Raw genomic sequence first — 56,410 nt, forward strand, 5'->3', positions numbered from 1 at the left:
AAGAGATCCTTACGCCATAAATATGCCCCCTTATAGGTGGGATAATCTAAGGCATCCAAACTGCTTTGATTTACAATGAAATAATCATCACATGACATTTGTGGTAATGCGCCGGTTGAATTGAGAACATAATTATTGTCCAATAATTCCTGGAATTCTGATATGGAAGTTGGATTTACGATTGAAGAATTAGGCTTGGCATCGAGAAAGCTTTTTTTACAGCTCGAAAAATATAGCATCAACGCTATTGCAATAAGATAATTTTTCATGATAGTTAAATTAGAAGTGTGTGGAAATACCAAGGGAAAGCGTTTTGGGATCACCATATGGTGCATACAGGTAATCCGGGTCTATATTTTGCTTAGTCGCCTTCCAGATAATTCCGATATTATTTAAATAAGCGTAAATCTGAAGGTTCTTAAGAACGGGACTTCCTTTTGCCATCCTTAGATTATAGGATAGTCTGATATCCTGTAGCCTGATATTATCAGCTTTTTCCACTAAAAAGCTTGAGCCTTGGAAAAAGCCGTTTTGGGCATCATTCAGCGGATAAGTCAATGCGGGTATATTAGTCCTCAATTCGTCACCGGGAACCTGCCACCGTTTGTCGTAATCGGCAGCTAAATAACCAAAACTTCCAAAGTTGTTACTTCCTGAAAATACATTTGGCCTCCGAAAGAAATAATCAAATTTATAGGTGAGATTAAGTGACAAATCGAATTTGTCATAGCTGAAGCTATTTCGGAAAGAACCATAAATAAGCGGGGTAGCCGATCCTTTATAAACAAGATTCGATAAATTATTTGAACTTAAAATGCTGGCGTAATCTTCGCTGACAGCACCATTTAATGTGCCTTGTGGTTTTCCCTGGTTGTCAAGCCCTCTATAGGGATAACTAAAAATTGCATTGTATGGATAACCTTCAACCGGGTTCAAATAATTTCCTACAATGATCTGTGCGTTACTGCCTTGTTTAACCTTGTAATTGGTAATGATGTCTTTACTATAACTGAAGAGAAGCGTACTTTGCCATTTTAAAAGCGAGTTTCCAGTACTGTTTTTAGTTAGGATAAAATCAATACCTGTCGTTTTCGTATCAGCGGCGTTCCCTTTAAATTGTGTAATTCCTGTTTGGGGCGCTATGGGACTATTTGCAATCAGGTCGATTCCAGTCTTAATATAATAATCGATACTACCGGAAAGCAGACCACTTTTTGTTACATAATCCAATCCCCAATTAATATTTCGATCCTCTTCCCAGCGTAATGATGGATTTGGGGGATTTACAATACTTGTATATTCTGTATTCCAAGTGTTGGGGCCACTATCTTGTGCCGTGAGGTATGCCGATGTTGTTTTATCTACATTTCCATTATAACCATAAGTAAATCGCATTTTCAGAACCGGAAATAACTCAACGTGATAAAAGCTTTCCTTACTTATGTTCCACACTAAGCCAGATGACCATAATGGAACACCTTTTTGATTAGTTTTCACACCAAAAATATTTGACTCATCCCGGCGGGCACTTGCGGATAGTACATATTTACCGTTATAGATGTAGGACGCATTGACGAAGACAGATTTAGTTCGGTCTATCGAATAGCTTTGCTGTGATCCATAAGGAATGGTATTGGTTACGTATCCGTAATATTGCGGAAAATAAGTTAGGTAATCAACTGGAAGGGAACTATCATCTGAAGGGTTAAAACCATAAAGTACATTTGAATTTGCGGATGACTGGTAATCTTTAACCTCAACGCCAGCAAGAAAATTTACCTCATTTTTCGGATTGATTTTTTTTAAGTAATTGATTTGTGCTCTTCCGTATTTTGAAGTGTATGTACTATTGCTTACGTTCTCAATTGCGCCAAGTGGTATGGGCCTTGTAACTACGCCAGTGACCGGATCAACCTGACTGTACGAATTAATCATGTTCCTCGTATAGAATGAATCGCTTGCATGGAGCAATGTATAGTCACTATTACCCTTTTCATACTGATAATTTAAAACAACCTCCAATCCGTCAAAAACTTTGTACTTGGCAGTTGTATTAAGTTTGTAATCGGTCAAACTATTTTTGCTGTTACTACTGTTCTCGTCCAAAGGCCTAAAGTTCCAGTCGAGCAACCTTCCCGAACCAGTAGTGTCGGTAAACTGTTTTCGTAACCCACCCGTTCTGACAACCGATAAGGAATTGTTATTAGCATCCGCAAGTTGCTCATATGGATAAAGTGGATTGGTATATACCTCGGTATTAGCTTTCGTGTTACTCGTGCTTAATAAAATCCCGGCTGTTATCTGTAATTTGTTGTTAAGTAAAAAATAGCTATCATTCGCATTTATAGTAAACCTATCATAACTGTTGGTGCTGGTGTTATCTAAATTTTTATCATAACCGGCCGATAAGTAATAAGTATTGGAAGTATTTCCACCACTAAGGCTAAAAGAATATTGCTGTTTTACAGCGGGCCGGTAGATATACTTCTCAAGGTCATTCCTGATATCATTATTTTTCAGCTGATTAATTTTAGAAGCAGAATCAACAGCAGTAATCTGGCTATTCCGTTTTTGTAAAAAGACGGCTAGTGCGGGAGAAATGGTGCTATAACCATCGTTTATTGTGTTATTGAAATAGCCTTTGTTAAATAGAAATTGTTCCAAATTGATGTAATCAGCAGAACTCATTTGTGGCTGGTAATGCAGGTTTGGTCTCTGGGAAAACGTTGTATTGGCATTAAAAGATATTTTGACACCCGCTGAAGTTCTGCCTTTTTTTGTCGTAATAACAATAACGCCATTGCCGGCCCGTGTTCCCCAAATGCTTGCCGCTGCGGCATCCTTTAAGATGGAGACACTCTCAATGTCATTGGGATTGATGTTATTTAAATCCCCGTCGTAGGGAAAATTATCTAACACAATCAAAGGATCTGGATTTGCAAATATGGTACTTCGGCCTCTTATGCTTATTGCCGGGTTATTGCCACTTCCCAAGCTTTTGTTGAATAACACGCCACTTGCGACACCGTCCAATCTGTCCAGGATATTGGTACTAACCCTACGGTTCAAAAGGGCGCTATCTATCAGGACAAAACTACCTGTTGCCCTTTCTTTTGGAATGATTTGATAACCTGTAGAAACTACTAATACCTCACTTAGTTGATTGCCGCCATTTTCAAGCGAAATGGTTAAATAATTTGCATTTGTTACAATAATCTCTTTTGTCAAATACCCGACAAAAGAGATTTGTAAAATAGTACTGTCGGCTATATTATTAATTTGAAAGTCCCCATTACTATCACTAGTCGCTAAACCTGGCCCGTCTTTAATTTTAATAGTGGCCCCAGACAAAGGTGAACCGTTAACGTCGGTAACTTTTGCCTTTATAGGAAACCTTTGTTTTTCTGTTTGTTCTTGCAAGGGAGGCCGGGAACTTGTATTATCAAATTTTACTACTATTTGGCCGCCTATTATTTCATAGGTGAGGGTGAGCGGCGATAACAACTCACTAAGCACTTTACTAACCGGCTGATCTTTTGCGTGGATACTTACCGGATTTTTCAGAATGTCTTTGGCATTGCTGTATATTATCCCTACGTGTACCTGTTTGGAAATTTGATCGAGCGTTTCTTTTAATGTTTTCTTTTCGACATCTATTGAAATGCGCTTGTCTAAGTCTTGCGCCCGCGCAATTTCGGTTGCCAGGGCGCAATTTAACAAGCATGTAATGGCAACGATTAATGCAAATGATTTATATCTTAATTTGGAGCGTAAATTTTTGAGCATATTATTTAATTAATAGGGTTAAGTGAGCAAATGGTGCGCAATTCAAACTGACAAAGTAGCGGCGGGGACTGTCGAATGAGCCACAAAAAGGGCAATACCATTCCCGTAAAGCAATTTTTCATTGTTTGCAGTGAAGTTTGTTCGTTAAACTTTGGTTAGGTGACTACCTGAAACAGCAGTCCTTATTATGCTTTATTAAGTTATTTATCACTACATCCCCCCTCGAAAAAATACCCATTGTCTGTTTGCCGGACGGTAGCGCCGATAGCAGCAGCCAATTGACGAAGTACAATATCTATTGGCTTCGTTGTGTCAAAATCTCCGTAACATAGGCAAGTTGCCGACTTGTTTTCCAATTCTATGGATTGATTGTAATAGCGCTTGAAGTCCGAGACGACTTCCGGCACGGGCGTACCGTCGTAACTCAAAATGCCGTTCTTCTTTTTTATTACAGCGTCAACCGTTTTTATTGATTTGTCGGCTAATGTTGCATGCGCATTATTATAGATTGCCTCTTGTTTTGGCTTTAAGATAACTTCTGACAGCTTTTCCTTTTTTGCCGATAGCATGGAAACTTTGACAATACCCGTAACTACGGTAACATTGTAAATATTTTGTTTGCTGTACGATTTGACATTGAAAGAGGTGCCAACAACTTGTGTCTGCATCCGGCCACTATGGATGATAAAAGGATGTTTTTTATCCTTTGCCACCTCAAAAAAGGCTTCCCCGTCCAGCGTTACTTCTCGATAATTATTAACTAACTGATCATTATATTTTATCGTGCTGGACGGGCTGAGCCATATTTTTGTTCCATCAAATAAACGGATGAATTTTCGCTCGCCGTTTATGGTAACTAATTGTTTTGTTGAGTTTTTGATTTGAGCGTTGTAACGATCTGTAAAATGGCGGTAAAACAGGAATAAGGTGGATGATCCCATTATCAGCCATAATGCGGCAATTTTCAGCCAGGTATTATCTAATTTATAAGGGTATTTATGGATAGCAGGCTTTTGCGGAATTTGTGAGCGGATTTCGCTAATGAGAACAGATTTAACCTTGCTTATGGCCAACTCTTCTGATGAATATGATAAAGGCTCCGTATCGACGTTCGTAAGTTCCTGGGCGATCAAAGAGGTGAAAAATCCCTCATTCTCTTTTCTGTTAATTAGATAGAATAGCTCTTTTATCTCGGCCGGCGTACATTGAACGTCGAGGTACTTTTTAAACAGGCTCGCAATGTAAATTTGATCTTTCAATGTTGGTGAATTTTCCAACAAAGACCATGCTCATTAAAAATGGGCTATTCACTAACAATTTTTATTTGATGTGATTTTCAAATGTCACTTTCCTTTTTTTGATTGCCCACAATTACCACGTTGGATTGCACGCATTTCATACTATCATTTACGAGGTCGCTACACGCCAAGACGGCTTTCAGGTCATTGCAAAAAATCATTATATTTTCCAGCAATTACCCTTTAATTTACTTTCTGGCTTTCTTTGCTTCATCTCCAAAAAAGATGATTATTTAAATATCAATTCCATGCTGCCGGGGATCAGCCTTATTACAGGCCCCAAATTTTAAGAAAGTCATTTTTATAATTACCTCCTAAAGGGATTTCATTTTTACCTATAAAAACCCGGTTGCCCTGGAAGCTGCTGACTTTTGACAGGTTAATAATAAATGAGCGGTGTACCCTGGAAAAAACAGCCGGGGGTAATTGTCTTTCTAAAGAAGATAAAGGTACCGTACTTAATAAGGTTCCTTCTTCGGTAAAGACTTTTGTATTATTTCTGCTCGATTCTAAAAACAAGATCCGGTCATTGTTCACCTTATGTACCACACCTTCTGTACGAACCAATACATAATGGTTTTGATCAACAGCCGGTTTTGCCGGGCTGCCCATCTTTTCCATAGCTTTGTCTACGGCGACAATAAAACGATCTATTGAAAATGGTTTAACCAGGTAGTCGCAGACAGCCAGGTCAAAAGCATCCGTAGCATATTCTTTATAAGCGGTTGTGAAGATGACCTGCGGCGGATTTCTGAGCGTTTTCACCAGGTCGATCCCACTAAGCATCGGCATGTTGATATCTAAAAATAGTAGATCAACCTGTAATTGCTGTAGTTTTTCCCTGGCCTGGAAGGCATCCCCGCAGGTACCCATAACCTGCAGTACAGGAAGAAGTTTGCAATATTCGAGCAGTATATCCCGCGCAACCGGGGCATCGTCAACAATGAGGCATTTGATCATAGTTTAGTTGCTTTTAATCGAAGTTCCATGCTGTAAACGCCGTTTGCTTTATGCGCACTGTAAAAATAATCTTTTCCATAGATCAGCTCTAATCTTTTCAGTGTATGGCGCAGGCCGATCCCTGATGACCCGCCGGTTTGCATCTGTTCAAGTGCTGCGACATCATAAGAATTCTTTACCGAAAAGTTGATCCAACCGCCGGCAATACGTAAGGTAATAGCGATAAATATTTTATCCCGCCTGGTAATTTTAGAATGCTTAAAGGCATTTTCCACAAAGACAATCAGCAGCATTGGCGCAACCTGTAAATGGCTATCAGGAATCTCTGCTATATCAGCTTCCAATGTAAGCTTATCGCTGGTCTGTATTTTTTCAAAGTCAATATAGTTTTGTATATACAGTAATTCATTTTTTAGCGGAATAAACCGCTCCCCGGTTTCATAAATCGAATACCGGAGCAATTCGGATAATTTGAGCAGCAATTGGGGTACTCTTTGATGTTGTGTGAGCGAAATTCCGTAAATATTATTCAGGGTGTTGAACAGGAAATGTGGGCTGAGTTGGGATAACAATAACCGGAGCTCGCTTTCCTTTTGTTCCTTCAAGAGAGTTGCTTCGTTCACTTGCTTTAATAAGCTATTCCTCACCAATGCCACAGCTAAGCCCAAAAAAACAAAGAGGACAACCAGCGGAAAACAAACAAAGAGGTACTCGACAAAATACCGGGGAATGCTTCCCTTGAACAAAAGCGCGGCTCCGGTGGCTCCAATCAGTGACAGCAATACTGAGCCTAAAAGCAGGCTTTGCAGAAATGCGGCTTGTACGCCGCCGCTTAACCATAATTTCCCGCACCATCTTCCTGTGTAAGTGCAAGCTAAAATAAATAGACAGGTGAAAAATGCAGGAGCCAGGATGCCATTGTTGCTGCTGAACAAGACAGGGATGGCAAACAACAGCACAAAAAGCAGGCAGAAAAAAAAATGAACGCCGATCCTTGAGGCGATTAACTTTCCGATCAGTATTTCCAGTTGTTTCATGGTTTAAAGATGGAGAAACCGCTTTATAATTGAAAGTTTTACTGCTCAAAACGGTTTTTGTCATGCCCAACCGCTGAAATGAATAGCCTGACGGCTTCAGCACGGCGGATATACTTTCGGGCCTGCAAGCGCCTGCTTATGTCCGCAGTATTTTAAAGGATTGGGTAATCGCTGAATATTTGCAGCAACAAATTAAATAATTATGCCAGACAAGGACGAACTCATTATTGAAACGCAGCACCTATCCTTTAGTTTTTCAAAAGGCAAGGCTGTATTAGAGGACATTAACCTGCAAATACCCAAAGGAGCCATTTATGGATTTTTAGGACCGAATGGTGCAGGTAAAACCACGACGATCCGACTGTTATTAAACCTGCTGAAACCTGGCGGCGGCCAGATAAAGGTATTCGGTGAACCCATCAAGGATCATCCTATTCATGCTTTTTCCAGAATTGGGGCACTTATAGAAACGCCTTCCTTATATGAGCACCTGACCGGCTTTGACAATGTATGGATCACTGCCGGAATCTGCAATATTCAGAAGAGCAGGGTATTGGAAGTGTTGGATATTGTACAGCTTAGTTCTAATGCCCATATGCATGTCAGGAATTATTCATTGGGTATGAAACAAAGGCTCGGATTGGCGCTGGCCTTACTTTCTTCACCCGACTTGTTGATCCTGGATGAACCAACCAATGGCCTGGACCCGAATGGCATTATCGAAATCAGGGAATTGTTGCTGCATTTAAGCCGGGACCATGGTGTCACCATTTTGGTATCCAGTCATTTACTTTCAGAAATAGAAAAACTGGTTTCCCATATTGGCATCCTTAACCTGGGCAAAATGCTTTTCCAGGGTTCGGTAAAGCAATTACAGGAAATCAGGCAAGGCAAATCGGTCATTGAAATAGACACGGATCAAAACAGCGTGGCCATGAAGATATTAACCGATCATCAGCAAGAGGTTAAACAGGGTGCGGTATTAATCGAAGTCAAATACCGGGACAAATACCAGTTAGCGGAGATAGCCGGACTATTAGCAAAAGCAGGCCTGGCCATCTACCGTATCCAGCTGATCGAAAGCAGCCTGGAAGAAACTTTCCTATCATTTATCAATAACTAAGCAAACGTCATGAAATTATTCTATACCGAACTGGTGAAATTGAAAAACACTTTTGCCTTATGGCTCACCCTCTTTGGGGCGCTATTTTTACCCCTACTGTTATTTACGAGCTATCTTTTTGAGGCGAAGGAGTTTCTCCCTGCGCCAAACGTAAACCCCTGGTATGATTACCTGTTAAGGACATTTAATGGATGCTGTTTTTTCTCCTTGGGTTTTATTCTGCTGATCATCGGGCAGATTCTGAATATTGAACATAAAGCAAACAGTTGGAAACACCTGTTTACTTTGCCGGTGAGCAGAGATAAGCTTTATTTCAACAAACTGGCGCTGGTATTTGCGGTAATTATTACGTTTTTCCTTTTGTATTTTATTTTCGCCATCACTGCCGGCCACTTGCTTGGCAGGATTGATCCTCCCCTGGGTTTCTCACATGGTGCTGTACCCAATGGCTATATTTTAAGGTTTTTACTGGACTTCTTCGTTTCGATCATCCCCATGATCATTTTACAATACTGGATATGTATACGCCTAAAAAACCTAGTGACTTCTTTAGGGTTAGGCTTATTCGGTCTGTTAATGGGTTTGCTGTTAAAAAACTGGGACCATATTATTTACCTGCCTTACGCTACATCCTTCCAGATGCTGAATTATAAGGAGACTGATGTCCTTAACCGTCAAAATTTCTATTGGGTCAATGCAGTTTACAGTTGCCTGTTCCTGGCTTTGAGCTATAAAGACTTCGGCAAAAGATTTCAGGGATAATTTTTAGCATATTAAGAACACTGTTGCTTTATCCCTATGGCAATATCCCCAATCAAACGCCATGAATAATAGGTGCAATCCAATGTGGTAATGGTGTGCAATCAAAAAAAGAAAGTGACATCACTAACAATTTTTATTTGCGCTGATGAATAAGCCAAGCCGCAGAATATAATTTTCTCAACTTGTCATATACATCAATGATTTCCTTTGCACTAAGCATTTCGAGAGCAGCTTTATTGGATAAGGCCACCCTCAGCCATTCGTGAAGCAAATCTTTATATTGATCGACAGTTGTACTTTCAAAAAAAATCTCTATTGTTTTAAATGGATCAACAAGTTCTTTTTGTGAAAGGTTCGTAGGGAAGTATATCCAATCCATTTTTTCTTGTTCAATGTCATCTTCCGTTACATCAATCGCGGCGGTTGAAATTTCATTGTGTCCCATTAATGTATGAGCTATTTCGATCAGTTGTATGGTTTCCTCGTAAACTAAAAAAACGTGCCCGGCACCATGACGGCCATTATACTGTTCATCGTTTATTACATGAAAACGCCATTTTTTCAAATCTTTACGATGCTCTTTGGGTAGGCCGGAATCGAAAAAATCATCAAGAAAATTGAATGCTGCGGAAAGCTTATCGTCAATATTGATTTGTAATTCGGAAGCTTTCATGCTAAAAGCGTGATGTTATGCGTTAACAGACATGCTACACCAGGGGTTATAAGGAGTATTGCTAAATCATTGTTTAGCCTAAAATATTCTTTAACTGATCTATTGGCGGCTACAATCTGATTACGAATGGTTTCCGTTGAAATACCTAAAATTTCCGATGCTTCCTGATAACTTTTGCCATCAAATTTGCAGAGTTTAAAAACTTGTTTACGTTGTGGAGGTAAGTTTTCTATTGCTTTGGCTAAAAGTGCATGCATTTCCTGATCGATTAGCATATCCTCAGCATTGGTCACATGGTCTACAGTAGTAATGATTAAATGCTCGATAAGTCTTTTATCCTGCGCGACTTTCCTAAAATGTTTTAATACCAACCATCTGGCTACTTTATATAGATATGGCCAGAATGTTTTCTCTGCGTCAACTCGGGCGCGTTGTGTCCATACGTGCAAAAATAGCTCCTGTAAAATCTCCTGAGCAACTTCTTCTTCTTTTACTAAATATAAAATATTACGATATAATGGCCTGCTAAAATGGTCGTAAATTTTGGCAAAAGCTTGTTCGCTGCCAAGTTGCAGTTGTTTAAGAAGAAAAACAATATTTAAATTATTAGTGACCATTCCTGCATTACTAAAAAAATGCAAGCCTCTGACAACTTGAGTGGGAACGGCGGAAAAATACAATAGGGCCGGTAACTCTCAAAATCCAATGTCCGCTGGCTCTGGTAAGCCACCTTTCTTACGAAAGGTTTACACACTGAAATAAGCGAGCACCGACCCTATCATATTATATATGTAGGGCCAGAGTACTCAACTTACCATCGCGTAAATTTACCAGATTTGCGGGCGAGGCTCGTTTCGGCAGTCTTTAAGAACTGCTAAATTATAAATTCTAATTAAATAAACCTATGTTTTCGATTTGCCAACAATTATTCTTCCAATTAAAATGTCAAATGTCAATTCTTAATAAAAATTAGCAAATCAAAAATATTTGACAGCAATTTATAATAAATATTTGTAAAGTAGAAATTTTTATTGTCGATTTAGGAATTTATATTTCTTGAAATGGAATATTTCATTGATTTGGCTACTGTGTTGTGGATTTTTGCTTAGAAACTCTATGGCAAAAATAAACTCTGAAAGATTACAAAGCACAATTACTTCTCTTAAAGCAAGATTTGAAACTGACACCATAAGTAGCATGAACGATTTAACCGACATGTATGTTACGGGCATGTTGGCTGTTTTAGGAATTGGCTATGATGGGTTTGTAAACAAATGTACCGCGCCTGAAAAGTTTCTCATTGAAGATTTAATAAAATTGTCACAAGTGATAGATGTTAATATTAATGTAATCCTCAAAGTTGTTCTTAAACAGGCTACAAAAAACGTTAAGCCAAGAGATATTTCTCACTTATTGCCAAAGCCTAAATAAAAATGTCAAACTTCATAGAACAACTACATATTAAAAACTTCAAGTCTATTAAATCCAGTCATATTGACGGCTGTAAAAGAATAAACTTATTTATTGGTCGTCCGAACGTTGGCAAATCAAATATACTTGAAGCACTATCGGTTTTTTCCATCCCTTTTCTGAAAGAGAACAAATCTAAGAGCCTCACAAATCTGATTAGATTGGAAAACGAGACGGAATTGTTTTATAGCGGAAACTTTGATGATTTTATTTCTATTCATTCTAATATTGGAAATGCAGACCTACGCTATGATAAGAATCAAGGAATTGAAATAAGCATTGATACTGTTAATGGTGGAGCTGAATATTTAATAGATGAAAAGCTAAACTTACGTTCAAGACGAAGAAATGATGACTATGATCCCATAATCAAGAAATATACTTTTTCTATCCAGACAACCTTTAAACGCTCACATTCACGGTATTTGATACCGCCATTTGGCTATAATTTACTAAATGTAATTGAGCGAAACGGCGAATTAAAGGATGAAGTATCTAATTTGTTTAAAGATTATAACCTATCGCTCGTTTTTGACAAAGCAAGCCAGTCGTTAAAGATACTGCAGCCTGAAAAAAAGGATATTTTTTTAATTCCCTATAACTCTATTGCTGACACATTACAAAGGATTATTTTTTTCAAAACTGCAATTGCAAGCAACAATAACTCAATACTTTTATTTGAAGAACCTGAAGCGCACTCATTTCCCCCCTATATAACTCATATTACGCAGGAAATGATCTACAAAAAAGACAACCAGTTTTTTATTGCCACACATAGTCCATTCATATTAAATGATCTGCTTGAGAACGCCAGAGATGAGTTGTCGGTTTTCGTTGTGGATTATAAGAAAAACGAAACAAAGGTAAAAAGGTTATCAGATTCAGAACTTCACGAGATTTACCAAAACGGCGTTGATTTATTTACGAACAATGAATCTTACTTATAACCTGCATGGAACTTTGTATTATACCTGAATGTTATATTGATACCAATCTCATCGAAACGTTAGTCCCCCCTCGAAAAGGCTATAATCACCAAAAAGGATGTGGTACAGTGACTGCTGTAATGAAATCGAAATTTAGGGATAGCTTTGCTTTGGGTATAATTGATAAGGATAAGCAGCAAGTGGACTATTTAAAGGAGTTCAATTTGGTTCACCAATTTGACAATTTATTCTTGCATAAACATCAAACCAGACATCATTATATCATTCAAATTAGCCCTGCAATTGAAAGTTTTTTAGTTGCCGGAGCAAATGCGGCAGAGCTTTCACTTGATGATTTTAACTTACCAATTGATTTCGACAGATTAAAAAAAGTTTCAAAATCTGTAAATAGTAAGGACGATCCCAGGTTTAAAAAATTAATACGGGGTATTGTAAAGGCCCAAGCACCTGAATTTGTTAAGCTATCAAATTGGATAAAATATTTAAAAGATAAAAATTACAACTTTCAACTGGATGAACTTGTCAAGTTATAATATGCCATTTTTATCATATCTATAACTTGATACAAAATTTGTAGACCTTTCCCTTCAGGGCGATAATTAAATAATAATGCAATTTAAGAATCTATCTGTTCGTCGATTTCGGAATAATCATTCAGTAATTTTATTGCAATTTCAATTTGTTGCTGATTTAAACCAATAACACATTTTTCCTCAATAAGACGGTTTATCCGTTCCTTTCCATCGTCGTTGTGTTCTATTAAGTCAAAGACACAAATCATCGCACTGGCATTCAGCGTTGGGTCTAAGAAGCCTGCATCATTTAACCCGATAACCCTTTCTGTAAGGTTTCTTTTGTCCAACTGTTCAGCTCGGTAATTTAAAAGATATAAAAATTTGGCTTCCTTTGTCAAATGGCCATATAAAAATTCAGGATAATCTTCTACAAGTTCTATTGCTTCATTGATTTGCTGTTCAGTTACATCCCTTGCGTATCCTTTCTCTATTAAGATGTTTATTCTGGACTTTCCATCAGGAGCTTTCTCTACTAAGTCAAAGATGTCGATCATTTCTTCAACGTTAAGTTCTTTACGTAAAAAACGTCCCACATAAATTCTAAGTACCATTTCCGTAATGGATTGCCTTTCAGGTTTTGTTTGTTGATTTTCCATGTTGGAAAGATAAGAACTATAAAATTCCGAAAATTACGGAAAACCGTAAAATGCCAAATCATTTATTATTACACGCGTCCGACATTTCAAATTCTCTAATTTTATTTTCTAATTTTTGAGAAACGATGGAACAATACAGAGCCGACATTTGGCAATTTTATCAAAACAAAAAAAACTCCGGCGAGTTATCCCTAAACCTAAAACATCCAACTGCCGCTAAGCTTCGTAATGAGTGCTTATTGCTTTTTAGAAAAGGACTTGACAAATCTGATTATCGAATGCTCAGATCTTTTTTGGAGAGGCCGGAAAACGAAGAAATTTACGAATCAGCTATCAGGCGTTTTGACCCTGATAAGTTCAAGCCACTAAATAACTTCTTAAAAAAGGGAACAAACACAGATGAAAAAAATATTGAACTTTTAGCCTGGCTAATTGATTTCCGGCCCCGGCCGTATTCCAACTATAAAGTTACATTCGGCTATAGCACAGAAATTGCCCCGACATTGATGGCTACGGACGAACGACTAAATCGTAAAGAAGTCACCCTGGAATATCCATCAGGGGTAAAATTGTTTGTGGATGCCTATGATTTTTCGTTGATAGCGCAATTGGTAAGGTTATAGTTGCCGACAATAAGGAGAATAATATTGACACTCTAATGAATAATACTGCGTACGCCTTTAAAGTCTAACAAGAGCTTAGGTTCAACATCAAGCGCATTGGCCAATTCGATCAGCGTAAGGATGGTGATATTTACTTTACCACTTTCGATTTTCTGAATGTCGCCGTAATCGATATTACAATTGAGCGCCATTTTTCTGTAAGTCAGGTCCTTAGCGAGTCGTAATGATTTAAGGTGATTACCGAACAACATTAAAACTCCTTTATCTAAATCGCTGATCATTGTTGTTTTTAATGAACAGGAAAGATGAAATAATAATAAATTAATCATGTTGGTGAATTAACCAACAAAACTTAGCTTTGATAAACAAACCGAACCTTTAAATTATTATATATGGATGGATTTGAAATTGACCTTGAGCAAACGATAGATGATTTATTTGGTGATGAGCCATTCGGCATTGTTGATGAACAGCTTTTCAAATGGTTTATCTATTCCTTTGTAGGGAATGGCCGACACATCGGTACGCTTGATGCCCCAAATTATACCTTATTCAAAGAGAAGCTTGTCGTACTGCTCGATGCAGTTTACAAATGGCATAAAGATGAAACGGGATAAATAATTATTTTTTAAAATATATAAAAGAAATATAAATAAAATTTAATTTTAAGCGTCCTATTCACAATCACATCACAATCATGAAATAACTATTATTGGGATTTGTCTGGTTTTCAGCGGAAAATGCAAAGGGCAAGAACCACACGAAAATAGTAGACATATAGCCATGCTCAAATTCCTATATAATCAAAAGGAACTGACCAATCCGAAGGATACCATTTTATCTGATTTGGATGTAATGTATGACCGCCTCATTTTATGCAATGCAACATCTGTAAAATCGGGCACAATCTATATTTTTGGTACGTCGTCACCACATGGTAAACGTTTCATTGCACTGATCGGTCAAATAGGAATGGATTTGTTAGAAACCAAAAATTTACCAATTGACATGCAGGCCATTCTAACTTTTTTACAACGGAATAAGATAAACAGTCAGCAAGGTTATAAATGCCTGAAACTTATAGCTGAAACGTATCAGTACAATGAAAAAAGGAATTTCAGACCGACCATGCAAGAAAAATAGCTATTTCCATCTCTGGTATTTATAGTCGGTGATGAAATATTTTAAGAGGCGCGGCTAACCTCGGAGGGGTTCAGAAATGAACCCTTTTTTTATATTTAAAGCTTATCATCACTTGTGATATATAGTTTGAATAGGTGATGCCGGTATCTGAAGTAAGTTATATATTCCTGCTTTTGTGCCTCATTTAACCCTTTTATACATAATTTTAACTTTTTCCCGGAAGTCTTTAAATTCAATGTAAATGCCATCTCGCCCAATAGGGCTCACTAATCCCTCGTCAATCATTAGCTGTATAATTCCGACAATAACATCATAAGAAAGCATGCTATAAACCGGATGGTTATCAAAATACGCGTCTTTGTACATCAATCTTCACTTTCTATTAAAACCAACTCACCGAACTTTATGTCCCATTTTGCCGTTGCTGGCCTCAGTTTCTCAATGGCTTCAACAATGTTATTAATTTGGCGCAACTGCGTTTCAAATTGTCGGGCAGCTTTACCAATGCGATATGCTTTACTTTTAATCAGCTTCCTTTCATGAATATCCTGAAGCTTATTTAGGGTTTCGCGCATAACTTGCGCCTCACGTTTTACTATGGCAATCTGGCCATTGAACTTATTTAATCCGGGTATTTTGGTCATGACAAGGTTGGTCTGTATTTTATACGAACAATATGTAAAAATGTTAGTTAATTCACCAACATTTTTCGAGAAATATTAGGATTTATAAGATATTAAAAAGTAGATTTGGATATTATTTAATGCGGGTACATTCTGTACCGCATTATTGTGATAAGGTTTAGGTTGAAAGCTTCCCGGTGCAAGACTTGGGGAGCTTTTATTTTTTAGACCTCTTTTTGAATTGCATCTTTGCAGCAAGCTTGCAGGCTTCCAATAACCGTTCACAGGGATAAGGTTTAGAAACTATCGTAATAATATCCATATCATAATCCCTTATCCTGCCTTCCATTTCGGATGAAACAATAATGACTTTTACAGTTAGCGGTAGCTCTTTTATAAATTCAGCGGCGGTTATCCCAATTAAATTAAAATCAAGGAAAACCAAATCTATCTCACCGGACGATAATAAGGCACGGGCGGCAAAGGGTTCTGTAAATGTAGCGATCAGCTTAACAAAAGGGATGTTGCTACAACAATGCTTCAGATATTCATTATTGTATTCCTCATCATCTATTCCAATACAGGTCAACATAAGCAGGTAGTTTAGTAAACACTTTTATCAAATTTAAAGCATAATAACTTATCTAATAATTATATACCAAACCTCGTCACTCTTAAATGTAAATAGTGATGCCTTTTAAGCAGATCATCATAAGTCAAAAGGCGGACATTCCCCTTCAAGGTAGATGTAAAAGCATTTAGGCCATATAAATTTTGCTGTTTATCCTCATCCCTTCCCATTAGCAATGAGTATTGAAAATCTAAGTTCGTAATGGTTACATCGTGGGTATTAGCCCTTACCTGAACTTCAGTTAAATTCGTTTGGTTGGAAAAATAATTGACATACTTGGTTCCAATTTGGTGGAAATATTTTTGAGCTGGTTTTAGTACATCTAAATTTTTCTTTGAAAAAAAACGTTGATTAGGCAGTTTTACCTCGAAAAATTCGTGCTTATTTAGCGAATATTTGTGGGCTATATTCAAAAAATCAACTTCCTCATATTTCATAGAGTTTTGGTGATAAAAATGCTGCTCATAAATAGATTTATAGAAATTTTCTGATTTAAGCAAGTGGTGATATTTCTTTAAAAACTCGTGTATTTGCTTTTCATTTCTCAGTGATGGGTTTTGATTATACGTTTTTAAAAGCTTTATTAAACTGTCACCTGTTGATTCAATTATTTGTAGGTTATTTCCTACCCATAGGTAGTCAAGTGGTTTTTTATTTTCAATAAATGAAGAAGCTAAAACTCTTAATTTATAAACTCTTGCATTGAAAATACGGATGTTCAGATCTGTAAAATCTGAATTAGCATCTAAATCTAAATCATCTATATCTGATTTAAGCTTATCAAGCCACCTATCAATTCCTTTAGCTAATGCGTTGTTTGAGGTTCCGATTCGCTTATGGTCATCCGGTTTATAGACAATACCATCAAAAATATTTTCTATCTGTTCTTCAAGGGTTGAATAAAAATGCCTGGCCATATCCATTGCATTATTCATTAGAAATATCGGTATTGCAGAAAGCTTAAAGTTATAATCGGAATAAGTATAGTGCCATTCTCTTATCCATTGCGTCAGAACCATATAATCCTGATAAAATTGATCAGTGCTAAAGTCTGCAATAATAAAATCAAAGTGTTTTTGATTTTCTATTAGTTCCCTAACGATAACAGTTTTTGCGTCCTCAATATTATAACGTATTAGCACATCCGATTCATGTTCGATATAATCTCCCATGTACATTTTTAAATATTGTTCAATGTCGATAGTAGCTTCTGATATAAGTAGAAATTTCATTTTTCCATAGTCTATATTTTAGGCAACATTTGCCTTTATGTATCTATCAAAATATAAACCATTTTGTCTTTTGTAGCATTATGGCAGTTTTTTAAATTAGATAACTGACTGATAGGCAGTAAATAACATTTCGCATCTAAGAAAGCACCGCCTGCCTTTAAATATATTTTAGGGATATCCCTTAATGCCTCAACTTAAAAGTCGCATCCTTTCTTCATTTGTATTCATAAACGCAGCAGAACTGCATAAAATGCAAGAAAGAAAGTTATGACAACATTAGATTTAATCACCAAAGACGACCTGGAGCAATTCAAATCTGAATTGTTCGCAGAACTAAAAAAGCTTGGTATCGGACGTGCCAATGAGCAAGCAGCCAGACAATGGCTGAAAAGCGCCGAAGTGCGTAAGTTGCTGAACATATCCCCAGGCACCTTACAGGCCCTGCGCAGCAGTGGCATTATTACCTATACAAAGGTTGGTAGCCTGCTTTACTACAAACAGGAGGATATTATCAAAATGCTGGAGGGGAAAAAACCGTAAAGCCCATCATTCCTACAATGGTACTGCAAGATTAGCACAATCAATCAAATATGAAAGAGAAAACTGTTCTTGGTTTTAAGCCAGCTTTAGAAGCCGGTTTTGAACCCCGCAATTACTCCTGGTCGCCGGACGTAGTTCCTGTTGGCGAGTATGAGGCAACCCTTGATTTTATGATCTGGTCAAAGAAGCATGTCGCAGTCGATTGCTACTTAACCACCGGCCACGGTAAGCAGATCCGGCTAACGGCGTATCGGAACAAAGCGGAAGATTACATGGCGGGCGACACCGCAGTTCCGTACCTGTCCTTCGAAACAGAGCTAATTATAACAGTTGTCTTGAATGGAGCCGGCAACCCAAAATGGACAAACGCGGCGGTTATTGCAGACGGCGAACAGGCTGCCGGATAGAGGTCACGGGCTCCAGGGCCGGGCTACTTTTAAGGCTGCAAAACAGCGGCCAATTTTTGAAAAAAAATTGGAGCAAGCGGGAATTGGGCAGTCGCCCAATTCGCTTGCCGTTTGCACTGCAAACGGGGTTTTACTTATGCTCCAGGCATAAGTTGTGGCCTCAGCGCTATTGCAAACACAGAATATACCATAAGTCTACTTATAAGTACAACATACAATGCCTACTAAAGACAACTATAATAAAACGCTCCGCTTCTCTGCGGAAACTGATGATAAGTTAGGTAAAGCAGCCAATAGCTTCGGGTTAAGTAAGTTCCAATTTTTTAATCAGATGGTCGAATATTTCTACCGGACAAAAAAAGATCCTGCCGATATAAATGATGAAGTCTTAAAGAGAACATTAGCAAAAAATCATGATACCTATATCCGCTTTATAAGGGCTCAGGAAGAAAAGATACTCATTCCGGTAAAGGTAGAGTTAGACAGGATGGTTGTCTCACAGATAAAGATCATCGAAAGCTTTAACGGCCAGGTCTTAAATGCTAATAAAGCTTTGCTTTCAGGCCAGCAAGTTCAGGCGCAACAAACTGAAAAGCTGATGCAAACGCTCAAAGGATTTACTGATACTAAAGAGAGCCTGAAGCAGAAATTCATTTACATTCTAAATTTCTTTCATAAGGCAACTTTGAACGCATCATCAAAAGAAAAAGAAACGCTTCTGCAGGAAGCGGTACAACATATTACAAAACTCTAAATTATGTTTATCAATATCACTGACAGCGATACCGCCGACAATAAGAGCAGCAGCGCCGACTTAGTTCATTATCTGGATAAAGAGAACCGGATGAACAAAGAGAATGAACCGCAACTATGGTTTAATCAGGACCATCGGGCTATTCCCTCGTATCAGCCAATGCAGGCCATTGATAATAACATTGCCAAGCTCAGCAAAACAGACACTAAATTCTTTCTCATCAATATCAGTCCAAGCCAAAAAGAGATCGCCTGGTTAAAGGAACAATTTAGTGATGAGGGCGCAAAAGATCAGCTTAAAGACTACGCCGTTAAAGTGATGGATGAATACGCGCGCAATTTTAAGCGTCCAGGTATTGACAGTAATAAAGACCTGCTTTGGTTCGGCAAACTGGAAAACTACCGCTATTTCAGCCATAAGGACAAAGAAATTCAGCAGGGATTGCGTAAGCGCGGCGAACGCAAACCGGGTGAGCAGATGCACATACAGGTGATCGTTAGCCGAAAGGATATGACCAATACAATGAAACTAAGTCCGATGAACAATTCCAAGGGCCTCAACGCCGAGCATTCGCGCAGGATGGGCCAGTTTGACCGTTCCGCTTTCAAACAATCAGGTGAACGGCTATTCGATGAACAGTTCAAATTCGACCGCGGCCTGAATGAAACCTTTGCCTATGCTAATGCAAAAAAGAAAGGCGGTTTGGAACAGCGTGTTGCCATGCAATCAGAAAGGCGGAACCGAACGCCATTGACTTATAGACCACAGCAGGAAACTCAACAAATACGGCTTGTTACTCCGGCTATAGTTCAAATTTTGACCAAACCTATACAGGAAGCGGCACCGCATATTCCAATTAAAAAGAAAAAGAAACGTAACGGCCCAGAGCAAGATCAGGGCTTATCATTTTAATAATTATTCATAACTAAAAAGATCATGCAGACAGGAGAAGATACCCAGGGATTGAGGAAGATCGTTGATTTTACCCGCCTTATCAGCATTTTTATTTTAGCGATACATTTTTATATCTGTTGTTACCGAGCCTTTGAAACCTGGCATTGGACGGCAATCATCACCGACCGGATTGTAAGCAATATTGCCAAAACCGGGTTATTCAATGGCATGATCAAATCAAAACTCGCAGCCTTGCTCTGCCTGGCTATATCGTTAGTGGGCATCAGAGGGCGGAAAGATGAAAAGATTGGATATAAAAGTATCGTTGCCTACATTTTAAGCGGGTTGCTGCTCTATTGGCTAAGCGTATTGTTTTTTTATATGCCTGCCAGCCTTACAATAATTGCGGCCTGCTATATCGCTATAACGATTACAGGCTATTTGCTCATGTTAACAGGCGGTGCCTGGTTATCACGCTTGCTCAAAGACAAATTGAACAAAGATATTTTCAATACTGATAATGAAACCTTTCCGCAGGAGGAACGCTTGCTGGAAAATGAGTATTCTATCAATCTTCCCGCGATATATAACCTGAAAGGACAGTTGCGCAAGAGTTGGATCAATATTATTAACCCGTTTAGAGGTTTGCTGGTCGCTGGCACACCCGGCGCAGGTAAATCCTATTTCGTTATCCGGCACATTATTGAGCAGCATATCCGTAAAGGCTTTTGCATGTTCCTTTATGATTTTAAGTTTGACGACCTCTCGCTGATCGCTTACAACAAGTTAATGATGTATAAAGATAACTATAAAGTTAAACCAGCTTTTTATGTGATCAACTTTGACGACCTAAACCACACGCACCGCTGTAACCCCCTCGACCCGGAAGCCATGCTGGATATTACCGACGCGGCAGAAGCCAGCCGCACGATCATGATGGGCCTGAACCGGGAATGGATACGCAAACAGGGTGATTTTTTCGTCGAAAGCCCGATTAACTTCTTGACGGCGCTGATCTGGTATTTACGTAAATATGAGGATGGTAAATATTGTACGCTGCCCCATGTGATCGAGCTGATGCAAACGGATTATGAAAAGCTGTTCGCTATTTTACAGGAGGAAGAAGAAGTACAGGCGTTGATCAACCCGTTTATTTTGGCTTATAATAACAATGCCAAAGCGCAGTTAGAGGGTCAGATCGCAAGTGCCAAAATCGGTCTGTCCCGGCTTTCCTCACCTACTTTGTATTATGTTCTGTCCGGTAATGATTTTACACTGGATATTAACAACCCAGCAGCACCTAAAATCGTCTGCATGGGTAATAACCCGCAAAAAACGCAAACCTATGGTGCCGTACTTTCCTTATATGTCAACCGACTGCTGAAACTCATCAATAAAAAGAACATGCTGAAAAGCAGTTTAGTGTTCGACGAATTTTCTTCGATTTTTGTAAATGGCATGGATGCCCACATTGCAGTTGCCAGAGGGTATCGCTGCGCGACAACACTCGGTTTGCAGGATATGAGCCAGCTTAAAAAAGATTATGGCGCAGAGCAGGCAGACGTGATTACCGGTATAGTCGGTAACATCATCAGCGGCCAGGTAACGGGCGACACCGCTAAAAAGCTGGCAGAAAACTTCGGTAAAATAGTACAGGATAAAAACAGCATGACCATTAATAGCAACGATACCTCTTTTTCAAAAGCCACCCAGCTGGATTATGCGATACCCGCCTCAAAGATTGCTGCCTTGTCATCTGGTGAATTTGTTGGGATGGTAGCTGATAATCCAGACCAGCGGATTAGCTTGAAATTATTCCACAGCGAGGTACAAAACGATCATGAAGCAATAGCTGCGGAAGAAGTCACATATAAACCCATCCCATTGATCAATTACGTATCACCTGAAGATGTGGAAGAAAATTACAAGCAGATCAAAACAGACATGCTCTTGCTGGTAAAGGAGGAAATGGAGAAGATTGAAGCGAGAAAACCTAAAAACGAACAAGAGGAAGCATCAGCCACCAGCACACAGCAACAAGAAAAGGAAATGACCGAGGCTCATAAAGACGAAGGTGATGAAGCAGTTGAATTAACGGAGGAAAAGCAACCGGGTGAAGATCAATCTAAAGTTGAACGACAAAACCTTGACCGTTCCGATGATCAGGATATATCATACTATTTATAGGCGTAAAAAAGCTGCCTTGAAAGTGATAGCTTCAACTGTAAAAGTCTTCTTACACCTTACCTGGAAGCCACCTAAAGTATTATAATATAAGCAATTCAAGTTTCCTATAAAGTAATTTACATGTCAAAATTACATTCTTAAACAACTTTTGAGAATATCATTTCGTTAGACTCATTAACTTAAATCAAATATTAAATCCTCGATTTAATATTATTTACCTAAATGCTAGTACCATTTTGTTTGCTTACTCTAACACAGATTGGTGCCGGTACCTATTCACATTGGATATGATCAAAGCAGAAATTGTTGACAAAAGATTGGTAGTTCAATTGCTTACCCGGGCATTTGAGGATAACCTAAGTGTAAACTATATCGTTCGCAACGATGAGCAAAGAACCGAACGCATTGCGGCGTTAATAGATTATTCATTTAATATGTGTTCCTTGTTTGGTGAGGTATGGCTTTCAAACGACCGAAAAGCTTGCGCCCTTATACTTTATCCACAGCATAAGAAGACTACGTTATCAGCAATATTATTGGATATCAAATTGATCTTTAAAGCCATTGGAGTTGACGGCATAAGAAAAGCACTTGACCGGGAAAGTAAAATCAAATCCAAACAGCCAAAAGAGCCGATGGCCTATTTATGGTTTATAGCCGTTGACCCATCCGAGCAGCATAAAGGTATCGGCAGTAAACTTTTACAGGAGGTGATTACCTATTCGCAAGATCAGCAGCTAATGCTATATCTGGAAACATCAACAGTGAAAAACTTGCCCTGGTATGATCGCTATGGCTTCAAGGTCTATGACCAACTCGACTTAACGCATACTTTATATTTTTTAAAAAGATAGCGCATATATTATACTGATACCTTATAACCTTATATATGCTCGTCTTTGGTACACAAATCCACATTGTAACATTTATTTTTATTGTACTGGAATCAGTCATGCTGTTCTTCCAGTTTATTTATTATTTATTCCGGCCCGAAGATAAAAACAGGTTATTATACCTCATTTTACTGATCTTATTGCTGTTCTACAATATTACAGGCGGTCTTTTTCCAGACCCTGAGATCAATATTTCCATTTCCCTACAGCAAATGATCGCTTATGGAAGCGGGTTTTTAATGGCATCTTATTTCCCGTTTTATTTTTATAAGGCGTGTGAGTTAAGATCCTTACGCTGGCACGCTTTGTATGGTGTTCCATTATTTCTTATGCTTCCGTACGTGATCTTCTTCGTCATTATATATGCAATCAATGGCAACTTTGATGCGGATTTAAAATATGGAATGATAGTACCCTTTATTTATGCGCTGGTGCTGCTTTGGGTCATATTCAAAGCGATTAGGAAGAAACATGAAACAGATAGGAATGACAACCAATATCTGGAAGAAATCGCGATGTATTTAGCTATAAGTCCGTGGGCGGCCCTGGCATTCTTTGGCTTAGTGGAAGAAAACCAGCTAACTGAAGCATTGTGCACTAATACGGGTATCATTGCCATTAGTTTTCTTTTTATCTGGAAGTCAATAAAAAAGGCGCGATACGAATACCAGCGTTTACTGAAACTGTCATTGGAGGGCACAAGTCCCGAAATAATTCAGGAAAACTTCAATCGCTTCCGTTTGACTAAGATGGAAATTCAAACTATCGAATTACTCTTGAAAGGGTATAGTAACAGCGAGATCGCTGACAGGTTGTATATTTCCGAACAAACAGTAAAAAAACACATTTATAACACTTTCAAAAAAGTGAAAGTAAAGAACCGCTCTTTGCTCGCCTACAAGTTACAAAAAGTGCATTTTAATCTACTTTTGGCCCTTTTCTTATAAAATTACCACTTTTTTAGTAGCAGAAATATACTTTTTTGGTATTTTATTATAGGGTCTGCCTGCCCTAATTTTGATTTCCTTTTTTACTAACCAGTTAAAAATGAAACCTATGGAAAAAATTTACGCATTTTCTGCCTAAGTGAAAAGTTGTCGCCAGTGAACGGGCAAGGCAGGTCTTACTTAAATAAATTTCTACATGTTACAGGAACAAAATTCCCGGCTGTTAAGGCAGTTAGAGCAGGATTTGGAACAACTTTATTTCCAGTCCAATGAACCGTTGCAAAGGTTGACCAACGCACTTAAACTCATCAGGCAGGCGCTAAGTAAATTAAAAGATGAAGTTACCGCCAATCCTTTTAAAGACAAACACGATCAGGTCAATTTCTTTAAGTACACTAAGCCATCGTTTTATCAGTGGCAAATCTATTACACCGAACTTTATACGATTGAAACTGGTTTCCCTTTCGGTGATACCGACAAACAGACCGATTATCTGGCGCAGGAACTGCATTATATTGAACGTTTCTTTCAGCAGTACGCGTTTTTATATCAATACTATAAACTTGATGCCGATGAACTGGATAACTTATACTTTATACGTGGGGAGGAAATTCAAAGCGTATTACTCCCGGCAGTACCTGACGTTAACCCTGGCTTTGCCACAAGCGGCGATTACCTGTTCTCCAAATTCATGGCCTTTGATAAACTCAAAGAATGGGTCATCGAAAAAATGCTTTATCTGAAGCATAATCCTGCTAATCCATTACAATTGAATAGTGAGCCTGACGACATGAAATGGACAGGTGACACGATTAACCTGGCCGAGATTGGTATTGGTATCTATCATACGAAACAGTTAAATAACGGAACGGCAACCTTGTCGGATATTTTCCGCTGGCTGGAAGAAAAATTCCGCGTTAAAATCGGTATTCCGTCCAAGCGGCTTTCCGAATTGCGCAGGAGAAAAAGGTTGAGCAGGACGAAATACCTCGATGAAATGAAAGAAAACGTTGTTCAAAAACTGGACAAAGAGGACGAGTTTGACGGAACAAGGTAAAAACCAAGCAAACAGCGCCGGTAAGGCGTAGTATTAGGTTGCTGTAATTCAATCGCTTACCATTTATTTGAGGGATATCCCTCAATGGTTCAATCCAAAATTTGCAGTCTTTGAAAATTTGCTTTTGAAAATCCCGGCGCAATAACGTGCCGGGATTAAAAGCAAATTACTATGGTACTACAACATTTTACCTGGCAGCAATTCTTAGTCACTGCCGCGATCCTGACAGCCATTTGGTATGCGGGTGTTATCCTGATCTTTTATCGGCAAAAGATACAGGATCTGCTGAACGGCAAACTCCGCCAACACAATCAGCCGGAACCACTTAAACATGCATGGGCCGAAGATTTTGAGGGTGAACCCGCAGAAGAATCGGATGACCTGATCGGCAAATCAGCCTTACCGGAGGGTATGAGTAAAGTAAGCATGAGCATGTTCGGCTTTGCACCGGACATAGATGAAACACCTATTGAAACCGAAACAAACAGCGAACGGGAAAGGGAAAAAGATTTTAAAAATGACATTACGGATCAGGACAGGGAAAGGGAACAAAGCATCGTCCCTGATGTACTGGAAGAACTGAAAAGCATTTACCACATTCTGGAAACCGAACAGGGAACAAAAGCTGATTTTATATCCCTCTTTGCTTTAGTCAGTTCCAAATACCGGGGCGTCCGCGGAACAGCCAACCAGGAGGCCATCAATGATCACATCCGCGAAAACCTGCCATTTGACATTACAGACGAAGAACTGGGCGGCCTCTGGCCCTGATCTTCGTCACCCTGAAAATTGAGTGTTCCTTTTTTAAAATCATTTTATTAAAAATCCATGAAAAATCACATCCCATATACCCCGAAACAACAGGCATTATTAAAAACTTTAATGTTCGCTTTTGCACTGCTTACGATCAATTATTGTTTTGGTCAGGACGGCAATGCCGGTATTTCGTCTGCGACAACGCAAGTCAAAAGCTACTTCGACAGCGGGTGTAACCTGATGTATGCCATCGGTGCAGTTGTCGGCATTATTGGTGCAATTAAGGTGTTTAACAAATGGAATGCGGGAGAGCCTGATACCAATAAAGTTGCCGCGGCCTGGTTCGGTTCGTGTGTGTTCTTAGTTGTTGTGGCAACCGTACTTAAATCGTTTTTCGGACTTTAAAATCAAAACTATGTCGCTCTACCAGATCAATAAAGGGGTATCAAAACCAATTGTCTTTAAGGGTTTAAAGGCGCAATACATTGCCTATTTAGCTATCGGCCTCGTCTTACTGCTGATCTCTTTTGCCATTCTTTATATCTGCGGATTAAGCCTTTGGGTGATCCTTCCTTTGATCGTTGGGTTAGGCACAGCTTTGTTTTTCACCGTTTTTCGGCTAAGTCACAAATATGGCGAACACGGCCTTGCCAAGCATCTTGCCAAGAAGCAGCTCCCTGAACAGCTTACATTCCGCTCAAGACAGGTATTTATAAATCTTAAAACTAAGCGCAGCGATCTCTTGAGTACCGATAAAAAATAATAAACACACGAAAACACTAAAATCATGGGAATAGAAATAGAAAAAATTCTGCCCTTAACCAAAGTCGAAAACAATACGATCCTTTCCGCACAGGGCGATATTACCATCGGCTTTGAAGTTTCCCTCCCGGAAATCTTTACACTGTCCGACAGGGATTATGAAGCTTACCACCAGGCATGGGTCAAGGCCATCCGCTTGTTGCCGCAAGGTTCCATTTTTCACAAACAGGATTGGTTTACCGAAAGCAGTTTTAAAGCAGACTTTGAAAAGGCTGGCAAAAGCTTTTTGTCCCGTTCCAGCGAACGTTTCTTTAACGAACGTGAATGCCTGGAGCATCACTGCTACATTTACCTGACCCAAAAGCCAAAGGATAGAAAATTAGGCTCATCCGCTTACAGTAACTTATTACGTAAGAGCATCGTGCCGCAGCAAACCATCAATCCGGTACTTTTTAAAGATTTTCTGGACAGTACGGGCCAGTTTGAACAGATCTTAAAAGATAGCGGCTTTGTTACTTTAATTCGTCTAAACGATGATGAACTGGCCGGCACTACAGAACAGGCGGGGGCAATCGAACGCTATTGCATGCTGGCAGTACCCGGTAAGCGTCCCGTTATTCAGGATATACATATTAAAGACGAGATCAGGGTCGGCAACAACCATTGTGAGCTTTATACTTTGGCCGATGTAGAAGATCTCCCCGCACTTTGCGGCAGCCGTATCAATTACGATAAGTACAGCACCGACCGGACAAAGTTCAGTATCGGCTTTGCTTCTCCATTAGGCCAGTTGCTGAATTGTAACCACATTCTTAATCAATACGTATTCATTGAGGATAGTCAAAAAACTATTAAGCGTTTGGAAGCAAAGAAATTACGTTTGCAATCATTATCCGGCTATTCCCGTGAGAATGCGATTAGCCGCGATGCGGTAAATGATTTTTTAAATGAGGCTATCGGGCAGCAGCGTTTGCCTGTAAAAGCGCACTTTAATATATTGGCCTGGTCAGACGATAAGGCGAAAGTAAAAGACCTGAAAAATATGGTCAGTTCTGCTATGGCCCAAATGGATGCAACCGCCAAACAGGAAACCGATGGCGCGCCACAGATATGGTTTGCAGGTATGCCCGGTAATGAAGCCGATTTCCCGATGAATGATACGTTTGATACTTTCGTCGAACAGGCAACCTGCTTTTTTAATCTCGAAACCAATTACCGCGACAGCGTCAGCCCCTTTGGCATCCGTTTGGGTGACAGGCTTACCGGAAAGCCGGTTCAAGTAGACATTTCAGACGAACCTATGCGCTTGGGCTGGACAACCAACAGATCGAAGTTTACGCTAGGGCCGTCAGGCTCCGGTAAGAGTTTTTGGACAAACCATCTGCTTCGGTCTTATTACGAGCAGGGTGCCCACATCGTGGTCATGGATATTGGCCACAGCTACCGCGGCCTATGTGAACTGGCAGGAGGTTATTACTTTACCTATTCAGAAAGCGACCCGATCAAATTCAACCCTTTTCATTTAGCCGATGGTGATGTACTCGATACCGAAAAAAAGGAAAGCATCAAAACCTTGCTACTGGCCCTTTGGAAAAAAGACGATGAACCGTACCGCAGGTCTGAATATGTGGCGATTTCCAATGCGCTCACCGGCTACTATAAGCACCTGGCCACCTATTCGGACATTTTCCCCTGCTTCAATACTTTCTATGAATACCTGATGGAGCATTACCTGCAAGTACTGGAAGATGGCAAGGTCAAAGAGAAAGATTTTGACGTAGCGAACTTCCTGTATGTGCTGAACCCTTATTATCGCGGCGGTGAATTTGACTACCTACTAAACGCCACCGAGAACCTCGATTTGCTGCACGAAAGGTTTATTGTATTTGAAATTGATGCCTGTAAAGATCATCCTATCCTTTTCCCGGTAGTAACCTTGATTATCATGGAAATGATCATTTCAAAAATGAGAAAACTACCGGGCATCCGAAAGGTTGTATTAATCGAGGAATGTTGGAAAGCCATCGCTAAAGAGGGAATGGCTGAATATATTAGGTATTTGTACAAGACCATGCGTAAGTTTTATGGGGAACCCATCGTTGTAACTCAGGAGGTTGAGGACATTATCAGCAGCCCGGTTGTCAAACAGGCGATCATTAACAACAGTGATTGCAAGATACTGCTCGACCAAAGCAAATATCAGAATAAGTTTGACGCCATACAGGAATTGTTGGGCCTCACCGATAAAGAAAAGGCAATGATATTATCAATGAATAAATCCAACGATCCGAGGCGCAAGTATAAAGAGGTCTTTATCTCGTTGGGCCAGTTCTCCAAAGTTTACCGGACAGAGGTAAGTTTGGAAGAATATTTGGCCTACACAACGGAAGAAAGCGAAAAGGTAAAAGTACACCAATATGCCGCGAAATACGGCAGTATACAAAAGGGCATTGCTATGCTGGCAATGGAAATGAGAACCAAAACGTCGTAAGACCTCATGAGGGCCAAAACGATAATTATTATCACCGAATAAATTAAAGACGATGAAAGCAACATTAAAGATTATGGCAGCTTGTCTATTGTTACTGGCCGCCTGCCAAAACCCAAGCAAGAAGAAACAGGATTTCATTCCCGGCACTTATGTGCAACATTCCAAAGGCGAATATGGAGTTGCCGATGATACGCTTATTATTCAACATGCCGATGGTAGTAGTTATCAGATCACCCAGAGAACCACCTACCAGGCGATCAGGGAAGGTAAGTTGCTTCCTAAAAAACACAGGGTGCAAAACCTCGATGCTTCATGGGACGATACCAAGCAGGAATTAGACGAAACGACCACCGGCAGGGTCTACCATGTTGACCTTGACAAGAACGCGCTGATCATCAAGCAGTCATCTTATCTGAAGATCAGGTAGGCGCTCAATAAACAAAATTTATTAACCATTAAATAACGCCCCTTTTGGGGCGTAAGGGAGGCTTATGAATATTCCCAAAGGGATCTTACATGCCATTAAAAAATTAAACATCATGAAAAAGTACATGGTCATACTACCCTTATCGGCGGTAACCGTCTTTGTATCTCTTCCGAAAGGCGCGGATGCACAGGCCATTATCGGAACAGTACTTGGCGAAACCGTGGGCCGGGTCATCCGCGCCATCGACTTACAGGTACAGCGTATGCAAAACAAAACCATCTGGCTGCAAAACGCGCAAAAGGCACTGGAAAATCAATTATCCAAATTAAAACTTACCGAAATATCTGGCTGGTCGCAAAAGCAAAAAGATTTATACAGCGGCTATTACAATGAACTTTGGCAGGTCAAATCCGTGATCGCTTATTATGAGCGTATTAAGGATATAACCGAGAAACAAGCCACTTTGGTCAGCCAATACAATCATGCCTGGAACCTGTTAAAGCAGGACAAGCACTTTTCAGTCGACGAATTGAAATACATGCAATCCGTGTACTCCGGCATCATGCAGGAAAGTGTGAAGAACCTCGACGAGATTTTAGTCGTTATCAACTCCTTTAAAACACAAATGAGTGATGCCAAACGCCTGGAATTAGTGAATGAAGCTGCTGACCGCGTAGACACCAATTGCAGCGACCTCAAAGAGTTTAACCACCAAAACTACGTATTGAGCATTCAGCGGGCCAAAGACGAAAACGAAATAGCAACCTTAAAACGGTATTATGGAATCGAGTAAGTTTTATAAGCTGGTCTGCTGCTTTTTGCTTTGTGCCTTTAGCTTTCAGCTTACGCAGGCGCAAACATTCGCAGAATGGTTTTCGCAAAAGAAAACGCAGATCAAATACCTGACGCAGCAGATCGCAGCTTTAGCCCAATACAGCGCATACGTAAAGCAAGGATACGCTATCAGCCAAAACGGTTTGGGAAGTATTGGCGGTTACATTAAGGGCGAGTACGGACTACACAACGCTTACTACAGTTCTCTAAAAACAGTCAATGCTGAGATCAAAGGCAATTCCAAAGCAGATAGCATCATGAAATATGCGGCGCAAATTCCGGTACGTTTTGACCACCTGAACAGCTTAACAACCTTGGATAACAATACCCGTACCTATGTAGCCGTGGTTAAATCAAAAGTACTTGATGACTGCAATAAAGATCTGTCGGAACTGCAAATGGTCATTGGTAACGGGCAGGCGCAAATGACCGATGACGAACGGCTCAAACGACTGGATGGCATCTACGAGAGGATGAAAGACAAGTTCACCTTTACCCTCTCTTTTTGCAGTCAGGTGAGAACGCTTTTACTGCAAAGACAACAGGAACTCAATGACATTAATACTTTAAAACAACAGTATGGAATCAACTAAAAAATATTTCAAGTCCGGCTTTTTGAAAAAGGTCTGGTTTGGGCTGATCTGCGGTTTGATTTGCACTTTGAGCTTTCAGCGGACCTGCGCCCAAATATCTACCGGTCAGGACATGCAGCAGTTATTGCTTGATATTGAAAAACTAACACAGTTCAAAGCTATCCTATCGGACATGCAGCAAGGCTATAGCATGCTTACCCAGGGCTACCAACAGGTTAAGGACTTATCACAGGGGAATTTCAACCTGCACTCCGTATTCCTGGACGCCTTATTACAGGTAAATCCCGAAGTGGCCAAATATGCACGGGTGGCCGATATAATAGCCGACGAGGCCAATATCCTGACCGAGTATAAAAAAGCTTATAAGCGGTTTCAGGCCAGCGGACATTTTAATGCCGATGAATTAGATTACCTGGCTAAAGTTTATGCCCAATTAACGAACGCCGCACTTAATGATGTAAACAATCTGGTAACTGTCATTACCGCTTCCAAATTACGCATGAGCGATGATGAAAGGCTGTCAGCCATCGACCGAATTTATGCTTCGAGCAGCGATAAGTTGTCATTCCTGCGGGACTTTAACCGCCGGACAAGCATACTGGCACTGCAACGACAAAAGGAACAAAATGAGGTCAATAATTTAAAATCACTGTACCCATGAAAAACAAAATTCTATTTACAGGCATAGCAATATTTCTGATCAGCATGGCAGCCACCAATTTACAGGCGCAGGATATAACCAGCAGTCTGCAAGGGATGCAGCCGATCCTGAACAACGTTTACGACCAGATGATACCGATGTGCAGCAACCTGATCGATGCCGCGCGGGGAATCGCCGGGTTTGCGGCACTATGGTATATTGCTTCAAGGGTGTGGCGGCAAATCGCGCACGCAGAGCCGTTGGACTTTTATCCGCTCTTACGGCCCTTCGCATTGGGCATGGCGATTATGATGTTCCCGGTCGTAATCTCTTTGATGAACGGCATCATGCAGCCTATTGTATCGGCTACTGGCGCAATGGTCAAAAACTCCGATAGCAGTATTGCCTTACTGCTTAATCAAAAACGGGATGCCATCAAGAACAGCAGCGCCTATCAGATGTATATAGGTGATGACGGCCAGGGTGACAGGCAGAAATGGTATAAGTACACTCATCCCGACGATCAGAATCAGAATGAGGGTACATTTGAGTCCATTGGTGATGACGTGAAATTCTGGATGGACAAACAAGCCTACAATTTCAAGAACAGTATCAAACAATGGATGTCCGAAATTTTGCAGGTGTTATATGCCGCAGCGATACTCTGCATCAACACGATACGTACTTTTTATCTGATCGTCTTAGCGATACTTGGCCCGCTGGTTTTTGGCTTCGCCGTCTTTGACGGTTTACAACATAGCCTACAGCAGTGGTTAGCCCGTTATATTAACATTTTTCTTTGGCTGCCTATTGCTAATATTTTCGGTGCTATCATCGGGCAGGTGCAACAGCAAATGATCAAGCTGGATATTTCGCAGATACAAAGTGCCGGGGACACCTTCTTTTCATCCACAGATACAGCATATTTGGTGTTTTTGTGCATCGGAATTGTCGGTTATTTCTCCGTACCGAGCGTTGCCAACTATGTCATACACGCACATGGCGGTAACGGCCTGTTAACCAAAGTGACCAGTGTAGCGGCCACGACCGTAGGCGCGGCACCAGGTGTTGCGGCAGCGGTAGGCGATCGTGCTGAACAAGCCCGGAGCAATATCCTGAATTTACCAAATGACTTCATGGATGGATACCGCGGGACAGGTAGTAATTATCAAAAGGATAAACTGGCCGGAAAATAATCGGTAACATCAATTATTAATCAGTGAAATCACAAAATCATGTTTCAACAATTCAAAAATATAGATACCGCTTTTAAGCACATCAAGTTGTTCAGCTACCTGCTGATTTTTGCCTGCATTGCTATAAGCTGCTTTGCAATTTTCAAAAGTTATCAGAGTTCGGACAACTTCAAAAATCACATTTATGTGTTGGCCAACGGTAAAGCACTGGAGGCCATAGCTTCCGATCGCAAGGATAATGTACCCGTGGAGTGCCGCGATCATATCAAAACATTCCATGATGACTTTTTTGGTCTTGACCCTGATGACAAACAGATACAGGCGACCATCAATAAAGCTTTGTATCTGGCTGATGGCAGCGCGAAAACGGCCTACGATAATTTAAAAGAGGCGGGTTATTACAACAACCTGATCTCGGGTAATATCAGTCAGCAAATTGCCGTAGACAGCATTAAACTGGATATTAACCAATATCCCTATGCTTTTACCTGCTATGCCACTGAGAAGTTAATCAGAAGCACATCGACGACGACCCGCAGCCTGGTCACCCAAGGCTATTTACGCAATGTGAGCCGCAGCGACAATAATCCGCATGGGTTCCTGATCGAGCGTTGGGAGACGGTAGAAAACAAAGACGTTCAGGTCAAAAATACACAGCCATGAGATTATTCAAAAGAAGAAAGACGGGCAGTATAGCGGATAATCATGCATTGGTTAAAGCCAGTATGTTTATCGCGGAAAAACAAAGGAAAGCCGCTGAATACCTTGGCAGGAAAACGCAGTATTGGAACCGCAATTCCAAGATCATTGCTTTGGTTATTTTTTGCCTGCTATTTGGCGGCGCCTACCTGCTGCTGCTCATTAACGCTATTATTCACTTTTAAAAAATTATAATGACAACACAAGAGGAAAGAAAAAGAAAATTGCTGCTATTCCTGCCGCTGCTGGTGCTGCCCTTTCTGGCATTGGGATTTTACGCTTTAGGCGGCGGCAAAGGCGATACACAAGCGCAAATAGTATCATTTAACAAGGGTATCAATACAGAATTGCCGGGAGCTAAACTGCAAAAAGACAAAGGACAGGACAAATTAACGCTGATGGATAAAGCAAAGCAGGATAGCGCAACCGCACGGTCTAAATCAGCCGCAGGCGCATTTGCAGCTTTGGGTTGGGACACCACAAAGTTCAGCCATCCCGGGAATAAATCAGTAAAAACCGCCGAAGATAACGAGGTTCAAATCAAGGATAAGCTGGCACAGATCAACACACAAATAAACCAGCCTGTACCCCTTTCAAAAGCCCCGGTTAACGATTATGCGGCTTCGTCGAGATCTGCTGATCTGGAAAGGCTGGAAAAATTGCTTAAAGAAAAACAGCAAAGCAGTGAACCAGACCCACAGATGCAGCAATTGAATACCATGCTCGATAAGATCATGCAAATTCAAAACCCGTCTTTAGTCAAGGATAAACCAAAAACAACTGCCGCTAATGTTAGCGATAGTGCTTTTAAAGCAATTCCCGCTGTCATTGACGGCAACCAAAAAGTACCGCCGGGCGGTATTGTCAAGCTTCACCTAAGGGATACCGTTACCATTGGCAGCATTACATTTCCAAAAGGGCAATCGCTGTCTGGTTTATGTGCCATTACCAACCAGCGCCTATTATTGGACATTAAAAATATCCGTTTGGGAACAACGATTATCCCGGTTAACCTCACTGTCTTTTCGCTGGATGGACTGGTCGGCATCAATGCGCCGGAGGCCGAATTGGCGGGAGCAGCCGGGGATGGCGCAAATGGCGCACTGGAAAATATGCAGTTCCTGTCAATGGATCAGTCGCTTTCCACACAGGCGGCCACAGCGGGTATTTCGGCGGCTAAAGGGCTGTTGGGTAAAAAGGTTAAAAAGATAAGGGTAAAGCTTAAAGATAAGGAAACGGTATTGCTGCGCAACAACCAACAAAAATAAGAGCGATGAAAAAGGATATAAACAGGGCCGAACAACTTTGGCAAAATTGGGAAGAAAAGCAGCAGCAACTCGTAAAGTTGATGGGAACGAGCGCCGAAAGCACGCATGCCATTGAGCAGGAGAAATATGATTTCATGCGCAAGGGCCTGTACCGTCTTTTGGTTCAGCCTAACGAAAAAGAAAAGCTGTATCTACATGCCATCACCTTAGTTACCCGGAACCTGCAAAAAAAACTATATCCTAATCCTGTTGTCAGGCTATTGCACCGTATCAAAGCCAGGGTATTTGATAAGCCGGCTCATTTGAGACAATTCGATCAGCAAAAGGAAGCTGGTATTGAGTTCCTTAAACATAAGTTCAAAGAATTAGGATTGTCCTCATACAGCGGTAAACTGGAAAATTATTTGGACTACGAAAGCCGGACGATCAGCATACCCATGACCACCCAATTGGCCGACAACGGAACTTTAAATATCGTGGTCAAATTGGAAAAGGATAAAACCGGGGCATATCACTTCGAGCAATACAAAACAACCATTATTAAGATTGGTCAACCGGAACGCTCACATACATTCGATGGCGAAACAACCATAACAGCGCAGGAAGCGGTCAATCTTTTAACTGGCAGACCCGTGTTAAAATCGTACGAAACCGCCGAGGGTTTGATCGCGCAAAAATGGATACAGCTTGACTTTAAGACAAATGCGGAAGCTGGTAATTTCAAAATAAAAGAGTATCACCATGCCGATGGAATGGAAAAAGCCATCAATGAGGTCCTGCCAAAGCTTGGCATCACCGGATTAAATAAAAAGGAGTTATTAAACGATCTGCAACAAGGTCACCAAATGATTTTCGATGCACACGCACCGCTTAATGAAAAGCTGTACCTGGAGGCTAATCCCGCAGAACAATCAATTTTAATCCGTGATCAAAACAGGCAACCTGTCAGTATTAACACACTAATGGAAAGAAAGGAGGAAGCGCAAAAATTACGGGCAGAAAACACCCTTACACTGGTCAAACAAAGGGAGCCGGATAAAGAGCAATCCCAATCCCTTGGTATAGGATAGCTGCATTTATTCTTAAAAACTAAGTAAGTATGAATTTAGAAACCAGTTATGCCGCAGCAATAATACGGATGCTGCAAGATGCGCAGGATGTAGGACTACCTTATGCAGTATTTGAAATGCGACCGGCTGATATGGAATTACAGCCACACCAGTTTGATTTTTTTGAAACACTCGGCGCAGCCCTGGATCATTGGGAAGCCAAAGCCGGGTTTAGTTATTTGCCCGGTGAAGCGGAACATCCCGTTTACTACCGACAGGTTGACCAATTAATAGAGGAATTAAATCAAGTTAATCAATTAACAAAACAAGAAGTTATGAATTACAACAATCTGGAAAATCTGAAAGATGAGCTAACAAAGCTTCGCTTCAGTAACAAAACAATTGATGCCATGCAGCAGCAAATGGAAAAGGGTGTACCAGAATTTTCGCTGAATGATAAAATCAAGGGCACCAAGGGGCAGGTGGATTTGACACTTCATTTCAAACAGTCCGGCCAGTCCGAAAACTATTATTTCAACAAGTTTGAAGCAACGTTAAATACGGCGAAATCCCTGGAAGAGGGTCAAAAGTATATGGTCATTTCACCTAATGAAAATGCGCCGGGCAAAAATTTTTCCAAGTCTTTTGAGCACATGCATGAGGCTATCAGTTTCTTTAAAGAACAAAAAGGTGATAGCGTGTTGGTCGCCGGCAAAGATGCCGCACACAAAACGGAACTGGCCAAGATGGAAAAAGGAAAGATCAACTACGTAGCCAAAGACTTTCAGGTGCCATTCCGCAGCCCGGCCAAAACACAGACCTTTTTTGTAGAGCGCGGTAAAGGATTCACCGCCGAACAGGGTGCCAATCTGATACAGGGCCGTGCGGTTTACCGGGACGATCTGGTGAATGCAGCCGGAGAATATAAAGCCTGGATAAAACTGGATATGGACAGCCCTAAAGACCGTTATCAGAACTATACCACTAACCAGTACCATGTACCGACCTATGGCTTTGATCTGGAAAAAGTGCTGGACAAATTCCAGATCAAGGAACTGAATGACCCTGCAAAAAAAGAGGCTTTGGTAGAATCACTGCAAAATGGCAACCGCCCGACAATTACTACGCTGAAAGATGGTCAGGAAGTTAAGTTGAACATTGAGGCCGTGCCACGCTATAGTCAGATCAATATGTTTCAGGAAAATGGTAAACCTGAGAAAAGGGAACAGTTCCTGAAAGAACCGTCACTGAATAACAATCTGAACGTAGGGAAAGCGAAAGAAAAAGAGCAGGAACAAGGCATGGGCGTTTAATCGGCCTTAGCTAACGATTAAGGAATTAACAAATAGTATTTACATAAAAAATTATCATCATGAGTAAAATCGCAAAATTGAAAGAGTTGGTTGCTTCAGCAGAAGTTGATACCACAAAGTTTTATGAAAAAGGAAATAGCGCGGCCGGAACCAGGCTTCGTAAGACATTACAGGAAATTAAGGTCACCGCACAGGATATTCGTCAGGAAGTGACCGCGAAGAAAAATGCCACTAAATAATAAAATGGCTCTGATTTACAAACCCCGCCGATAATGGCGGGGTTTTTTTATGCGTTTTTTATCGGTAACGTATATTTGCAATTACACACCGGATTATCATGATTAAAATATTTATCGGCGGCTTCCCGCTTGAATTTACAGAAATGGAACTGGCGCAACTGGTCAGTCCATACGGCGAAGTCTGTACCATAAAAATTGTACGGAATAAAGCCACACGTAAATGCAAAGGATATGCCTTTATTGAAATGAGTAGCCAATTAGCAGCGGAAAGCGCGATGGCAGCTTTGGATGGTACGATGATCGGTGATCGTGAATTAAGTGTCTGCTATGTAACCGAAAAATCCCTGGCACCCGCGAAGTCAAGACATGCGCCAGTTTATAGAAAGGTCGAAAAGACAGGCGAACCACAAAAAAAGAAACGCCCCCGCAGACCGGTTTAAATACCGATCCATCTAAGCTTTAATCATCATCTTCGTCATATTGGTCAGAAACATCAGGTAACACCCTCCATTGCCCGTTTGCCACCATCTCCGTATATCTTTCCCTGGCAATAGCTTTTGCCTCAATTTCATTATCAGCGTAAATACTCAAATGAAAACAATCGTCAACTTTGCTCACAACTTCCTGAAAAGCTTCTAACTCCTCATCAAATACGTCTATTAGGCCAACTTCTATTTCATCGTTATCCCACGGAAGAAGCATTACTCTATAAGGCACCTGCTTTCCTGCAATAAAGAACGGATTAAGCTCTTTCTCCTCGATACGGTATTTTCCCTGAATGGTCGTATTCCGATCTATAAAACTCTCAGCCAATATTCTATCATCAAAAACGGCTACTATAACTTCTTCCGCAAGAATCTGGAGATTATGAATGATGAAAATGTTTTTCATAGTGTTAGCTTAAATCATTTGATTACAAACCTATTGACCAAAAACATAGAAAAGTGTGACATGCAAAATAAAAAAAATGCAGGCATCTTTAAAATAAGGAACAGGACAATAGATAGATACTGATAATTCCCCATGTCAGCAGTTGCAGCCGCTTCGTAAACACTCAGCCGCTTCACTGCATTGGAATACATGGCCCTCGTTCCTCGACCCATATTTTCTACAGTGCCGTTTACGATCATCTTTTTAACTTTTTTTTATCTCCTTTCATTTTACTCCACTGGCTTTTTACAAAGCAAATTTCTGAACGTCGGACCTGAATGTCAAGACCGGGGCCCTGCGGGTTTGCTGAAAAAAAATCTTCCCTGCCCGCTACGCGGGCGAGGTATTTTTTTTCGCAAAGTCTTGCCCTTCAGTCCGCCGTGTTCAGGTGAGTTGCTCAATAAAAAGCCACCGGAGGCTGCTGCCGAGGGTGACTTACTAACGAGCAAAAACCATGAACGCAGAAAAAACAGCAACCGGCAGAAGCCCACCACACAGCCCGCAGCATGGCGACCAGTCGCCACGGCTGACACCCGACACACGCCCTTTCGGGTAAATAATCCATTTAGTTAAAAACATTTAAAAATTAGAAATCATGAAAACTACAGTAATAGGAAGCGATAAAGCTAAAAACAACAACCAAGTAAAAAATAATAACCGTCCAAGCCTGACAGGAAAAGAAGCAAAAGATGAAGCCATTAACGATAAAGCCGTTGCCGATGCTCCGCAGGGCGAAGACAACAAGGGCGCAGAAACCAACGAAGTTAAGACCGATAGTACCGCTACAATGGGTAACGAATCCGCTAACCTTGCAGAAGTCCCAAAAGCCGGGGAAGTGAAACAAGCGGAAGAATCACAACCACAGGCCGAGCCGACTAAAAAGGAGATTAAAGAGCAGTTCAATTTAAAACCTGTCTTTAACCTTGATGCAACGGTTAAACTGGTCAATGACTTGGGTAAGAAAATCACACAGCGCGACAAGCTAAGGGCGACGATTGATAACCTCGACACTTTTACTATCGCATCCAACGAGGACGGGGACGTAACAGGCAGTAACAAATTCTACCGTTGCGAACTGGTATTACATGATGATGACGGCAACGAGTTTGTAACTAAGAACGCCTACATTATTGAGCATGTAACGCAGTATGTCAACAGTCTTTGTGTTGAAAAACTGGCCGAGATCGAGGCAGAAATTGTAATCCCTGCTTAAATCTATTAAATGGAAACGCCCCCTGTTCCCAAAACACTAACAGGGGGCGTTGTTTAAGATATTTTCTAATCTTAAAATCTAAGGCAATGTTAGAATTATTTATCGAATTAACCAACCAAATATTTTGGGAGGGTTACGCTGAAAATTTAGCCCTTGAAAATCCAAAGGCTTTTCAGTTTGAATACAACGAGTTTTTGAATGGCTTTAATTATTGATTGCCATGAAAGACACAGTTTATTTATTAATCAAAGTAGTGATTGATACCAATTACAGAAACATACAGGATGCTATTGACGATGTACAGCGCAACACGATTTATACCGTCATGGATAGCAAAAATGTAAAGGTAATTGATAGTAAAATCATGGATTTAAGAACAAAAAGAAAATGAAACACGATTTTGAACAGCGCAGGGAAAGGCGCATTAACAATGCGAAGAACCGGGCGATAAAAAATGAGCAGGAAGCGGAATGCTTATATCAAACTGCAAAAAAACAGGCAAGCTTTATCCCAATGGGACAGCCGATTTTAATCGGCCATCATTCCGAAAAGCGAGACAGGAACTTTAGAGAACGGATACACAATACTTTCGGCAAGTCCTTTGAAAAAAGTGAAAAAGCCGAATACTATGCGGAGAAAGCGGAAAGTATAGAAAACAATACCGCTATTTTTTCAGATGATCCCAACGCCTTAGCGAAGTTAACCAAGCAGTTAACCGATCTAAAAGAGATACAGGAGTTTATGAAAGCAGCAAATAAGTGCATTAAAAAACAGGACAAAGAAGCATTTTTAAAATTGAACTACGGAATTGAAAAACTGTGGGAACAGTTAAGCACCGGGGACTATTTAAGACGGCTCAGGTTTGCTCCTTTCAAGCTAACTAATAACGGCTCAAATATCCGCAGGATTGAACAGCGTATTGAGCAATTAAAAAAGCAGCAAACAAAAGTCACCACCGATAAGACCATAAACGGGTTATGCATTTTTGAGAACACCGAAGCGAACCGCCTACAGTTAATTTTTGAAGATAAGCCAAGCCCCGAAATCCGGCAACAGCTAAAGGCCAATGGTTTTAGGTGGTCACCCACAGAGGGCGCATGGCAAAGGCATATCAGCAATTACGCCCTTTATTCGGCTGAACGCATTGCGGAAAGCCTAAGCAACTGATTTATTAACTATCAAACATTAAAACAATGACAACTGCAAATAATAACATCGTGAAACCCAAAGTGTGGCAAATGATTGGCAAAGCAATTTCTAAGAATGCGACGAGTGCAGAAGCAATACAGGAGGCAGGTTTAGCTTTTGACGTATTGAAACGACCGAATATACACCCCTTGCCAAGCGGGGTGAAAATCGTATCAGATAACAGTTATTTTACTTTCCGTACCGACACAGAGGCGGTATTGGGCGATAAAATAGGCCGTGACTACGAAGTTGTACAGAATACACAGGCTTTTGATTTTTTCGACAGCATTGCAGGTGGTAAAAATCCAATACAATATGAGACAGCCGGGGCGTTGGGCTATGGTGAAACCATATTTGTAACCGCCAAACTTCCCGGGCAGATACGGGTCGGCAGGGACGACCTGATCGACAACTATCTTTTTTTGACTTCAACGCATGACGGTTCGGGCTGTATTACCATTGCCTTTACACCCGTGCGAATTTGGTGCTCAAATACGCTGAACGCTGCCTTAAAGAATTGTACCAATGCCATCCGCATCAGACATACCGCAAGCGCAGAGGAAAAGCTGAAAAGCGCACACCAAATGCTGGGCTTATCCGATCAGCTTACGATGGAACTGGAGGCCATTTTTAACCGATGGACAAGGGTAAGGATTACCGATCCGCAGGTAAAGCGGCTCATACAGTTAGCCATGATACCGAATAAGGAAACCTACCAAAAGCTAAAAACGGGCAAGGATGAAGACCTATCGAGCCATTATAATAACATGGTCAGCAGCGCCTTTGATTTTGCCATGACCGCAGAAAGCCAACAGGAAAGAACAGCTAAAGGAACCTTGTTTGGCGCTTACAACAGTATCAGCGGTTATTTTCAAAATGTCCGCAGTTTCAAAGACGAGGAAAGCAAATTTAAGTCTATCATGTACGGCACAGGCTCACAAAGAGGACAAACGGCCTTTGAGCTTTGCACCGACTTTGCCAAACATGGTAACGATGCTTTAATCCTCAATTAATCATTGATGGCGGGCTAGTCCCGCCATTTAATTTTTTCATTATGGAAGCATCAACAATTTGCTACGAATTTAATTTCAGGCTGACCGTCCGCAAACGTGACGGCAAGCTTTATAAAAATCATCATATCATCGGTATAGGTTTGAGTTATTCAAACGCTTTATGGGATGTTTTTCACACCCTTAAAAAAAGGAAAACCGAGATCATAACCGTACAGGAAGTTAAACCCCGGTGCATAGCCTTTGCATTTGATAGGGAGAACAAATCCGTAAAGATAAGCTTGGCGGAATATCCGCCAGTTTTACCCGATGATCTGAATAAAGAACTGAATTATTTACCAAAAAAATCAATGCCATGAAACCAATAAAGAGTTTAACCAATACAGATAAAAGCAAATTATTACACGAACTGTTTCCGGGCGAAATCCCATTATTGCTTGACAATATACTAGCAGTTTGCGCAGACCTGAAAGAACACAAAGAAGCCTATGCCCAAACATGGGACTTCGGATTATTCACTTTTGATATGTGGCTTTCGCTTGCAGAACAAGCCGAACTACGAATACAAAAATATCGGGCAAGTATGATAAAAAGCAGTAAAGTGTTTTCCGAACAACTATTTAGCTCATTTGATTATACCGTGCTTTTTGTAAACGACCGCATTATCAAATATGCCGAAAACCACAGTAAAAGCGATAAATTCAAACTGGCAGTAACCTTATTATTTACCACTTAAAACGAAGCATATGGATACTCAAAAATATTTATAGGATAAGTGTATAGATAACGAAGCGTTAAACCTCAGTACCTTTACCCATTTTAGGCTTTTTCAATGTGCCGATGGTAACTACAAGCGCAAAATTTTAGAATGTGGGGCCAAATACTTTAAAGGTTCAGGGTATATTTAATAGTCAATTGCAAGGGGGATAAATCCCCCTGCAAATTTAAGAAAATGTAGATAAAAAACACTTTTTATACTGATACCTTAAACTTAAAATAAGCCTTTCTAATGGCTCTTTTTTCTAACGGTATATTTGTATCACTTTGTCGAGAAATGCCTTCATATCGATTTGTTTTAAGCTAAAACAAGCATTAAAAGAGCTTTACAACCGCGCGAAAAGCTTCTGAAAACTCCTAAAAAGTCCTTGTTATCTTACTTAAAAGCTTTTGACTGCCCCAAGCTTAAATTATATTCCAAGTTAGAATGATAATTCATCTTTTTGGACGTTAAGGACATCTTTAACTAGGCTACATTGATTGCCTATATCATGAACAATTGCCGCCCATTTAAGTTATAGTTTTAAAGATGAAAATTAAATGGTCTGTTATATTTGCGCGGCTGGCAGAACTAATCTGCTTCGGTACGGCTTTTTGGTTTATACGGTTTTGGGTGGTCAATTACGAAAAGAGGCTGGATGCTTTTTCAACGGCTTACGATAGATCGTTACAACATTCTGATGTCAATTTCTTTTCAGTTTTATTGATTGTATTTATAGCTGGATATTATTTAATGGTTTTCTCATTAAGAGAATACTATAAACGATTTACCATGCCAGGCATTGATCTTATCAAAAGCAACGGCAAGATCATTCGTTTGCGGATTGCCGGGTTGGTTTGTATGTTAATATCTTTGATTATTATCGGCGCTACCGCATCCAAGTTACCCGATACAACCACGGCCATGATATTTGTAGTGCCGTCTTTCGCTATCGGAGCTGGATTGGTACCCTATTTCGTTTTTTATAAGTTAACTGACATTTTTACGCTGAAATACTGTGCCATTGTAACGCTAACCATAATAGCCATAACTTTTATTGCCGGATATTTTCATTTTCCGCCAACACTGGCATTTGTTTTTAGTGGCATCCCGGTTTTTGCAGCTCTTACTAAAAAATATGGTCAAGCCGAAAGGTTTATTAGAACCGGAAAAACCGATCTTAATTAAATATATCTGTAAATAGAATTTTAAAAAAATCAATCAGTATGCATATAGATTTTCTTACAGGCTCCTCGTTAATTTTAGTTTCGGCATTTTTGGTGGAGTTGCTTTTTTATCTTTTTGTTACCCGGAAATTTATAGCAAATTCGGTTAAGGCCAAGGCTAAGATTGTCAGTGTGCAGCAAACACAAGGCCTTCGTACAGCTGTTTATACCCCCACTATCACTTTCAGCGATTTAGCGGGTAATATTTATACAGAGCCGGCAGCTATGGCAGGCGCTTCGTCAACTATAAGAGGTGTAAGCCAGGAAGGGGACGAGATCAATATATTATATAATAAGGATAATCCTAAAATATTCATCATGGATTCCTGGCATGGCAAAATAGTTTTTACAATGATGCGTTCCGGTATAGTTTTGTTGCTGATACTGGTTATTGGCATTATAGCACTATTTTTCATTTAATATAAGAACTGGAAAAAGCGATCACCACTTCTTGAATTTGTGTTTTGTCTTATACAAGTCGGCTATATTTTATTGAATATAGTATTTTCAATAGCTTTCCTTTTTAATCATGCGGGCTTTTAACGTGTCAACTACGGCTATCATCTGCGATTTGTTATCACCCAAAAAGGGAAGGTATATGATATCGGAAATCGTTCTGATCACAATGCTATCACCATAATAAAATGACTCAGTAATTTCTACGTCGCGCATATCGGTATAAGATAAAAATGTAAATTCTTGATTAAATACGAGCAAGAATAACGTGCGGCCTTTTTTGGTCTCCAGTCAACCGACAGGTATTTGAGCGCAGTGGCTTCAAACTGTAATTGTACAACCTCATTGCGCCTTAAAAATAGCCGTAAGCCAATTACAAATACATTCAATATAATAACGTTCAAACCCAGTATAATGTAAGTAATACCCTCTTTAAAGTTGATACTATCATTAATAGACATCAAAGTAACAAATAAAAACAAACCACCCAACCCCTTCATAATCACACTTAACATGGTTAACCTTGATGGCGATACCAGAATAGTTTCGGTATCATGTTTTGAAATATCATATCTGGTGGCTATGTTTTTTTTGTTATTTATAAACAACACAACAGCGATGATTGCAAAAGCAATGAGAACTAACGGAAGGACAAAGAATAGGTTTTGCATATGTGTTTTATTTAATAGTAATTGGATATTCCGCCATAACAGAGAACTCAGATATGGGCTTTTGAGTGATGCCTGAAAATAAGGGTAATTTTTTCATATCAATTTATACTGGAGTTCAATGAGTAGCGCCTGAATGTTTTATCAACCGAAATTTTACCGGGAATACCTTATGATTCAAATAATAATTCCCTACAATGTATGCCGGATTTTTATCATACGCCTCCTGTATATTGTCCAGGATAAAATAACCTGATCTGCCTTTGGGGAAAGGCACAAATTTCAACTTGTTGTGCTCATCCGCTATTCCCACATCCGGCTGAAAATACACCGGCTTGGCTTTCCCTGTTAAATACATATGCAAATAACTTGCCCCGATATAACCATCAGCCAGGCTAAATCTGACCACCTTGCCGTTTACCGTTCCGCTATAGTCAAAAGCCTCGTACGCTTTCGGAACTCCCTGTGCGCGGATGATCGAAGGAGCGGATAAGACAAAGATTAACAGAAAAAAAATCCGTAATATTTTCACATTGGTATAGAATTGAGTTATGGTTATAACAATTGTATAGCATAGCGGTTTTAAACAATAAAGCCGCCTGGTTTGTTAAAAAAACACAAAATAGCTACGAACATGCATGCAGCGCGGCTGAGATGTTTGGGCTGGAATAGAGGCCAGCAGCGTTTTTTATCGTGACAGTCGCCGTTTTCATAATGGTCGTGCAATGTTATTATTCGGTTTTTAAATTGATGATGAAATAATTAATAAACTATATGAAAGTGTTTGCTATTGTTTTCTGTAGCCTGGTGGCCCTGTTCTGTATAGTTATTGGAATATTCGCGGTGAAGAAGCTGCGGTTTGATCATGCTCACGAAGGAATTAACCTTACAGGTGAGCAGAAAGACTATCCCTACAGTGGATATACGCTAAGCGCAGGTCAGATCTACTATAACGAGCCAGGCGCAGGATACTTTCTGGTCAAAGATGCTGATATCAACACGTTCAGGTCGCTCAACACGGTAGGTGACCGCGGAACAATGGCCAGGGATACCAATCACGTGTTTTTTAGGACAGGCATTGTCCCTGGTTTAAAAACGAAGGGATTTAGCTATATGGGAAATAATTTCTGTAAAGATCCCGTTCACGTTTTTTATGGAAATGCGATGCTTAAAGACGCTGCAATTGCTTCGTTTACTTTCATTAAGGATTTCTACGCTGCCGACCAGACGCATTTATATTACAAACAAAAACTGGTTCCCGGCGCCGACGTCCGCTCCACTCAAACTGGCCTTCCTGACGAATATCTCAGCGATCAAACCCATGTATATTATAAAGGCATTCTTATCAACGGGGCAAAACCGGCAACCTTTAAGCCCTTAATTGTTGAAGATGATCAGTGGCATACGCAATACGCGTTTGACGGGGAACATTATTTCTATCAGCAGTACGAAATAGCTACTAACGGTCGTTTACAGCTGCTTTCCCTTGATAAAGGCTTTGGCTGGCACGGGCTGTTTTACGAGGGAAACGCGATTTATTGTTATGATACAGATCGTCATGAACTGATCCTCTTGGGTCAGCGGGATAACAGTGCCCCGTTTAGAATGATCGACCGTGGTATTTTTACGGATGGAAAACATATCTATTTTACATTTGGCAAATGGAACAGCTCCGGAGGTCGCGTGCCGCAGTATATCGGTCATACGAGCGGGATTTGCATAGTAGATGGTGCCAGCCCCGCTAACTTTAAAGCGGCAGGCAAAAATACCGAAGGCACTATCTATCAATCAGGCGGTCAGCGCTATTTTCATCCCATTCATGAAACTAATGGAAACTATCACCCCGGTTTGCTTTTGCTTGAGGCAGACGGCACGACCAAAAGCCTTCCAACCGACAACGCTCTATCGAAGTTTATTAAAAATGTGGGTGAACCATCTATATTCAACAAAAAGTTTTACCAGAATTTATTTAAGCCCGACTCTGGTTACCATGATTTTTGATCTGGTCAAAAAGAAACCGAAATTGTACTTTAACATCCGGACCTATCATCAATAAAAACAGGATAATGACGATGTCCATAATTAATAAACCTTAAAAGTTCATATACGACAAAGACGTGCTTATCAAGGTTGGCTGTGCCTCAAACGAGACGAATGATCATATTCGGCTTTGAAATTTAGATAGTGTTCAAGTTCCACTAAAAACCGATGGCTCCACAACCATTTTTTAGATGGTTTGAAATGTTTGGCCGCTCTGTTTGATGATTAAGGTCGATTTGAAATATCTAAGCCGTTTTGGTTGAACCGCTAATTACTGACCAAAAGGCTTGGCTTGAAAGTATTGACAGAAGAAGGTTGAACAAATATTAATTTCATCCTTGCAATGCCATCGGGCGGACATTTCGTAATTTAGCCGCTACCATGTCAAACAATCCACAATTGAATATGCTTCGCTATTGGCGCAACACGCTGGCAGATTCGGCGCGGGTTGTGATCGAAGTTGATAAGACGTTGAACCAACGAAACGCCAAGGTTGACATAACAAAGGGCGCGGTCGATCCTACACAAGCCTTGACTTTGTTGGATGCTTTTGAAAAACGGATGAACGAGGCCAAAGGCCGGCTTGACCCAAAAGATGCTGGTTGGGAAAAAGCTGAGGAGGCGCCGGTGTTCATTGCCCCCTTCCGGGTAAGTCCCCTACCGGAATATACCAAGTTGACCGGAGAAACAGGTATATTTTATCCTTTCTGGTTCCGGGCAGTGCTGACCAGGAACAATCAGCTCAAGCCGGATGAAGATACGTTCCCCTATATCCCACGGGCTTATCTGGAACCACAGGTCAACCAGGAAGTAAACTTTGTTTTCTCGGATGTTGAGCGTGTAGACGAAGCATTTGGTCGTCCATTTAACGGACAACCAGGCTGGCCAAACTATCGAGATTATACTCTTTCCATGTTTAAAGCAGTAACCGGCCAGGAACTGGAAACTTATTCGCCTGAAAACTTTGCGGTGACGGCAGAATACATCGTCGTGATCAACGACACTTTAACCGGCCCGGCCGATGGTATTATTGGTTTATATGATTATATCATTCAGCAGAAGAAAATCCCTTTAACGCTCAACGCGCTTACAGAACGTCAGGAAATGCCGCTGAAGCCCCTACTTTCAGGCGCAATATTTGAAAAAGCGTCAGCAGGGCATCTGGGCCAGATGGCTTATGAATTTCCCTTGTCAAAGTCGCAGCGTACCAGCTTGTATCATTATACTACGCTTCGTCACGGAGACATCTTAGCAATCAATGGGCCACCGGGGACAGGTAAGACAACTTTACTGCAAAGTGTTGTAGCGACAGAAGTAGTGCAAGGGGCAATTGCAGGCGGCGATCCGTCCGTAATCCTCGCCTGTTCAGCCAATAATCAGGCCGTGACGAATATTATCGACAGCTTTTCGAACGTCAAACAGAAGAACGGAACATTGTACGAACGCTGGCTGCCTGACGTAGGCGGCTTTGGTTTATACCTACCGGGAGCAAACCGCGAAGTACAGACACATATTCCGGTTATTAAACGCGTGCAGGGCAGATTAAGCGGCGCCCACACGGAAAAAGAAAATGAGAGCTATTTAAAAAAAGCCGAGGCTTATTTTATTGCGCGTAGCGGGCAGACGGGTACCACCATCGCTGCAATTATCAATGGCCTACAGCGTTCGCTGAAAGCTAACCAGCAATTACTTATTGACGGGATAGGTATCTGGCACAGTTACCAGACGTTGATTGCCCAGCTGCCGGAATTAAACACCTATAGTTTGAACGATCTGGAGAAAGGCATTAAGGATCTGGAGACCAGCTTCAGCAATTATCTGGACGCGGAATCGATTTGGCTAAAGCTATTTTCCATTTTTAATTTCGTAAAGGAAAAACGTGCCACACGCACTAAGCAATTATTCCGCGATTGTCCTATTGCTTATGGCGCGGTCGATTTTTACCAGGTCAAATCCATACAACAGTTCTTTGACCAGAAATTCAGTTTAATAGAGAAGATCAAAAAAGCGAAAAAAAATTGGCAGGACTGGCAGAGAAAAGCAAATATAAATCATGATCCTGCCGAACCGGCCTTTTATGAACGATTGGAAGTGAGCCTCAAGTACGATATGTTCTATACGGCAGTGCATTATTGGGAAGGCCGCTGGTTACTGGCCACCCGTTCAGCATTGGAAGAAGACCGGCTGAACCGCAATGGTGAAGGTGCTGCAAAAGAGCGCTGGCAGCGTTTTGCGATGCTGACCCCTTGCTTCGTATCGACATTTTATATGGCTCCAAGATTTTTTAGCTATTCCAAATTTATCCAGGTCGGGCCGGGGCAAAATCCTTGGGAAGCACCGCCACTGCTCGATTTTATAGACTTACTCATCGTTGACGAAGCCGGGCAAGTATCGCCCGAGATCGGCGCGGCAACCTTTGCGCTGGCAAAAAAGGCGTTGGTGGTTGGCGATATTTTGCAGATCGAACCGGTTTGGAATGTCCCTAAAAAAGTAGATCATGCCAATTTACACCGCTACCAGGTGATCAAAACTTTGAATGATCAGGCGGTTATTGAAGATCTATATGGTAAAGGCTTTTTGTGCAGTTCCGGCAGTATCATGAGGCTGGCGCAAAACACATCTTATTATCATCTTTACCCTAAGCAAGCACGTGGCATGCTCCTTACCGAACACCGTCGCTGTTTTGACGAGATCATCAGCTACTGTAATAAACTGGCTTACGATGGCTTGTTGGAACTGATGAAAGGCCGGGCAAATGGCGGACTGCTGCCACCATTACAATTTGTACCCGTTAAGGGCGACTCCAAGATTAGCGGTACCAGCCGCGCCAATCCTGAAGAAGCACTGGCCATCGCCAAATGGATAGCTGATCATCAGGAAGCTTTAATAAAACACTATCGCTTACCGTTGAAAGATATTATCGCCATCGTAACACCTTTTACCGGTCAGAAGTTTGCGCTACGCAAAGCCGGGATTAATATGAGTGGTCTGACCATCGGTACCGTTCATGCTTTGCAGGGTGCAGAACGGCTGGTCGTCCTTTTTTCAGCGGCTTACGGCGCAAACGATCAAGATAAAAACTACTTTTTTGATGCGGGGCCGAATATGCTGAACGTTGCCGTTTCCCGCGCAAAGGAAACGTTCATTCTGTTTGGTGCCCCAGAGATATTCCAACGCTCGGGCCAAAGTCCCTCTATGCAGCTATTTCGACATATTCAGTTCGGAAGTTAATTCGCCTAATTTATAGTCAAAATAGGCGACGTCGGGCTGTTCAATACCGTGCGTTAAGCTTCTGGCAACGTTTTTCAGGTCATTAATTACGAAATTAACAAGGCAATATAAACCAAAAACTACTACCGCATTTAGTTCTCTCTCAGCCCAAATTTTCCCATAATGCCTGGTTACGCGAGTAAACCGCACCAAACTGCCCCCAGTTCGCTAATTTTGAAATGACCACTTTTAGTGCTTAAGCTCAGGTTTGTATGAGAGCAATGTAAATTGGCGAAGTGTGGTCAACACTATTGGTATTTCAAGTTACTAACCTACTAAGGTAGTGATTATATTACTGGAAGCGTAAACCAAAACGTACTGCCTTTACCGAGTTCGCTTTCTGCCCAAATCTTTCCGTTATGCCTGGTTACGATCTCATGGCATAAATAAAGGCCAATTCCAAGTCCTGAAACTTTAGAATCATTGTCATCAACACGGTAATACCTTGAAAAAATATGTTCGAGCTTTTCCGTTGCAATGCCCACGCCCAAATCTTTTACGCCAATCTTGATATCGTGTTTATCAGAAATCAAAAAAACCTCAATTTGGTTACTATTTGGGGCGTATCTGATTGCGTTAGTCAAAAAGTTCATTATAACTTGTTCAATCCGGTGGTCATCACCTTTAATGATGCAATTTCGAACTGAAGAATGAAGTGTTATTTTATAGCTCGTATTAGTATGGGAGATTAAATCAACAGCATTATTAATTACTTCACAAATATCAAAGTCTTCGGTTGTAAAACGTAGTTTTCCCGCTTCTATTTTTGAAACGTCTAATAGGTCGTCCACCAATGAACTAAGCTTTTTAAGTTGATGCTGTGCCTTTTGCAAAAAGACTTTCGGCTTTTCTTCAGATACATACAGATCAAGTAATTGAAGATATCCGTTAATGCTTGTCAATGGTGTTTTTAATTCATGGCTGGCTAAGGCTATAAACTCATCTTTCTTAGTATTAAGTTCTTTTAATTGTTCGTAAAGCTTAGCTGTTTCCAGTTGTGTCGCTTGCTCTCCACTAATATCACGGGCAATTTTAGAAGCACCTATCACCTTACCATTACCGTCAACAATAGGCGATACTGATAAAGAGATCGGCACCAGGTTTCCGTTTTTAGCGCGACGGATGGTTTGGAAATGATCTACTTTATTGCCTTTACTCACTTCACCGATGATAAATGTTTCTTCATTGAGACGGTCAGGTGGAATAATCAGAGAGATATGCTGACCTATAGCCTCTGCCTCGGTGTAACCGAACATCTTTACAGCAGCCTTGTTCCAACTGGTAATGATACCGTCCAAGGTTTTGCTTAGGATTGTATCGTCCGATGAATCGACAATTGCCGATAGTACGCCTTGCTTTTCAGCAGCTCTTTTCTGTTCCGAAATATCTTTTGCAATTTTGGAAGCTCCGATGATTTGGCCCAGGCTGTTCCTGATAGGCGATATAGTTAACGAAATGGGTATAAGTTCGCCGTTCTTTGTCTGTCTAACTGTTTCAAAATGATCGACTTTTTCACCTTTCGTTATCTGTCCGATTATAAAAGTTTCTTCTGGCAAACGTTCCGGCGGTATAATTATTGAAATATGTTGCCCCACAGCTTCGAACTCTTTATAACCGAACATACGTTCAGCCGCAGGGTTCCAGCTGGTTATTATCCCTTCCAGGGTTTTGCTGATTATCGTATCATCTGTAGATGCGATGATAGCAGCAAGCATCGCCTGCTTTTCTTCCATCGGATTTAAAGCAGGGGGAGGTAAATGCAATAGGGTATCATCGTTTTTCATCAATAGAAGTTAACTGATAATACTCCTATTTTGTTTTACAAGATGCATACTGTGTCAAATCTATAAAAATCTTGCAAATTATTCATCTGCGAGATTTTTCAGAAATCGTGAACGCTTCTTTTAAGAAACTGGCAATTTGGTTATATTTTGTAGTTCGTCAGCAAAAAGATGTGCGGTATTGGCACAGAAAACGATGCTGTCACCCCACTTCTCCCTATTACTAACTTTCTTCTTTTTGATTTTAGAGTAGATTTGAGTAGTCCGTAAGATGGCATGCCCAAGCATACTGGATACTGTTTCCATTGGTACACCGCTTTCTAAAGTAATTGTTGTAGCGAATGTGCCTGGCGATGTGAAAAGTTCATGTTTTATCAACCTTTGCTTCTTTCGCAATCGCTTTGAGATAACGGTTGGTCGCCTGATTTGAAAATACCGGAAAGATCGTTTTTGTATATCCAGCCATCGGATGTTTTTTTTATTTGTTTATTAGTTCAATGGCTTCAGGGAATAGCAGAACAAAGAACTTTTTGCCAGAAAAATTTGCCGTCTTGCGCCTGATCATCTCTATCCATTTTTCGTCCTCAATATCTGTATCTAAATGGTTGTTGATCAACAAGTACACATCGGCAAAAGACAAGCCTGTATAGCAACTGAATATAAAATTGTCCCTTATAATCTTTTGCCCATCTTTATCAAGATTTACTTCTTTGATCTGTATCAGCTCTTCCAGTTCCAGTGCTTCTCTATACCCAAACATGGGACTTCGGATTATTCACTTTTGATATGTGGCTTTCTCTTGCAGAACAGGTCGAACAACGGATACAAAAATATAAGGCAAGCATGATAAAAAGTAGTAAAGTGTTTTCCGAACAGCTATTTAGCTCCTTTTATTACACGGTTATTTTTGTTAATCACAGGGTTTGCCTGTATGCGAAAAAATTCGAAAATCACAAATTCAAAAAGGCAGTAGACCTGTTAATTAACCCATAAATAAACCACCTCAAATTAAGACCTTTAAGACACTTAAAGGGCTTATTAAAGCTTATCATTAACGAGCCGAAAAGCAGCCTTAAAAGCTTTATTTGAAGTCTAAATGAGCTATTTAAGGTAAATTTTAAGCGCGCGAAAAGCTTCTAATAACGCTTTTTAAGCCATCGGATTACCTTGTAACAAGGCGTCGTTCACAGCGTAAAAAACATGGCTATTGCTGCCGTGCCCATGAAGGCAAAAGTAAACCACAATAGGATTTTAGATAACCACCCGCTTTTGTATTCCCCCATGATTTTATCACTTGTCGCAATTTTAATAATCAAAAATAATAAGGGAACCGCAGCAACCCCGTTCAATACGGCAGTAAAAACGAGTGCCTTAACCGGGTCGATCCCTACAAAATTAATCATTAGCCCGATCAGGGTCGCTATCGTAATCACCCCATAAAAACCATGTGCCCTTTTTAGTTTGATATTCAGGCTCGCTTTCCAGTCAAAAGCTTCGGAAACAGCATAGGCAGCGGAACCGGATAATACCGGAATAGCCAGGAAACCCAGACCGATAATGCCAACGGAAAAAATAAGCTTGGCCAAAAATCCGGCATTGGGAAAAGAATGGACCAAAGGCTCCAAAGCCTTGGCGGCATCTGCTGCTGTTTTGACATCTTTAACGCCGCTTTGATGTAAAACTGTTGCCCCAACCAATATAATGCACCAGGTAGTGACCTCTGAAATGATCATGCCGGCATTGTTGTCCTGCCGCATGGTACGCATGCGCTTTGACGCTAATTCGGGGTTGCCGCGATCAATTAATCCCTTACCTTTTACTTCTTCTACTTCCTGCGACGCTTCCCAAAAAAACAGATACGGGGTAATAGTAGTACCAAAGACTCCGGTAATGATAAACAGGAAGGCAAAGCTAAATTCCATGTGAGGAATGACCGTCGCCTTTAATACCACCGGCCAGTCCTGATGAATAATAAATACCGTAATCGGATACGATAGTAAAGCCAGGGCCAACCATTTAAGGATCTTAGCATAAAGCCGGTAAGTGGTAAAAATCTCTAATAAAAGGATGCTAACAGTAAACAGAAGTGTCAAAATAACAAACGGGACAGGAACCAATAATTGTGCTGCTGCTGCCATAGCGCCGATGTCTGCGCCGATATTGATCGTGTTGGCGATCACAACCAAGCTGACTACGGCATAAAGTACAGGTTTACTATAATGCTCTTTTACTATGGCAGCAATCCCTTTGCCCGTTACCAAACCGATCCGCGCGCAGGCTTCCTGTACCGCCATTAAGAAAGGAAGCATATAAAGCGCCGTCCACAACTGCCCGTAACCAAATTGTGCACCGGTCTGGGAATAGGTAGCTATGCCCGAAGGATCATCATCGGCTGCGCCAGTCGTCAGTCCCGGCCCAAGAATGGTTAGCCACTTCCAGAATCTTTTCTTTTCTTGTTTGTTCGTTAGTCGATTTGCCATGCGTATAATGGTTTATAAAAAAAATTACTGTTGTTAATCAAAATAAATAAGCGCTAATCGCTTACACCTAAAGTTCCCAGCCATATTCCTAAAAGAAACACAATGCCTCCACCGATGATAACCTGCAAGATGGTTGACCATAAAGGTGTTTTCATAAATTTGTACCTGATCATCGCGATGGCAAGTAGTTCAACCCCAACCACGATATAAGCGAAATGTAGGGCGACATGGATATCGGCAATCAAAAAAGGCAGTGTATGCAGCATCCCTCCTATTGCTGTAGCAAAACCAGTTATCGCACCGCGCAGTATAGGCGTACCGCGCCCGGTGACTTTTCCATCATCTGATAAAGCCTCTGCCAAACCCATACTTATACCTGCGCCTAAAGAGGCTGCCAGTCCAACAAAAAATGCTTTATGGGTCTGGTGTGTCAAACCCGCGGCTGCAAATAACGGGGCTAAAGTTGACACTGAACCATCCATTAAACCCAACAGGGCTGGCTGGACCTTTTGCAACACATATTGTGCTGACGATTCTTTTGCTGTTTGTTTATGCTTTTTAATCGGCATCTTGTATGGGCGTTATTTGTTAATACTGAGCATTCGTTCGTTAACCGTTCACAAAATATTTAAGTTTTTTTCTCGATATTCTTCAATATGGTTAAAATCAGATCGTTCTGATATTCGAGATGCTCTAAAATCGTTTCAATTTCCAGTTCTGCCTGGGTATTGATTCGAAGGTCTGCCTCCGCCCTCAAATCAGCGTGCCGGGCCTGGACGTTTTGACCGATCATAATCAACGGCATCAAAAAAAGTTGGATCAGGTTTGAAATAAATAACCAAAGGACAAAACCCGGAAAGGGATCGAACCTCACTGCCTTTGGTGCAAGCATGTTCCACAACAACCAGGCTACCGTCCAAACGAAAATGATCAGGAAAAAGCCCATGCTCCCGACATGTTTCGTAATCCAGACAGCTATCTTATCTAAAAACGAAGGTTTACAATCACCTTTTACGCCCGTCTTTAAGATTGCTTTTCGCTTATCTTTGAATTCCTCGATTGAAATAGGCACTTTCTTTTTCATGATTGGAAAATGATACTCTTTGCTAAAATATTTACTTTATCAAAACTTAATTTTTACTGAAAATTTTATGAACGTAGTCGCTTTGCTGTTTCTTTAATCGTTTTTTACCATATATCGACAAGAGAAGTATGTTATTAAAGTGATGCCCGTTGCCAGGTTTACCCACAAATAGTATCGTCTGATCTTAGCCGGATGACATATTAATAAAATATTGATTAACAAAGTTATTGCCACCATGCTTATAATTATATATGGTATAGCTTTCATACTCCAGTCTTGATCCAGTTAATTATCCTTGATGATGGCTGCCTTTTTTCGCTGCTTGTTCACGCTATGGGGCTTAAGGAAATTATAGGTAAAACTGAAACCCATATATTGACCGCTCCGGTTGCTGTTTGTACCGTCGAAAAAAAGGTAACTTTGTGTTATCGCGATGGCCACGTTAGTGGATATATTAAAGTTGATACTGTTACAAATCTCTGTCATCAACGCTTGTTTAGCGCCGAATATATAACCGCCACCTAACAACAGCCCCTCCGCAAACCTGCCCGCCGAGAAAATATTGATCGTCGGACGAAATTCGATATAATGAGCAGTATCCCGCCCTGAGCTTAATGTTCCTATGCTTCCTACACCGAGGCCAATGTCAAAAATGCCGTACGTACGTCCGAACTCCAAACCGGGCGAAAACCGTTTGGCCAGATCTCCCTTGGTGTTTACCAACATATTCGCAAGCACGGAAAAATAATAATACCTCGGTTCTTTGTTTTCCTTAGAGGTATCCGATTCGATAACCGTATCTTTTCCGGCTATCGTTTTATGCTGGGCGTGAGGAATAAGCGCCTTGGTTATATTCGTAACTGGCGAATTCTGTGCGAGAGC

Annotated in this window: 65 protein-coding genes (2 of these 65 only partly in view); 43 read left to right on the top strand and 22 right to left on the bottom strand. The window is 40.7% G+C overall.

Annotated elements, in window-relative coordinates:
* The 5 genes from BW976_RS04210 to BW976_RS04235 all read right to left on the bottom strand — a co-directional run.
* Nucleotides 1–269, bottom strand: partial view of a RagB/SusD family nutrient uptake outer membrane protein gene (locus tag BW976_RS04210; protein ID WP_076370772.1) — the 5' portion only. It extends 1,114 nt beyond the left edge of the window; the window shows 269 of its 1,383 coding nt (coding positions 1–269); the start codon lies at nt 267–269; the stop codon falls past the left edge of the window.
* A 10-nt stretch (nt 270–279) separates the two neighbouring features.
* A complete protein-coding gene (locus tag BW976_RS04215; protein WP_076370774.1) occupies nt 280–3,786 on the bottom strand; it encodes a SusC/RagA family TonB-linked outer membrane protein in 3,507 nt (1,168 codons plus the stop codon).
* A 200-nt stretch (nt 3,787–3,986) separates the two neighbouring features.
* The gene (locus BW976_RS04220) at nt 3,987–5,045 is read right to left on the bottom strand and encodes a FecR family protein (protein ID WP_076370776.1); all 1,059 of its coding nucleotides are present in this window, start codon (nt 5,043–5,045) and stop codon (nt 3,987–3,989) included.
* Between the two features lie 309 nt (nt 5,046–5,354).
* On the bottom strand, nt 5,355–6,044 hold the full coding sequence (locus tag BW976_RS04230; RefSeq protein ID WP_076370780.1) for a LytR/AlgR family response regulator transcription factor: 690 nt from the start codon (nt 6,042–6,044) through the stop codon (nt 5,355–5,357).
* On the bottom strand, nt 6,041–7,081 hold the full coding sequence (locus BW976_RS04235; RefSeq protein WP_076370782.1) for a sensor histidine kinase: 1,041 nt from the start codon (nt 7,079–7,081) through the stop codon (nt 6,041–6,043). The genes BW976_RS04230 and BW976_RS04235 overlap by 4 nt, the downstream gene beginning before the upstream one ends.
* Nucleotides 7,082–7,283: 202 nt before the next feature.
* On the opposite strand from BW976_RS04235, the gene BW976_RS04240 reads away from it, so the two are divergent.
* Both BW976_RS04240 and BW976_RS04245 read left to right on the top strand, forming a co-directional pair.
* Nucleotides 7,284–8,204, top strand: coding sequence for an ABC transporter ATP-binding protein (locus BW976_RS04240; RefSeq protein ID WP_076370784.1), 921 nt, complete (start codon nt 7,284–7,286; stop codon nt 8,202–8,204).
* Between the two features lie 9 nt (nt 8,205–8,213).
* Nucleotides 8,214–8,966 carry an ABC transporter permease gene (locus BW976_RS04245; protein WP_076370786.1) on the top strand — a complete coding sequence of 251 codons (753 nt, stop codon included), beginning with the start codon at nt 8,214–8,216 and terminating at the stop codon, nt 8,964–8,966.
* 133 nt (nt 8,967–9,099) lie between these two features.
* Here BW976_RS04245 and BW976_RS04250 read toward each other — a convergent pair whose 3' ends face one another.
* Both BW976_RS04250 and BW976_RS04255 read right to left on the bottom strand, forming a co-directional pair.
* Nucleotides 9,100–9,639 carry a hypothetical protein gene (locus BW976_RS04250; RefSeq protein WP_076370788.1) on the bottom strand — a complete coding sequence of 180 codons (540 nt, stop codon included), beginning with the start codon at nt 9,637–9,639 and terminating at the stop codon, nt 9,100–9,102.
* Nucleotides 9,636–10,256: an RNA polymerase sigma factor gene (locus tag BW976_RS04255; RefSeq protein ID WP_076370790.1), complete on the bottom strand. Its 621-nt coding sequence runs from the start codon at nt 10,254–10,256 to the stop codon at nt 9,636–9,638. The genes BW976_RS04250 and BW976_RS04255 overlap by 4 nt, the downstream gene beginning before the upstream one ends.
* 499 nt (nt 10,257–10,755) lie before the next feature.
* Here BW976_RS04255 and BW976_RS04260 point away from each other — a divergent pair, with 499 nt between their 5' ends.
* From BW976_RS04260 to BW976_RS04270, 3 genes are read left to right on the top strand one after another with little or no spacing between them, the layout of a single operon-like run.
* Entirely contained in the window at nt 10,756–11,070 is a 315-nt protein-coding gene (locus BW976_RS04260; RefSeq protein WP_076370792.1) for a hypothetical protein, read from the top strand.
* A gap of 2 nt (nt 11,071–11,072) precedes the next feature.
* Entirely contained in the window at nt 11,073–12,056 is a 984-nt protein-coding gene (locus BW976_RS04265; RefSeq protein ID WP_076370794.1) for an AAA family ATPase, read from the top strand.
* A 5-nt stretch (nt 12,057–12,061) separates the two neighbouring features.
* Nucleotides 12,062–12,589, top strand: coding sequence for a hypothetical protein (locus BW976_RS04270; RefSeq protein ID WP_076370796.1), 528 nt, complete (start codon nt 12,062–12,064; stop codon nt 12,587–12,589).
* An 83-nt stretch (nt 12,590–12,672) separates the two neighbouring features.
* Here BW976_RS04270 and BW976_RS04275 read toward each other — a convergent pair whose 3' ends face one another.
* A complete protein-coding gene (locus BW976_RS04275) occupies nt 12,673–13,227 on the bottom strand; it encodes a hypothetical protein (protein WP_076370798.1) in 555 nt (184 codons plus the stop codon).
* A gap of 125 nt (nt 13,228–13,352) precedes the next feature.
* On the opposite strand from BW976_RS04275, the gene BW976_RS04280 reads away from it, so the two are divergent.
* Nucleotides 13,353–13,850, top strand: a complete 498-nt coding sequence (locus tag BW976_RS04280; RefSeq protein ID WP_076370800.1) for a hypothetical protein — start codon at nt 13,353–13,355, stop codon at nt 13,848–13,850.
* A 32-nt stretch (nt 13,851–13,882) separates the two neighbouring features.
* On the opposite strand, the gene BW976_RS04285 is transcribed toward BW976_RS04280, so the two are convergent.
* Entirely contained in the window at nt 13,883–14,131 is a 249-nt protein-coding gene (locus BW976_RS04285) for a helix-turn-helix domain-containing protein (RefSeq protein ID WP_076370802.1), read from the bottom strand.
* Between the two features lie 111 nt (nt 14,132–14,242).
* Here BW976_RS04285 and BW976_RS04290 point away from each other — a divergent pair, with 111 nt between their 5' ends.
* Nucleotides 14,243–14,467 (top strand): hypothetical protein, encoded by a 225-nt coding sequence (locus BW976_RS04290; RefSeq protein WP_076370804.1) that lies wholly within the window; start codon nt 14,243–14,245, stop codon nt 14,465–14,467.
* Nucleotides 14,468–14,633: 166 nt separating this feature from the next.
* Nucleotides 14,634–14,993, top strand: coding sequence for a hypothetical protein (locus BW976_RS04295; protein WP_076370806.1), 360 nt, complete (start codon nt 14,634–14,636; stop codon nt 14,991–14,993).
* Nucleotides 14,994–15,358: 365 nt separating this feature from the next.
* Here the strand turns inward: BW976_RS04295 and BW976_RS04305 are convergent, their stop codons facing one another.
* The 3 genes from BW976_RS04305 to BW976_RS04315 form a co-directional block, all read right to left on the bottom strand.
* Nucleotides 15,359–15,637 carry a hypothetical protein gene (locus BW976_RS04305; RefSeq protein WP_076370808.1) on the bottom strand — a complete coding sequence of 93 codons (279 nt, stop codon included), beginning with the start codon at nt 15,635–15,637 and terminating at the stop codon, nt 15,359–15,361.
* A 196-nt stretch (nt 15,638–15,833) separates the two neighbouring features.
* On the bottom strand, nt 15,834–16,208 hold the full coding sequence (locus BW976_RS04310; RefSeq protein WP_076370810.1) for a response regulator: 375 nt from the start codon (nt 16,206–16,208) through the stop codon (nt 15,834–15,836).
* A 59-nt stretch (nt 16,209–16,267) separates the two neighbouring features.
* Nucleotides 16,268–17,479 (bottom strand): Shedu anti-phage system protein SduA domain-containing protein, encoded by a 1,212-nt coding sequence (locus tag BW976_RS04315; RefSeq protein ID WP_076370812.1) that lies wholly within the window; start codon nt 17,477–17,479, stop codon nt 16,268–16,270.
* Nucleotides 17,480–17,746: 267 nt separating this feature from the next.
* Here BW976_RS04315 and BW976_RS04320 point away from each other — a divergent pair, with 267 nt between their 5' ends.
* The 24 genes from BW976_RS04320 (at nt 17,747) to BW976_RS04435 (ending at nt 37,865) form a co-directional block, all read left to right on the top strand.
* Nucleotides 17,747–18,019 carry a helix-turn-helix domain-containing protein gene (locus BW976_RS04320; protein WP_076370814.1) on the top strand — a complete coding sequence of 91 codons (273 nt, stop codon included), beginning with the start codon at nt 17,747–17,749 and terminating at the stop codon, nt 18,017–18,019.
* A 50-nt stretch (nt 18,020–18,069) separates the two neighbouring features.
* Complete coding sequence (locus BW976_RS04325) at nt 18,070–18,426, top strand: hypothetical protein (RefSeq protein WP_076370816.1); 357 nt, start codon at nt 18,070–18,072, stop codon at nt 18,424–18,426.
* Nucleotides 18,427–18,643: 217 nt separating this feature from the next.
* Nucleotides 18,644–19,180: a BfmA/BtgA family mobilization protein gene (locus BW976_RS04330; protein ID WP_076370818.1), complete on the top strand. Its 537-nt coding sequence runs from the start codon at nt 18,644–18,646 to the stop codon at nt 19,178–19,180.
* A gap of 3 nt (nt 19,181–19,183) precedes the next feature.
* Nucleotides 19,184–20,092, top strand: a complete 909-nt coding sequence (locus tag BW976_RS04335; protein ID WP_076370820.1) for a DUF5712 family protein — start codon at nt 19,184–19,186, stop codon at nt 20,090–20,092.
* 24 nt (nt 20,093–20,116) lie between these two features.
* The gene (gene mobC, locus BW976_RS04340) at nt 20,117–22,261 is read left to right on the top strand and encodes a conjugal transfer protein MobC (RefSeq protein ID WP_076370822.1); all 2,145 of its coding nucleotides are present in this window, start codon (nt 20,117–20,119) and stop codon (nt 22,259–22,261) included.
* Between the two features lie 287 nt (nt 22,262–22,548).
* A complete protein-coding gene (locus BW976_RS04345) occupies nt 22,549–23,115 on the top strand; it encodes a GNAT family N-acetyltransferase (protein ID WP_076370824.1) in 567 nt (188 codons plus the stop codon).
* Nucleotides 23,116–23,150: 35 nt separating this feature from the next.
* Entirely contained in the window at nt 23,151–24,101 is a 951-nt protein-coding gene (locus tag BW976_RS04350) for a helix-turn-helix domain-containing protein (RefSeq protein ID WP_076370826.1), read from the top strand.
* 196 nt (nt 24,102–24,297) lie between these two features.
* Nucleotides 24,298–25,158 carry an RteC domain-containing protein gene (locus BW976_RS04355; protein WP_076370828.1) on the top strand — a complete coding sequence of 287 codons (861 nt, stop codon included), beginning with the start codon at nt 24,298–24,300 and terminating at the stop codon, nt 25,156–25,158.
* Nucleotides 25,159–25,329: 171 nt separating this feature from the next.
* Nucleotides 25,330–25,929, top strand: a complete 600-nt coding sequence (locus BW976_RS04360) for a hypothetical protein (RefSeq protein WP_076370830.1) — start codon at nt 25,330–25,332, stop codon at nt 25,927–25,929.
* Nucleotides 25,930–25,986: 57 nt separating this feature from the next.
* Nucleotides 25,987–26,319 carry a DUF4134 domain-containing protein gene (locus BW976_RS04365; RefSeq protein WP_076370832.1) on the top strand — a complete coding sequence of 111 codons (333 nt, stop codon included), beginning with the start codon at nt 25,987–25,989 and terminating at the stop codon, nt 26,317–26,319.
* Between the two features lie 10 nt (nt 26,320–26,329).
* Complete coding sequence (locus BW976_RS04370) at nt 26,330–26,677, top strand: DUF4133 domain-containing protein (RefSeq protein ID WP_076370834.1); 348 nt, start codon at nt 26,330–26,332, stop codon at nt 26,675–26,677.
* 24 nt (nt 26,678–26,701) lie between these two features.
* On the top strand, nt 26,702–29,167 hold the full coding sequence (locus BW976_RS04375; RefSeq protein WP_076370836.1) for a TraG family conjugative transposon ATPase: 2,466 nt from the start codon (nt 26,702–26,704) through the stop codon (nt 29,165–29,167).
* Between the two features lie 52 nt (nt 29,168–29,219).
* A complete protein-coding gene (locus tag BW976_RS04380) occupies nt 29,220–29,594 on the top strand; it encodes a hypothetical protein (protein ID WP_076370838.1) in 375 nt (124 codons plus the stop codon).
* A 112-nt stretch (nt 29,595–29,706) separates the two neighbouring features.
* Nucleotides 29,707–30,387: a conjugal transfer protein TraI gene (locus tag BW976_RS04385; RefSeq protein ID WP_245834636.1), complete on the top strand. Its 681-nt coding sequence runs from the start codon at nt 29,707–29,709 to the stop codon at nt 30,385–30,387.
* Nucleotides 30,374–31,021, top strand: coding sequence for a hypothetical protein (locus BW976_RS04390; RefSeq protein WP_076370842.1), 648 nt, complete (start codon nt 30,374–30,376; stop codon nt 31,019–31,021). Before BW976_RS04385 ends, BW976_RS04390 begins: the two co-directional genes overlap by 14 nt.
* Complete coding sequence (locus BW976_RS04395) at nt 31,008–31,682, top strand: hypothetical protein (protein WP_076370844.1); 675 nt, start codon at nt 31,008–31,010, stop codon at nt 31,680–31,682. The genes BW976_RS04390 and BW976_RS04395 overlap by 14 nt, the downstream gene beginning before the upstream one ends.
* Nucleotides 31,679–32,857 carry a conjugative transposon protein TraJ gene (gene traJ / locus BW976_RS04400; RefSeq protein ID WP_076370846.1) on the top strand — a complete coding sequence of 393 codons (1,179 nt, stop codon included), beginning with the start codon at nt 31,679–31,681 and terminating at the stop codon, nt 32,855–32,857. Before BW976_RS04395 ends, traJ begins: the two co-directional genes overlap by 4 nt.
* A gap of 39 nt (nt 32,858–32,896) precedes the next feature.
* Nucleotides 32,897–33,520, top strand: a complete 624-nt coding sequence (gene traK, locus BW976_RS04405; protein WP_076370848.1) for a conjugative transposon protein TraK — start codon at nt 32,897–32,899, stop codon at nt 33,518–33,520.
* Nucleotides 33,517–33,741, top strand: coding sequence for a hypothetical protein (locus BW976_RS04410; protein ID WP_076370850.1), 225 nt, complete (start codon nt 33,517–33,519; stop codon nt 33,739–33,741). The genes traK and BW976_RS04410 overlap by 4 nt, the downstream gene beginning before the upstream one ends.
* 9 nt (nt 33,742–33,750) lie before the next feature.
* The gene (gene traM / locus BW976_RS04415; protein WP_221283266.1) at nt 33,751–34,824 is read left to right on the top strand and encodes a conjugative transposon protein TraM; all 1,074 of its coding nucleotides are present in this window, start codon (nt 33,751–33,753) and stop codon (nt 34,822–34,824) included.
* Nucleotides 34,825–34,829: 5 nt separating this feature from the next.
* Nucleotides 34,830–35,894, top strand: coding sequence for a hypothetical protein (locus BW976_RS04420; RefSeq protein ID WP_076370854.1), 1,065 nt, complete (start codon nt 34,830–34,832; stop codon nt 35,892–35,894).
* Between the two features lie 29 nt (nt 35,895–35,923).
* A complete protein-coding gene (locus tag BW976_RS04425; protein ID WP_245834637.1) occupies nt 35,924–37,186 on the top strand; it encodes a hypothetical protein in 1,263 nt (420 codons plus the stop codon).
* Between the two features lie 59 nt (nt 37,187–37,245).
* Nucleotides 37,246–37,425 (top strand): histone H1, encoded by a 180-nt coding sequence (locus tag BW976_RS04430; RefSeq protein ID WP_076370856.1) that lies wholly within the window; start codon nt 37,246–37,248, stop codon nt 37,423–37,425.
* 98 nt (nt 37,426–37,523) lie between these two features.
* Nucleotides 37,524–37,865, top strand: a complete 342-nt coding sequence (locus tag BW976_RS04435) for an RNA recognition motif domain-containing protein (RefSeq protein ID WP_076370858.1) — start codon at nt 37,524–37,526, stop codon at nt 37,863–37,865.
* Between the two features lie 19 nt (nt 37,866–37,884).
* On the opposite strand, the gene BW976_RS04440 is transcribed toward BW976_RS04435, so the two are convergent.
* Nucleotides 37,885–38,316, bottom strand: a complete 432-nt coding sequence (locus BW976_RS04440) for a hypothetical protein (RefSeq protein ID WP_076370860.1) — start codon at nt 38,314–38,316, stop codon at nt 37,885–37,887.
* A gap of 634 nt (nt 38,317–38,950) precedes the next feature.
* On the opposite strand from BW976_RS04440, the gene BW976_RS04450 reads away from it, so the two are divergent.
* From BW976_RS04450 to BW976_RS04480, 9 genes are all read left to right on the top strand, one after another.
* Nucleotides 38,951–39,568, top strand: a complete 618-nt coding sequence (locus BW976_RS04450) for a hypothetical protein (protein WP_076370864.1) — start codon at nt 38,951–38,953, stop codon at nt 39,566–39,568.
* An 86-nt stretch (nt 39,569–39,654) separates the two neighbouring features.
* A complete protein-coding gene (locus BW976_RS29880; RefSeq protein ID WP_260180750.1) occupies nt 39,655–39,783 on the top strand; it encodes a hypothetical protein in 129 nt (42 codons plus the stop codon).
* Between the two features lie 5 nt (nt 39,784–39,788).
* Complete coding sequence (locus BW976_RS29230; protein ID WP_175614040.1) at nt 39,789–39,959, top strand: hypothetical protein; 171 nt, start codon at nt 39,789–39,791, stop codon at nt 39,957–39,959.
* Nucleotides 39,956–40,735 carry a DUF3560 domain-containing protein gene (locus tag BW976_RS04455; RefSeq protein WP_076370866.1) on the top strand — a complete coding sequence of 260 codons (780 nt, stop codon included), beginning with the start codon at nt 39,956–39,958 and terminating at the stop codon, nt 40,733–40,735. Before BW976_RS29230 ends, BW976_RS04455 begins: the two co-directional genes overlap by 4 nt.
* A gap of 26 nt (nt 40,736–40,761) precedes the next feature.
* Entirely contained in the window at nt 40,762–41,769 is a 1,008-nt protein-coding gene (locus BW976_RS04460) for a DUF932 domain-containing protein (protein ID WP_076370868.1), read from the top strand.
* A gap of 41 nt (nt 41,770–41,810) precedes the next feature.
* Nucleotides 41,811–42,125 carry a hypothetical protein gene (locus tag BW976_RS04465; protein ID WP_076370870.1) on the top strand — a complete coding sequence of 105 codons (315 nt, stop codon included), beginning with the start codon at nt 41,811–41,813 and terminating at the stop codon, nt 42,123–42,125.
* The gene (locus BW976_RS04470) at nt 42,122–42,502 is read left to right on the top strand and encodes a hypothetical protein (protein WP_076370872.1); all 381 of its coding nucleotides are present in this window, start codon (nt 42,122–42,124) and stop codon (nt 42,500–42,502) included. Before BW976_RS04465 ends, BW976_RS04470 begins: the two co-directional genes overlap by 4 nt.
* A gap of 570 nt (nt 42,503–43,072) precedes the next feature.
* Nucleotides 43,073–43,711, top strand: a complete 639-nt coding sequence (locus tag BW976_RS04475; protein ID WP_076370874.1) for a hypothetical protein — start codon at nt 43,073–43,075, stop codon at nt 43,709–43,711.
* A 38-nt stretch (nt 43,712–43,749) separates the two neighbouring features.
* On the top strand, nt 43,750–44,169 hold the full coding sequence (locus BW976_RS04480) for a DUF3592 domain-containing protein (protein WP_076370876.1): 420 nt from the start codon (nt 43,750–43,752) through the stop codon (nt 44,167–44,169).
* Nucleotides 44,170–44,256: 87 nt separating this feature from the next.
* Here the strand turns inward: BW976_RS04480 and BW976_RS29235 are convergent, their stop codons facing one another.
* The 3 genes from BW976_RS29235 to BW976_RS04490 form a co-directional block, all read right to left on the bottom strand.
* On the bottom strand, nt 44,257–44,421 hold the full coding sequence (locus BW976_RS29235) for a hypothetical protein (RefSeq protein ID WP_175614041.1): 165 nt from the start codon (nt 44,419–44,421) through the stop codon (nt 44,257–44,259).
* The gene (locus tag BW976_RS04485) at nt 44,409–44,876 is read right to left on the bottom strand and encodes a hypothetical protein (protein ID WP_076370878.1); all 468 of its coding nucleotides are present in this window, start codon (nt 44,874–44,876) and stop codon (nt 44,409–44,411) included. Before BW976_RS04485 ends, BW976_RS29235 begins: the two co-directional genes overlap by 13 nt.
* 115 nt (nt 44,877–44,991) lie before the next feature.
* Nucleotides 44,992–45,405: a hypothetical protein gene (locus tag BW976_RS04490; RefSeq protein WP_076370880.1), complete on the bottom strand. Its 414-nt coding sequence runs from the start codon at nt 45,403–45,405 to the stop codon at nt 44,992–44,994.
* A 242-nt stretch (nt 45,406–45,647) separates the two neighbouring features.
* Between BW976_RS04490 and BW976_RS04495 the strand changes: the two genes are divergently transcribed.
* Together BW976_RS04495 and BW976_RS04500 are read left to right on the top strand one after the other, a co-directional pair.
* Complete coding sequence (locus BW976_RS04495) at nt 45,648–46,874, top strand: DKNYY domain-containing protein (protein WP_076370882.1); 1,227 nt, start codon at nt 45,648–45,650, stop codon at nt 46,872–46,874.
* 570 nt (nt 46,875–47,444) lie between these two features.
* Nucleotides 47,445–50,144 (top strand): AAA domain-containing protein, encoded by a 2,700-nt coding sequence (locus BW976_RS04500; protein ID WP_175614042.1) that lies wholly within the window; start codon nt 47,445–47,447, stop codon nt 50,142–50,144.
* Between the two features lie 326 nt (nt 50,145–50,470).
* Here BW976_RS04500 and BW976_RS04505 read toward each other — a convergent pair whose 3' ends face one another.
* From BW976_RS04505 to BW976_RS04540, 6 genes are all read right to left on the bottom strand, one after another.
* Nucleotides 50,471–51,967, bottom strand: coding sequence for a sensor histidine kinase (locus BW976_RS04505; protein WP_076370885.1), 1,497 nt, complete (start codon nt 51,965–51,967; stop codon nt 50,471–50,473).
* A gap of 475 nt (nt 51,968–52,442) precedes the next feature.
* Nucleotides 52,443–52,724, bottom strand: coding sequence for a site-specific integrase (locus tag BW976_RS04515; protein WP_076370889.1), 282 nt, complete (start codon nt 52,722–52,724; stop codon nt 52,443–52,445).
* Between the two features lie 424 nt (nt 52,725–53,148).
* Nucleotides 53,149–54,444, bottom strand: coding sequence for an NRAMP family divalent metal transporter (locus BW976_RS04525; RefSeq protein ID WP_076370895.1), 1,296 nt, complete (start codon nt 54,442–54,444; stop codon nt 53,149–53,151).
* A gap of 53 nt (nt 54,445–54,497) precedes the next feature.
* Complete coding sequence (locus BW976_RS04530; protein WP_076370897.1) at nt 54,498–55,013, bottom strand: VIT1/CCC1 transporter family protein; 516 nt, start codon at nt 55,011–55,013, stop codon at nt 54,498–54,500.
* Between the two features lie 59 nt (nt 55,014–55,072).
* On the bottom strand, nt 55,073–55,528 hold the full coding sequence (locus BW976_RS04535; RefSeq protein ID WP_076370900.1) for a DUF1003 domain-containing protein: 456 nt from the start codon (nt 55,526–55,528) through the stop codon (nt 55,073–55,075).
* Between the two features lie 285 nt (nt 55,529–55,813).
* Nucleotides 55,814–56,410, bottom strand: the 3' portion of a protein-coding gene (locus tag BW976_RS04540; RefSeq protein ID WP_076370902.1) for a hypothetical protein. It continues 45 nt past the right edge of the window; 597 of the gene's 642 nt are visible here — the last part of the coding sequence; its start codon lies off the right edge, out of view; its stop codon occupies nt 55,814–55,816.

Origin of the sequence: Mucilaginibacter lappiensis (assembly GCF_900155965.1) — a bacterium.
Lineage (GTDB): Bacteria > Bacteroidota > Bacteroidia > Sphingobacteriales > Sphingobacteriaceae > Mucilaginibacter > Mucilaginibacter lappiensis.

What these genes read in the sequence shown, in the direction of transcription:
- BW976_RS04215 (WP_076370774.1), bottom strand. Translation starts at nt 3,786, where the DNA reads ATGCTCAAAAATTTACGCTCCAAATTAAGATATAAATCATTTGCATTA.
- BW976_RS04230 (WP_076370780.1), bottom strand. Translation starts at nt 6,044, where the DNA reads ATGATCAAATGCCTCATTGTTGACGATGCCCCGGTTGCGCGGGATATA.
- BW976_RS04235 (WP_076370782.1), bottom strand. Translation starts at nt 7,081, where the DNA reads ATGAAACAACTGGAAATACTGATCGGAAAGTTAATCGCCTCAAGGATC.
- BW976_RS04240 (WP_076370784.1), top strand. Translation starts at nt 7,284, where the DNA reads ATGCCAGACAAGGACGAACTCATTATTGAAACGCAGCACCTATCCTTT.
- BW976_RS04245 (WP_076370786.1), top strand. Translation starts at nt 8,214, where the DNA reads ATGAAATTATTCTATACCGAACTGGTGAAATTGAAAAACACTTTTGCC.
- BW976_RS04250 (WP_076370788.1), bottom strand. Translation starts at nt 9,639, where the DNA reads ATGAAAGCTTCCGAATTACAAATCAATATTGACGATAAGCTTTCCGCA.
- BW976_RS04255 (WP_076370790.1), bottom strand. Translation starts at nt 10,256, where the DNA reads ATGGTCACTAATAATTTAAATATTGTTTTTCTTCTTAAACAACTGCAA.
- BW976_RS04260 (WP_076370792.1), top strand. Translation starts at nt 10,756, where the DNA reads ATGGCAAAAATAAACTCTGAAAGATTACAAAGCACAATTACTTCTCTT.
- BW976_RS04265 (WP_076370794.1), top strand. Translation starts at nt 11,073, where the DNA reads ATGTCAAACTTCATAGAACAACTACATATTAAAAACTTCAAGTCTATT.
- BW976_RS04270 (WP_076370796.1), top strand. Translation starts at nt 12,062, where the DNA reads ATGGAACTTTGTATTATACCTGAATGTTATATTGATACCAATCTCATC.
- BW976_RS04275 (WP_076370798.1), bottom strand. Translation starts at nt 13,227, where the DNA reads ATGGAAAATCAACAAACAAAACCTGAAAGGCAATCCATTACGGAAATG.
- BW976_RS04280 (WP_076370800.1), top strand. Translation starts at nt 13,353, where the DNA reads ATGGAACAATACAGAGCCGACATTTGGCAATTTTATCAAAACAAAAAA.
- BW976_RS04285 (WP_076370802.1), bottom strand. Translation starts at nt 14,131, where the DNA reads ATGATCAGCGATTTAGATAAAGGAGTTTTAATGTTGTTCGGTAATCAC.
- BW976_RS04290 (WP_076370804.1), top strand. Translation starts at nt 14,243, where the DNA reads ATGGATGGATTTGAAATTGACCTTGAGCAAACGATAGATGATTTATTT.
- BW976_RS04295 (WP_076370806.1), top strand. Translation starts at nt 14,634, where the DNA reads ATGCTCAAATTCCTATATAATCAAAAGGAACTGACCAATCCGAAGGAT.
- BW976_RS04305 (WP_076370808.1), bottom strand. Translation starts at nt 15,637, where the DNA reads ATGACCAAAATACCCGGATTAAATAAGTTCAATGGCCAGATTGCCATA.
- BW976_RS04310 (WP_076370810.1), bottom strand. Translation starts at nt 16,208, where the DNA reads ATGTTGACCTGTATTGGAATAGATGATGAGGAATACAATAATGAATAT.
- BW976_RS04315 (WP_076370812.1), bottom strand. Translation starts at nt 17,479, where the DNA reads ATGAAATTTCTACTTATATCAGAAGCTACTATCGACATTGAACAATAT.
- BW976_RS04320 (WP_076370814.1), top strand. Translation starts at nt 17,747, where the DNA reads ATGACAACATTAGATTTAATCACCAAAGACGACCTGGAGCAATTCAAA.
- BW976_RS04325 (WP_076370816.1), top strand. Translation starts at nt 18,070, where the DNA reads ATGAAAGAGAAAACTGTTCTTGGTTTTAAGCCAGCTTTAGAAGCCGGT.
- BW976_RS04330 (WP_076370818.1), top strand. Translation starts at nt 18,644, where the DNA reads ATGCCTACTAAAGACAACTATAATAAAACGCTCCGCTTCTCTGCGGAA.
- BW976_RS04335 (WP_076370820.1), top strand. Translation starts at nt 19,184, where the DNA reads ATGTTTATCAATATCACTGACAGCGATACCGCCGACAATAAGAGCAGC.
- mobC (WP_076370822.1), top strand. Translation starts at nt 20,117, where the DNA reads ATGCAGACAGGAGAAGATACCCAGGGATTGAGGAAGATCGTTGATTTT.
- BW976_RS04345 (WP_076370824.1), top strand. Translation starts at nt 22,549, where the DNA reads ATGATCAAAGCAGAAATTGTTGACAAAAGATTGGTAGTTCAATTGCTT.
- BW976_RS04350 (WP_076370826.1), top strand. Translation starts at nt 23,151, where the DNA reads ATGCTCGTCTTTGGTACACAAATCCACATTGTAACATTTATTTTTATT.
- BW976_RS04355 (WP_076370828.1), top strand. Translation starts at nt 24,298, where the DNA reads ATGTTACAGGAACAAAATTCCCGGCTGTTAAGGCAGTTAGAGCAGGAT.
- BW976_RS04360 (WP_076370830.1), top strand. Translation starts at nt 25,330, where the DNA reads ATGGTACTACAACATTTTACCTGGCAGCAATTCTTAGTCACTGCCGCG.
- BW976_RS04365 (WP_076370832.1), top strand. Translation starts at nt 25,987, where the DNA reads ATGAAAAATCACATCCCATATACCCCGAAACAACAGGCATTATTAAAA.
- BW976_RS04370 (WP_076370834.1), top strand. Translation starts at nt 26,330, where the DNA reads ATGTCGCTCTACCAGATCAATAAAGGGGTATCAAAACCAATTGTCTTT.
- BW976_RS04375 (WP_076370836.1), top strand. Translation starts at nt 26,702, where the DNA reads ATGGGAATAGAAATAGAAAAAATTCTGCCCTTAACCAAAGTCGAAAAC.
- BW976_RS04380 (WP_076370838.1), top strand. Translation starts at nt 29,220, where the DNA reads ATGAAAGCAACATTAAAGATTATGGCAGCTTGTCTATTGTTACTGGCC.
- BW976_RS04385 (WP_245834636.1), top strand. Translation starts at nt 29,707, where the DNA reads ATGAAAAAGTACATGGTCATACTACCCTTATCGGCGGTAACCGTCTTT.
- BW976_RS04390 (WP_076370842.1), top strand. Translation starts at nt 30,374, where the DNA reads ATGGAATCGAGTAAGTTTTATAAGCTGGTCTGCTGCTTTTTGCTTTGT.
- BW976_RS04395 (WP_076370844.1), top strand. Translation starts at nt 31,008, where the DNA reads ATGGAATCAACTAAAAAATATTTCAAGTCCGGCTTTTTGAAAAAGGTC.
- traJ (WP_076370846.1), top strand. Translation starts at nt 31,679, where the DNA reads ATGAAAAACAAAATTCTATTTACAGGCATAGCAATATTTCTGATCAGC.
- traK (WP_076370848.1), top strand. Translation starts at nt 32,897, where the DNA reads ATGTTTCAACAATTCAAAAATATAGATACCGCTTTTAAGCACATCAAG.
- BW976_RS04410 (WP_076370850.1), top strand. Translation starts at nt 33,517, where the DNA reads ATGAGATTATTCAAAAGAAGAAAGACGGGCAGTATAGCGGATAATCAT.
- traM (WP_221283266.1), top strand. Translation starts at nt 33,751, where the DNA reads ATGACAACACAAGAGGAAAGAAAAAGAAAATTGCTGCTATTCCTGCCG.
- BW976_RS04420 (WP_076370854.1), top strand. Translation starts at nt 34,830, where the DNA reads ATGAAAAAGGATATAAACAGGGCCGAACAACTTTGGCAAAATTGGGAA.
- BW976_RS04425 (WP_245834637.1), top strand. Translation starts at nt 35,924, where the DNA reads ATGAATTTAGAAACCAGTTATGCCGCAGCAATAATACGGATGCTGCAA.
- BW976_RS04430 (WP_076370856.1), top strand. Translation starts at nt 37,246, where the DNA reads ATGAGTAAAATCGCAAAATTGAAAGAGTTGGTTGCTTCAGCAGAAGTT.
- BW976_RS04435 (WP_076370858.1), top strand. Translation starts at nt 37,524, where the DNA reads ATGATTAAAATATTTATCGGCGGCTTCCCGCTTGAATTTACAGAAATG.
- BW976_RS04440 (WP_076370860.1), bottom strand. Translation starts at nt 38,316, where the DNA reads ATGAAAAACATTTTCATCATTCATAATCTCCAGATTCTTGCGGAAGAA.
- BW976_RS04450 (WP_076370864.1), top strand. Translation starts at nt 38,951, where the DNA reads ATGAAAACTACAGTAATAGGAAGCGATAAAGCTAAAAACAACAACCAA.
- BW976_RS29880 (WP_260180750.1), top strand. Translation starts at nt 39,655, where the DNA reads ATGTTAGAATTATTTATCGAATTAACCAACCAAATATTTTGGGAGGGT.
- BW976_RS29230 (WP_175614040.1), top strand. Translation starts at nt 39,789, where the DNA reads ATGAAAGACACAGTTTATTTATTAATCAAAGTAGTGATTGATACCAAT.
- BW976_RS04455 (WP_076370866.1), top strand. Translation starts at nt 39,956, where the DNA reads ATGAAACACGATTTTGAACAGCGCAGGGAAAGGCGCATTAACAATGCG.
- BW976_RS04460 (WP_076370868.1), top strand. Translation starts at nt 40,762, where the DNA reads ATGACAACTGCAAATAATAACATCGTGAAACCCAAAGTGTGGCAAATG.
- BW976_RS04465 (WP_076370870.1), top strand. Translation starts at nt 41,811, where the DNA reads ATGGAAGCATCAACAATTTGCTACGAATTTAATTTCAGGCTGACCGTC.
- BW976_RS04470 (WP_076370872.1), top strand. Translation starts at nt 42,122, where the DNA reads ATGAAACCAATAAAGAGTTTAACCAATACAGATAAAAGCAAATTATTA.
- BW976_RS04475 (WP_076370874.1), top strand. Translation starts at nt 43,073, where the DNA reads ATGAAAATTAAATGGTCTGTTATATTTGCGCGGCTGGCAGAACTAATC.
- BW976_RS04480 (WP_076370876.1), top strand. Translation starts at nt 43,750, where the DNA reads ATGCATATAGATTTTCTTACAGGCTCCTCGTTAATTTTAGTTTCGGCA.
- BW976_RS29235 (WP_175614041.1), bottom strand. Translation starts at nt 44,421, where the DNA reads ATGCGCGACGTAGAAATTACTGAGTCATTTTATTATGGTGATAGCATT.
- BW976_RS04485 (WP_076370878.1), bottom strand. Translation starts at nt 44,876, where the DNA reads ATGCAAAACCTATTCTTTGTCCTTCCGTTAGTTCTCATTGCTTTTGCA.
- BW976_RS04495 (WP_076370882.1), top strand. Translation starts at nt 45,648, where the DNA reads ATGAAAGTGTTTGCTATTGTTTTCTGTAGCCTGGTGGCCCTGTTCTGT.
- BW976_RS04505 (WP_076370885.1), bottom strand. Translation starts at nt 51,967, where the DNA reads ATGAAAAACGATGATACCCTATTGCATTTACCTCCCCCTGCTTTAAAT.
- BW976_RS04515 (WP_076370889.1), bottom strand. Translation starts at nt 52,724, where the DNA reads ATGTTTGGGTATAGAGAAGCACTGGAACTGGAAGAGCTGATACAGATC.
- BW976_RS04525 (WP_076370895.1), bottom strand. Translation starts at nt 54,444, where the DNA reads ATGGCAAATCGACTAACGAACAAACAAGAAAAGAAAAGATTCTGGAAG.
- BW976_RS04530 (WP_076370897.1), bottom strand. Translation starts at nt 55,013, where the DNA reads ATGCCGATTAAAAAGCATAAACAAACAGCAAAAGAATCGTCAGCACAA.
- BW976_RS04535 (WP_076370900.1), bottom strand. Translation starts at nt 55,528, where the DNA reads ATGAAAAAGAAAGTGCCTATTTCAATCGAGGAATTCAAAGATAAGCGA.